This window comes from Nonomuraea pusilla (assembly GCF_900109355.1).
GTDB classification, from domain to species: Bacteria; Actinomycetota; Actinomycetes; order Streptosporangiales; family Streptosporangiaceae; genus Nonomuraea; species Nonomuraea pusilla.
Genome location: NZ_FOBF01000023.1, coordinates 112401 through 164444, shown reverse-complemented (window position 1 = coordinate 164444; position 52044 = coordinate 112401). Strand labels below are relative to the sequence as shown.

At 72.1% G+C, this 52044-nt stretch carries 57 protein-coding genes and 1 pseudogene (1 of these 58 cut by a window edge); 24 read left to right on the top strand and 34 right to left on the bottom strand.

All coding sequences use genetic code 11. The annotated features are described in order from the left end of the window. Positions 1–237 (bottom strand): leucine zipper domain-containing protein (locus tag BMX74_RS35490; protein ID WP_143078884.1); only part of this gene is annotated, 237 nt, incomplete at its 3' end. 107 nt (positions 238–344) lie between these two features. Then, on the bottom strand, positions 345–725 hold the full coding sequence (locus BMX74_RS35485; protein ID WP_091104923.1) for a hypothetical protein: 381 nt from the start codon (positions 723–725) through the stop codon (positions 345–347). A gap of 123 nt (positions 726–848) precedes the next feature. Here BMX74_RS35485 and BMX74_RS35480 point away from each other — a divergent pair, with 123 nt between their 5' ends. Together BMX74_RS35480 and BMX74_RS35475 are read left to right on the top strand one after the other, a co-directional pair. Further along, positions 849–1520 (top strand): response regulator transcription factor, encoded by a 672-nt coding sequence (locus tag BMX74_RS35480; RefSeq protein WP_055504305.1) that lies wholly within the window; start codon positions 849–851, stop codon positions 1518–1520. Between the two features lie 152 nt (positions 1521–1672). Continuing rightward, positions 1673–3043: an ATP-binding protein gene (locus BMX74_RS35475; RefSeq protein WP_091104922.1), complete on the top strand. Its 1371-nt coding sequence runs from the start codon at positions 1673–1675 to the stop codon at positions 3041–3043. On the opposite strand, the gene BMX74_RS35470 is transcribed toward BMX74_RS35475, so the two are convergent. The 11 genes and pseudogenes from BMX74_RS35470 to BMX74_RS35420 all read right to left on the bottom strand — a co-directional run bounded on the left by BMX74_RS35470 (position 3040) and on the right by BMX74_RS35420 (position 12805). Continuing rightward, entirely contained in the window at positions 3040–3390 is a 351-nt protein-coding gene (locus BMX74_RS35470) for a hypothetical protein (protein WP_091104920.1), read from the bottom strand. The genes BMX74_RS35475 and BMX74_RS35470 overlap by 4 nt on opposite strands. Beyond that, a complete protein-coding gene (locus tag BMX74_RS35465; RefSeq protein ID WP_091104918.1) occupies positions 3387–3842 on the bottom strand; it encodes an SgcJ/EcaC family oxidoreductase in 456 nt (151 codons plus the stop codon). The genes BMX74_RS35470 and BMX74_RS35465 overlap by 4 nt, the downstream gene beginning before the upstream one ends. Before the next feature lie 131 nt (positions 3843–3973). Beyond that, on the bottom strand, positions 3974–4546 hold the full coding sequence (locus BMX74_RS35460; protein WP_055504302.1) for a PadR family transcriptional regulator: 573 nt from the start codon (positions 4544–4546) through the stop codon (positions 3974–3976). A 64-nt stretch (positions 4547–4610) separates the two neighbouring features. After that, a complete protein-coding gene (locus BMX74_RS35455; RefSeq protein ID WP_091104917.1) occupies positions 4611–5405 on the bottom strand; it encodes an MBL fold metallo-hydrolase in 795 nt (264 codons plus the stop codon). A gap of 51 nt (positions 5406–5456) precedes the next feature. Then, positions 5457–5876 (bottom strand): acyl-CoA thioesterase, encoded by a 420-nt coding sequence (locus BMX74_RS35450; RefSeq protein ID WP_055504300.1) that lies wholly within the window; start codon positions 5874–5876, stop codon positions 5457–5459. 3 nt (positions 5877–5879) lie between these two features. After that, entirely contained in the window at positions 5880–6533 is a 654-nt protein-coding gene (locus BMX74_RS35445; protein WP_091104931.1) for a TetR/AcrR family transcriptional regulator, read from the bottom strand. A gap of 77 nt (positions 6534–6610) precedes the next feature. Next, a complete protein-coding gene (locus tag BMX74_RS35440; protein WP_091104915.1) occupies positions 6611–7402 on the bottom strand; it encodes a maleylpyruvate isomerase family mycothiol-dependent enzyme in 792 nt (263 codons plus the stop codon). A gap of 4 nt (positions 7403–7406) precedes the next feature. Then, positions 7407–9242 (bottom strand): flavin-containing monooxygenase, encoded by a 1836-nt coding sequence (locus BMX74_RS35435; protein WP_055504298.1) that lies wholly within the window; start codon positions 9240–9242, stop codon positions 7407–7409. Positions 9243–9324: 82 nt separating this feature from the next. Then, positions 9325–10545 (bottom strand): annotated as a pseudogene (thrS, locus tag BMX74_RS35430) (threonine--tRNA ligase); the annotation flags it as partial. Between the two features lie 155 nt (positions 10546–10700). After that, the gene (locus BMX74_RS35425) at positions 10701–11897 is read right to left on the bottom strand and encodes a cytochrome P450 (protein ID WP_091104913.1); all 1197 of its coding nucleotides are present in this window, start codon (positions 11895–11897) and stop codon (positions 10701–10703) included. A gap of 56 nt (positions 11898–11953) precedes the next feature. Continuing rightward, positions 11954–12805 (bottom strand): DUF72 domain-containing protein, encoded by an 852-nt coding sequence (locus BMX74_RS35420; RefSeq protein WP_091104912.1) that lies wholly within the window; start codon positions 12803–12805, stop codon positions 11954–11956. Between the two features lie 118 nt (positions 12806–12923). On the opposite strand from BMX74_RS35420, the gene BMX74_RS35415 reads away from it, so the two are divergent. Then, a complete protein-coding gene (locus BMX74_RS35415; RefSeq protein ID WP_055504294.1) occupies positions 12924–13517 on the top strand; it encodes a hypothetical protein in 594 nt (197 codons plus the stop codon). Positions 13518–13538: 21 nt separating this feature from the next. On the opposite strand, the gene BMX74_RS35410 is transcribed toward BMX74_RS35415, so the two are convergent. Beyond that, the gene (locus tag BMX74_RS35410) at positions 13539–13724 is read right to left on the bottom strand and encodes a hypothetical protein (RefSeq protein WP_091104911.1); all 186 of its coding nucleotides are present in this window, start codon (positions 13722–13724) and stop codon (positions 13539–13541) included. A gap of 17 nt (positions 13725–13741) precedes the next feature. Between BMX74_RS35410 and BMX74_RS45990 the strand changes: the two genes are divergently transcribed. Together BMX74_RS45990 and BMX74_RS35405 are read left to right on the top strand one after the other, a co-directional pair. After that, positions 13742–13873 carry a hypothetical protein gene (locus BMX74_RS45990; protein WP_256257462.1) on the top strand — a complete coding sequence of 44 codons (132 nt, stop codon included), beginning with the start codon at positions 13742–13744 and terminating at the stop codon, positions 13871–13873. A gap of 72 nt (positions 13874–13945) precedes the next feature. Continuing rightward, entirely contained in the window at positions 13946–15202 is a 1257-nt protein-coding gene (locus BMX74_RS35405) for an epoxide hydrolase family protein (protein WP_055504292.1), read from the top strand. A gap of 23 nt (positions 15203–15225) precedes the next feature. Here BMX74_RS35405 and BMX74_RS35400 read toward each other — a convergent pair whose 3' ends face one another. Beyond that, entirely contained in the window at positions 15226–15708 is a 483-nt protein-coding gene (locus tag BMX74_RS35400) for a hypothetical protein (RefSeq protein WP_055504291.1), read from the bottom strand. Between the two features lie 111 nt (positions 15709–15819). Between BMX74_RS35400 and BMX74_RS35395 the strand changes: the two genes are divergently transcribed. The 4 genes from BMX74_RS35395 (at position 15820) to BMX74_RS44525 (ending at position 18977) form a co-directional block, all read left to right on the top strand. Next, entirely contained in the window at positions 15820–16182 is a 363-nt protein-coding gene (locus BMX74_RS35395) for a hypothetical protein (protein ID WP_091104909.1), read from the top strand. Between the two features lie 151 nt (positions 16183–16333). After that, positions 16334–17758, top strand: coding sequence for a hypothetical protein (locus BMX74_RS35390; protein ID WP_143078883.1), 1425 nt, complete (start codon positions 16334–16336; stop codon positions 17756–17758). A gap of 26 nt (positions 17759–17784) precedes the next feature. Then, positions 17785–18699, top strand: a complete 915-nt coding sequence (locus BMX74_RS35385) for a hypothetical protein (protein ID WP_091104906.1) — start codon at positions 17785–17787, stop codon at positions 18697–18699. A 137-nt stretch (positions 18700–18836) separates the two neighbouring features. Further along, entirely contained in the window at positions 18837–18977 is a 141-nt protein-coding gene (locus tag BMX74_RS44525; protein WP_176573398.1) for a hypothetical protein, read from the top strand. 19 nt (positions 18978–18996) lie between these two features. Here the strand turns inward: BMX74_RS44525 and BMX74_RS35380 are convergent, their stop codons facing one another. Next, positions 18997–19752, bottom strand: a complete 756-nt coding sequence (locus tag BMX74_RS35380) for an NUDIX hydrolase (protein ID WP_218154149.1) — start codon at positions 19750–19752, stop codon at positions 18997–18999. Between the two features lie 111 nt (positions 19753–19863). Here BMX74_RS35380 and argG point away from each other — a divergent pair, with 111 nt between their 5' ends. Next, positions 19864–21312 carry an argininosuccinate synthase gene (argG, locus tag BMX74_RS35375; protein ID WP_055504286.1) on the top strand — a complete coding sequence of 483 codons (1449 nt, stop codon included), beginning with the start codon at positions 19864–19866 and terminating at the stop codon, positions 21310–21312. A gap of 90 nt (positions 21313–21402) precedes the next feature. On the opposite strand, the gene BMX74_RS35370 is transcribed toward argG, so the two are convergent. Next, positions 21403–21810: a hypothetical protein gene (locus BMX74_RS35370; RefSeq protein WP_091104903.1), complete on the bottom strand. Its 408-nt coding sequence runs from the start codon at positions 21808–21810 to the stop codon at positions 21403–21405. Positions 21811–22049: 239 nt separating this feature from the next. Between BMX74_RS35370 and BMX74_RS35365 the strand changes: the two genes are divergently transcribed. After that, the gene (locus BMX74_RS35365; protein WP_091104901.1) at positions 22050–22961 is read left to right on the top strand and encodes a helix-turn-helix domain-containing protein; all 912 of its coding nucleotides are present in this window, start codon (positions 22050–22052) and stop codon (positions 22959–22961) included. Here BMX74_RS35365 and BMX74_RS35360 read toward each other — a convergent pair. Beyond that, positions 22927–24435 carry an SMI1/KNR4 family protein gene (locus BMX74_RS35360; protein WP_143078881.1) on the bottom strand — a complete coding sequence of 503 codons (1509 nt, stop codon included), beginning with the start codon at positions 24433–24435 and terminating at the stop codon, positions 22927–22929. The two genes, BMX74_RS35365 and BMX74_RS35360, sit on opposite strands and share 35 nt — an antisense overlap. A 110-nt stretch (positions 24436–24545) precedes the next feature. Here BMX74_RS35360 and BMX74_RS44520 point away from each other — a divergent pair, with 110 nt between their 5' ends. Then, positions 24546–24707, top strand: coding sequence for a hypothetical protein (locus BMX74_RS44520; RefSeq protein WP_177227638.1), 162 nt, complete (start codon positions 24546–24548; stop codon positions 24705–24707). A 246-nt stretch (positions 24708–24953) separates the two neighbouring features. After that, on the top strand, positions 24954–25850 hold the full coding sequence (locus BMX74_RS35355; RefSeq protein WP_176573396.1) for an SMP-30/gluconolactonase/LRE family protein: 897 nt from the start codon (positions 24954–24956) through the stop codon (positions 25848–25850). Between the two features lie 42 nt (positions 25851–25892). On the opposite strand, the gene BMX74_RS35350 is transcribed toward BMX74_RS35355, so the two are convergent. Then, positions 25893–26483, bottom strand: a complete 591-nt coding sequence (locus tag BMX74_RS35350) for a hypothetical protein (RefSeq protein ID WP_055504281.1) — start codon at positions 26481–26483, stop codon at positions 25893–25895. Positions 26484–26603: 120 nt separating this feature from the next. On the opposite strand from BMX74_RS35350, the gene BMX74_RS35345 reads away from it, so the two are divergent. Then, on the top strand, positions 26604–28781 hold the full coding sequence (locus BMX74_RS35345; protein ID WP_091104898.1) for a hypothetical protein: 2178 nt from the start codon (positions 26604–26606) through the stop codon (positions 28779–28781). On the opposite strand, the gene BMX74_RS35340 is transcribed toward BMX74_RS35345, so the two are convergent. Continuing rightward, the gene (locus tag BMX74_RS35340; protein ID WP_256257468.1) at positions 28720–29259 is read right to left on the bottom strand and encodes a GNAT family N-acetyltransferase; all 540 of its coding nucleotides are present in this window, start codon (positions 29257–29259) and stop codon (positions 28720–28722) included. The two genes, BMX74_RS35345 and BMX74_RS35340, sit on opposite strands and share 62 nt — an antisense overlap. A 278-nt stretch (positions 29260–29537) precedes the next feature. Further along, complete coding sequence (locus BMX74_RS35335; protein ID WP_177227636.1) at positions 29538–30320, bottom strand: L,D-transpeptidase; 783 nt, start codon at positions 30318–30320, stop codon at positions 29538–29540. 218 nt (positions 30321–30538) lie between these two features. Here BMX74_RS35335 and BMX74_RS44515 point away from each other — a divergent pair, with 218 nt between their 5' ends. Beyond that, complete coding sequence (locus BMX74_RS44515) at positions 30539–31327, top strand: hypothetical protein (RefSeq protein WP_177227635.1); 789 nt, start codon at positions 30539–30541, stop codon at positions 31325–31327. 147 nt (positions 31328–31474) lie between these two features. Then, positions 31475–31687, top strand: a complete 213-nt coding sequence (locus BMX74_RS35325) for a hypothetical protein (protein ID WP_055504277.1) — start codon at positions 31475–31477, stop codon at positions 31685–31687. A 92-nt stretch (positions 31688–31779) separates the two neighbouring features. Here BMX74_RS35325 and BMX74_RS35320 read toward each other — a convergent pair whose 3' ends face one another. Further along, positions 31780–33246: an MDR family MFS transporter gene (locus BMX74_RS35320; RefSeq protein ID WP_256257458.1), complete on the bottom strand. Its 1467-nt coding sequence runs from the start codon at positions 33244–33246 to the stop codon at positions 31780–31782. A 269-nt stretch (positions 33247–33515) separates the two neighbouring features. Between BMX74_RS35320 and BMX74_RS35315 the strand changes: the two genes are divergently transcribed. Next, complete coding sequence (locus BMX74_RS35315; RefSeq protein ID WP_055504275.1) at positions 33516–34010, top strand: hypothetical protein; 495 nt, start codon at positions 33516–33518, stop codon at positions 34008–34010. A gap of 185 nt (positions 34011–34195) precedes the next feature. Here BMX74_RS35315 and BMX74_RS35310 read toward each other — a convergent pair whose 3' ends face one another. After that, on the bottom strand, positions 34196–35134 hold the full coding sequence (locus tag BMX74_RS35310; protein ID WP_091104891.1) for a hypothetical protein: 939 nt from the start codon (positions 35132–35134) through the stop codon (positions 34196–34198). Beyond that, entirely contained in the window at positions 35131–35844 is a 714-nt protein-coding gene (locus tag BMX74_RS35305; protein ID WP_082535210.1) for an RNA polymerase sigma factor, read from the bottom strand. Before BMX74_RS35305 ends, BMX74_RS35310 begins: the two co-directional genes overlap by 4 nt. Between BMX74_RS35305 and BMX74_RS35300 the strand changes: the two genes are divergently transcribed. Then, a complete protein-coding gene (locus BMX74_RS35300; protein ID WP_063792175.1) occupies positions 35843–36346 on the top strand; it encodes an NUDIX hydrolase in 504 nt (167 codons plus the stop codon). The two genes, BMX74_RS35305 and BMX74_RS35300, sit on opposite strands and share 2 nt — an antisense overlap. Before the next feature lie 82 nt (positions 36347–36428). On the opposite strand, the gene BMX74_RS35295 is transcribed toward BMX74_RS35300, so the two are convergent. Both BMX74_RS35295 and BMX74_RS35290 read right to left on the bottom strand, forming a co-directional pair. Further along, positions 36429–37313, bottom strand: a complete 885-nt coding sequence (locus BMX74_RS35295; RefSeq protein WP_055504272.1) for an RNA polymerase sigma-70 factor — start codon at positions 37311–37313, stop codon at positions 36429–36431. A gap of 74 nt (positions 37314–37387) precedes the next feature. After that, complete coding sequence (locus BMX74_RS35290) at positions 37388–38239, bottom strand: SDR family NAD(P)-dependent oxidoreductase (RefSeq protein ID WP_091104930.1); 852 nt, start codon at positions 38237–38239, stop codon at positions 37388–37390. A 260-nt stretch (positions 38240–38499) separates the two neighbouring features. Between BMX74_RS35290 and BMX74_RS35285 the strand changes: the two genes are divergently transcribed. After that, complete coding sequence (locus BMX74_RS35285; protein ID WP_055504271.1) at positions 38500–39195, top strand: hypothetical protein; 696 nt, start codon at positions 38500–38502, stop codon at positions 39193–39195. A gap of 63 nt (positions 39196–39258) precedes the next feature. On the opposite strand, the gene BMX74_RS35280 is transcribed toward BMX74_RS35285, so the two are convergent. Together BMX74_RS35280 and BMX74_RS35275 are read right to left on the bottom strand one after the other, a co-directional pair. Further along, complete coding sequence (locus BMX74_RS35280; protein ID WP_055504270.1) at positions 39259–40374, bottom strand: hypothetical protein; 1116 nt, start codon at positions 40372–40374, stop codon at positions 39259–39261. Beyond that, positions 40367–40921, bottom strand: a complete 555-nt coding sequence (locus BMX74_RS35275; RefSeq protein ID WP_236714792.1) for an RNA polymerase sigma factor — start codon at positions 40919–40921, stop codon at positions 40367–40369. Before BMX74_RS35275 ends, BMX74_RS35280 begins: the two co-directional genes overlap by 8 nt. A gap of 241 nt (positions 40922–41162) precedes the next feature. Here BMX74_RS35275 and BMX74_RS35270 point away from each other — a divergent pair, with 241 nt between their 5' ends. Together BMX74_RS35270 and BMX74_RS35265 are read left to right on the top strand one after the other, a co-directional pair. Then, positions 41163–41705: a hypothetical protein gene (locus tag BMX74_RS35270; protein WP_055504269.1), complete on the top strand. Its 543-nt coding sequence runs from the start codon at positions 41163–41165 to the stop codon at positions 41703–41705. Between the two features lie 55 nt (positions 41706–41760). Beyond that, positions 41761–42516 carry a phosphotransferase family protein gene (locus BMX74_RS35265; protein WP_055504268.1) on the top strand — a complete coding sequence of 252 codons (756 nt, stop codon included), beginning with the start codon at positions 41761–41763 and terminating at the stop codon, positions 42514–42516. Between the two features lie 672 nt (positions 42517–43188). Here the strand turns inward: BMX74_RS35265 and BMX74_RS35260 are convergent. From BMX74_RS35260 to trpB, 3 genes are read right to left on the bottom strand one after another with little or no spacing between them, the layout of a single operon-like run. Further along, positions 43189–43944 (bottom strand): GntR family transcriptional regulator, encoded by a 756-nt coding sequence (locus BMX74_RS35260; RefSeq protein ID WP_055504267.1) that lies wholly within the window; start codon positions 43942–43944, stop codon positions 43189–43191. Beyond that, complete coding sequence (trpA, locus tag BMX74_RS35255; protein WP_091104890.1) at positions 43941–44720, bottom strand: tryptophan synthase subunit alpha; 780 nt, start codon at positions 44718–44720, stop codon at positions 43941–43943. Before trpA ends, BMX74_RS35260 begins: the two co-directional genes overlap by 4 nt. Beyond that, entirely contained in the window at positions 44717–45874 is a 1158-nt protein-coding gene (gene trpB, locus BMX74_RS35250; RefSeq protein ID WP_055504266.1) for a tryptophan synthase subunit beta, read from the bottom strand. The genes trpA and trpB overlap by 4 nt, the downstream gene beginning before the upstream one ends. 215 nt (positions 45875–46089) lie before the next feature. Between trpB and BMX74_RS35245 the strand changes: the two genes are divergently transcribed. Continuing rightward, a complete protein-coding gene (locus tag BMX74_RS35245; protein ID WP_055504265.1) occupies positions 46090–46623 on the top strand; it encodes an RICIN domain-containing protein in 534 nt (177 codons plus the stop codon). Between the two features lie 41 nt (positions 46624–46664). Here the strand turns inward: BMX74_RS35245 and BMX74_RS35240 are convergent, their stop codons facing one another. Beyond that, positions 46665–48875: an alpha/beta fold hydrolase gene (locus tag BMX74_RS35240; protein WP_091104887.1), complete on the bottom strand. Its 2211-nt coding sequence runs from the start codon at positions 48873–48875 to the stop codon at positions 46665–46667. After that, positions 48872–49765, bottom strand: coding sequence for an ABC transporter ATP-binding protein (locus tag BMX74_RS35235; protein ID WP_055504263.1), 894 nt, complete (start codon positions 49763–49765; stop codon positions 48872–48874). The genes BMX74_RS35240 and BMX74_RS35235 overlap by 4 nt, the downstream gene beginning before the upstream one ends. A gap of 130 nt (positions 49766–49895) precedes the next feature. On the opposite strand from BMX74_RS35235, the gene BMX74_RS35230 reads away from it, so the two are divergent. After that, positions 49896–50951: a sensor histidine kinase gene (locus tag BMX74_RS35230; protein WP_218154148.1), complete on the top strand. Its 1056-nt coding sequence runs from the start codon at positions 49896–49898 to the stop codon at positions 50949–50951. Next, complete coding sequence (locus BMX74_RS35225; RefSeq protein ID WP_091104885.1) at positions 50939–51628, top strand: response regulator transcription factor; 690 nt, start codon at positions 50939–50941, stop codon at positions 51626–51628. Before BMX74_RS35230 ends, BMX74_RS35225 begins: the two co-directional genes overlap by 13 nt. A gap of 19 nt (positions 51629–51647) precedes the next feature. On the opposite strand, the gene BMX74_RS35220 is transcribed toward BMX74_RS35225, so the two are convergent. After that, positions 51648–52044: the end of a hypothetical protein gene (locus BMX74_RS35220; protein ID WP_091104884.1), read on the bottom strand. Its footprint extends 797 nt past the window's final position; 397 of the gene's 1194 nt are visible here — the last part of the coding sequence; the start codon falls outside the window, past its right edge; its stop codon occupies positions 51648–51650.

Sequence of the window (52044 nt, the reverse complement as noted above, 5' to 3'; positions counted from 1 at the left end):
CAGGACCTGCTGCTCGATGTCGGCCGGGGTGCGGCGGGGGCAGGAGCGGGGGCCGCTGCGCCGTTCGTGCAGGCCGTCCCAGCCCTCGGCCCGGAACCGGCGTACCCAGCGGTGCCCGCACTGACGGGAGATGCCCAGTTCGGCGGCGACGTGCGCGACCGGGCGTCCGTCGAACACGACACGACGAACCAGCAGGCATCTGCCATGAAACGTCAGTCGAGCGTTAGCGTGACCCATCAAGACCTCCGTGCGGTGGTGAAGTCGGCAACTCCACTACGCCCGGAGGTCTTCTTCATGATCAATTATCTCAGGCCACGTGTCACCAAGATCTTGGCCAAGTACATCTAGCGCTTTCTCAGGCAGGCGATCGTGACGTGCTTGCCGCCCTTGATCTTGACCTTGTGGGCGTGCTTGCCCGGGATCGCGGGGAGGGCGGGCACCGCCTCGACCGACTCGTCGTCCTCGATCGTGACCTCGGCCTCGCCCTTCTCGCCGCCGGGCACCGTGGCGACGGCGTCCACGGGGCCCACCCTCTCGGCTACGACGTGGGCCTTCGCCAGCTTGGCCCGCCCGACCTTCGTGAGCGAGACGACCTTGCCGTCCGGGGTCCTGCAGACGACCTTGACGGGGTCGGGCGCCGGGGTGGCGGCGAACGCGGAGCCGGTGAGGGTCGCGAACGCGAGCGCGCCGGCCACGCCGATCATCGCGAGACGTCGCTTGAGCATGGATTCTCCTTCGTAGGTCCGAACCGGATGCTCCGAGGGTGTCGGGGGGCACCTGAAGCGGCGCTGAAGAGAGCCGAAATGATCTTCAGGTTGGCTTTAGGTTCACTGCGGCACGCTGGGGCCGTGCGAGTGCTACTGGTGGAGGACGAGCGGCGGCTGGCGGAGCTGGTCAAGGGCGGGCTGACCGGCGAGGGTTTCGCGGTGGACCTGGCGTACGACGGGCGCGACGGCCTGTGGATGGCCGTGGAGAACGCGTACGACGTGATCGTGCTGGACGTGATGCTGCCCAGGCTGAACGGCTACGCCGTCTGCGCCCGGCTGCGCGACGCCGGGGTGTGGACGCCGATCATGATGCTCACCGCCAAGGACGGCGTCTACGACGAGGCCGAGGCGCTGGACAACGGCGCCGACGACTACCTGGCCAAGCCCTTCTCGTACGTGGTGCTGCTGGCGCGCCTGCGCGCGCTGGTGCGGCGGGGCGGCCGCGAGCGGCCGGTGTCGATCAGCGTCGGCGACCTGGTGCTCGACCCGGCCGGGCTGCGCTGCCGTCGGGGGGAGTCGGAGATCGCGCTGACTCCGAAGGAGTTCGCCGTGCTGCACGCGCTGGCCCGCAGGGCGGGCGAGGTGGTGTCGAAGAGCGAGCTGCTGGGGCAGGCGTGGGACTTCTCCTACGACGGCGACCCGAACATCGTCGAGGTCTACGTCAGCGCGCTGCGCCGCAAGATCGACGTGCCGTTCGGCAGGACGACGCTGGTGACGGTGCGCGGGGCCGGCTACCGGCTGGAGGCGGCGTGACGCGGCACACGCCGGAACGACCGGCTGGAGGCGGCGTGACACGGCACACGCCGGAACGACCGGCTGGAGACGGCGTGACGCGGCACACGCCGGAACGACCGGCTGGAGGCGGCGTGACACGGCACGCGCCGGAACCTCTGGCTGGAGGCGGCGTGAGAGGGCATGCGGCGTCGGTGCGGCTGCGGGCCACGGTGGCGGCGACGCTGGTCGTGGCGGTGGCGCTGGGCATCGCGGCGGCGGCCCTCTTCGCGGTGCTCAGGGGCAGCCTGGTGAGCAGCGCGGACGCGGAGGCGGCGCGGCGCCTGGCCACCGCCGTGCCAGGGACGACGGCCCAGCTCGTGATCAGGCAGAGGGCGGGCGAGCCGGCCGCCGGCACCGGGCCCGCCTCCGTGTCGGACACGACCCCCCACGCGGTGTCGGGCACGGTCCCCGACACCGCGCCCCACACCGCGCCCGACACCGCGCCCGACACCGTGCCCGACACGGACGTCCGGCTGACCGAGGTCCAGATGACGGGCGCGGACGACGCCTGGGCGGAGCCGGGCAAGTACGTCGTGGCGAACAAGGAGGTGACGACGCCGATCGGCCCCGCCAAGGTGTGGGCCAGGGCGTCGCTGGCCTCCGCCGACGAGGCACTGACGACGCTCACGACCGCGCTGCTGCCCGGCGTGCCGGCGCTGCTCGCCGTCGTCGCGGGCATGACCTGGCTGTCGGTGGGCCGGGCGCTGGCGCCGGTGGCCGCGATCAGGGCGAAGGTCGCCGACATCACGGCCAGGGACCTGCACCAGCGGGTGCCCGTGCCGCGCTCGTCCGACGAGATCTCCGGGCTCGCCGTCACCGTGAACGCCACGCTGGACCGCCTGGAGACGGCCGTGGAGACGCACAAGCGGTTCGTCGCCGACGCCGCCCACGAGCTGCGCAGCCCGATCGCGACGCTGCGGGCCAGGCTGGAGCTGGCGCGGCCGAGCGAGCTGACCAGGGAGGCGCTCGCGGACGTCGAACGCCTGCAGTCGCTCGCCGCCGACCTGCTCCTGCTGGCCCGCCTGGACGCCGGCGAGCCGCTGCGGACGGGCGAGCTGGACCTCGGCCAGGTGGCCGCGGAGGCGGCGTTGCGCTCCAGGCGGCGGCCGGACGTCCGGCTCGACCTGGACGTCCAGCCGGACGTCGTGGTGAGAGGCTCGCGGGCGCACCTGGACCGGCTCGTCACCAACCTGACGGACAACGCGGCACGGCACGCCGCCGGCGTCGTACGGGTGCGGGTGCGGGCTGACGGGGACCGGGCGGTGCTCGACGTGCTGGACGACGGGCCGGGTGTCCCCCCTGAGCACCGGGAGGCGGTCTTCGACCGGTTCACCCGGCTGGACGAGGCCCGCGCGAGGGACGCCGGCGGCGCCGGTCTGGGCCTGCCGATCGCGCGGGACATCGCCCTGCTGCACGGGGGGACGCTGGTGTGCGGTGACGGCGGCTTCACCGCGTCACTCCCCCTTGCCTGCGAGGGCCGCTCAGGCGGCGCGCGCGGCTAGGTCACGCGGCAGGCGCAGCCGAGCCGCCGCGCGATCACGCCGAGCCGCGCGGCGAACCCTTCCCTGGTACGTTCGCGGAACCCGATGAAGAACCGGTTGGCCGGGCGGACGCACCAGCGCATGCTCTCGGCCACGTCGTACACGCGGTGGACGACCCGCGTCCCGTCGGGGTGGGGCGACAGCGTCCACTCCCCCCGGTACCACCACCCGCCTTGGTGGGTGATGGTGTGCCGGTCGGGCTCGACGGTGGTTCCCTGCTCTGCGGGCGCGCCGGCGAGCACCTGCCAGACCTGCTCCACGGAGGCCTCGACGATCCCGGCCACCTCGGTGACGAGTCGCGCCTTCACGCCTGGCCCGCCCGGGTGTCCTGGCTGGGACGCCCGTCCGCCGGAGGCGTGGGGACGCGGGTGACGCGGGTGTTCTGGAACGAGGCGAAGCGCCAGCCGTCCGGCGTGCGCAGCGCGGTCATGGTGACGACGGAGGCACGGCCGGGGGCGGGCTCGCCGTTGACCGACGAGCTCCCGCCCGACACCACCAGGCCGACGTCGTCGGTGAGCAGGCGGATGCGGGTCTCGCCGCCGTCGCCGCCGTCGCCGGCACCGTCGCCGGCCAGCCTGATCCCGGCCGCGAGGACGCCGCGGTGCACCTCCTCGATCGCCTGCCTGCCGGTCAGGCGCAGGCCGAAGAAGGTGATGTAGTCGGCGTCGTCGGTGAACAGGCCGGCGTACGCGGCGGAGTCGCCGGCGTTCCAGGTCTCGGTCATGCGGGCGAGCAGGTTCCTGATCGCTGTCTCTGACATGCCACGGCTCCCTCTGGGGTCGCGGCGCCTATCCTGGGGATGCGGTCCGGGCAGGGCAGGCGCCTTGTTCGGATGTCGGCCGCCGGGGTGTTGGCGCATCCCGGCGGCCCTTTCCGCCCCGCCCCGCGGGTTCAGGCGGGGGCGGTGGTCGGCCAGTCGATGCCGCCCCGGTCGAGGCGGTCGAGCAGGTTCGTGATCCAGTCGAGTTCGGCGGCGCAGAGCGCCTGCGCGTACTCGACCTCCAGCATGAGCACCGCGGGCAGGCCGCTGTCGGCCATGGCCCTGATGTGGGCCCGCGTCCCGGCGATCGAGCCTTCCAGCGTGGCGGCGCGGGTGCGCAGGGCGCGGCGCGCCTCGTCCTCGGGGAGGCAGCCGATCAGCGAGACGGCGGCGGTGAAGCCGCGCCGGTCGGTGTCGGGGGTTTCCAGCAGGTGCCGCAGCCGGGTGGTCAGCTCCCTGCGGCCCTCGTCGGTGATCTCGTAGACGGTGCGCTCGGGCCTGCGGCCCTCGCGTCCGGTCATGGTGGGGACGATCAGCTCGTCCCCGGCCAGGCGTTCGACGGCGTGGTAGAGGCTGCGCGGCAGGCCGGTGACGTAGTCCTTGTGCGTCTCGACGATCATCCGGTGCAGCTCGTACGGGTGGGAGGCGCGGACCGTGAGCAGGGCGAGCACGGTGAGCCCCACCAGGTCGTGGCGCCGCGCCATGATGCCTCCTTCAATAGTGCAGAATGCACTATAGGCATACGCGGGAGCCCCTTGTCCAGAGACGTCAGGCGTCGAGCTGGAGGAAGGCCCGTGTGATGGCCTGGCGGGTCACGTCCTCGGGGTAAGGGAAGCGCCGGATCAGGTCGCGCAGCCCCTCGACGTGGGCCCGCCGCGCCAGCTCGGCCACGGCGGCGAGCTCCTCCTGCTGCGCCGCCACGAACGCGCGGTCCACCACCGCGCCGTGCCCCGGCACGAACACCGGCTCGGGCAGCTCCGCCAGCATGGCGGCCGTCGTCACCGGCCAGTCGAGCGGGTACGAGTCGCCGAACGCGGGCGGCGCGCCCTCCTCCACGAGGTCGCCGGCGAACACCACGCCCGCGTCCTGGACGTGGACCACGATGTCGTTGCTGCTGTGGCCGAGGCCGAAGTGCCGCAGCAGCACCGGGCGACCGCCGATCTCCAGGTGGGCGGAGACGGCGAACGTCTGGTCGGGCGGCACGATCGAGACCTCCTCCAGCTCGGCGCGCCGGTCGGGCAGCCGCCCGAGCACGTCGGCCCGGTGAAGCTCGCCGTACTCCTCGATCTCCTCGGCGCACCGGACGTGCCCCCAGATCTCGGCGGGACGGAACAGCGCGTTGCCGAAGTAGTGGTCGAAGTGGGAATGGGTGTTGACCACGGTCCAGGGGCTGCCGGTGATCTTCCTGATCGCGTCGATCAGGTCGGCCCCCTCCCGGTGCGAGGTGCCGGTGTCGATCACCAGGCAGTGCTCCTCGCCCACGACCAGCCCCACGTTCATGTCGAACGACTCGTGCCGCCGGACGTAGACGCGGTCACCGACCTCCTGCCACAGCTCATCCATGGGATGAAACCCTACTTTTCAACCCCCATCCCCCGGCACTGTCGTCAGGGGCTAACCGGCGGCGAGGAGGGGCTCGGCGGCGACGCGGATCTCGTCGGTGAACGGGGCCGGGCGGAACGTGGAGGGGTCGAGGTTGACGTTCACGCGGTACCCCTCGGCGTGGACGGTCGCCCGGTCGGACGACAGGACGCGGAAGCCGTACACGCCGCTGGTGCGACCCATGCGGTCCATCCAGAAGTCGACCAGCACCTCGCCCGCCCCCACGATCGGCGCGTGATAGGTGATCTTGAACTCGCGCACCGCCATGAAGACGTCCTTGAAGCGGGAGATCGCGGGGTCGAAGTTCCACCCCTGGTCCGCCCAGAAGGCGGAGATCGCACGCTCCACCAGCAGGGCGTAGCGGGAGTTGTGCAGCAGGCCCATGGCGTCGAGGTCGTCGAAGTGGACCTGCACGGGACGCGTCTCGGTCAACGTTCAGCCTTCCGGAAGCAGTGAGGGGTCGGTGGCCAGGCCGCGCAGCCGGTGGAGCACGGCCCTGCGCGCCATGGCGTAGGCGCGCGGCTCGTCGTCGCCGTGCCGGAGCAGGCGGGCGTGGGTGACGGAGGTCTCGCCGAGGGCGTCGATCTCGTACGCGAGCTGGGCGGTGTCGGTGCCCTCCGGCAGCTCGCCCAGCGCGACGGCCTCGGCGACGAGGCGTTCGAGGAAGGCCAGCCAGTCGGACAGGGCGCGGGCGACGGCCTCCCTGACCGGGCCGGACCTGTCGTCGTACTCGACCTGGGCGGCGAAGAAGAAGCAGCCGCCCGGCAGGATCCCGTCGGTGTAGAAGCGGATGCGGTGCTCGTGCAGCGCGAGCAGCCGGCGCAGGCCGGCGGGCTCCAGCAGCGCGGGTCTGACGATCAGGTCGACCCACTGCCTGTGCGCCCACGCGATGGCGTCGAGCTGCAGCTCCTCCTTGTCGCGCCAGTGCGCGAAGAACCCGGACTTGCTGACTCCAGCCGCCTCCGCGAGCCGGCCCAGCGTCAGCCCGTCGAGGCCGTGCACCGAGGCCAGCGCCACCGCCTGGGCGAGGATCACCTCGCGGCTGCGCTGCCCGCGCGCCCTGCGGCCGTCCTCCTTGGTCGCCGTCATGCCGACGAGCATATCTGAACGACCGATCGTTCTTAAAGTTGGGCCCCTCGACAGGCGCCGGTCCCAGGCCGGGCTCGTCAGAGTGGCGGGACGAGCGTGAAGTAGCGGTCGAGGAGCGAGCTGTCGCCCGTCACCTGCAGCCGGTCGGCGGGGACCCGGCCCCAGAGGAACAGCATGAGGTCGGAGACGGTGCCGGCCGCCTCGACGTCGGCGGGGAGGTCAGGGCTCCCGGTCAGGAGCACCTCGTCGCCGTCGAACCGGACCAGCCACCGCCCAGGGCGGTCGGTGCTGCGGAAGGCGTACCGCTCGCCCTCGCCTGGCGGCGCCTGCCGCCAGGCCCGCCGCGCTGGCGCCATGACGGTGAACGTCTGCTCGACGGCGTCGGCCGCGAGCTCCGGCCCCACCGGCTCGGCGGCGCCCAGCGCGTTCTGGGCGTCCCAGCGGTGCACGGCCGCCTCGATCGCCTGCATCCGGGCCCAGAAGCCCACGCTCTGCTCCTGCGACCAGGTCCAGACCCGCAGGCCCGGGTCGGTCGCGGCGAACAGCGACTCCAGCGCCGCCGCGCCCTCGGCGAACCAGGTGACCAGGCCGCCGGGCACCGGCGCCAGGTTGGGGGCGCTCTCCGGCCTCGGCCAGCCCTCGGTGTCGGCGGGCAGCGCCAGGACGGACACGTCGGTGTGGCCGGGCGGCTCGGTGAGGCGGCCCCTGATGATCTCGGCCAGCCACCGGTGCACCCCTCCGAGATGGACGAGCAGGTCGGAGACCGACCACCCCGGGCAGGACGGCACCTCGGGCGCCGTCCCCGTCACGCTCAACGCCGCGGCCTCGACCGCCGCGACCTCACGATGGAACCAGGCGACGTAGTCCATGATCTCAATCTGCCACGCGGCAGGGCCCCTCGCGAAAGTCCAGCCCCTCGAACGTCCCCGAGCGGCGCCAGCGGTCCATGTGGGCGAAGTAGGCCGTGGCGCCGTACGGGTAGCCGGTGTTGAGCCAGTCCCACGGGCCCGGCTCCTGACCCTCGTTGTTGTAGTAGCCCGGCGTGCAGTCGGGCCCGCCGATCAGCCTCCCCGGGCCGGACCGCAGCAGCTCCACCCACGCCTCCTCCGCCTCGCGGGTGGCCTCCACCTCGGCGTAGCCGTGGTCGAGCGCGTGCCGGACGGTGACGGCGATCGTCCTGGCCGCCTCGGTCAGGTTGTGGGGGATGTTGGAGATGAGGTTCGCGCCCTGGGTCGGCTGGACGAGGAAGGCGTTCGGGAAGCCGTGGACGTGGACGCCGTGCAGCGTCCGCATGCCCTGAGCCCAGCGCTCCGACAGCCTGACGCCGTCGCGGCCGGTCATGTCGTAACCGGAGCGCCTGGTGAAGCCGGTGCCCACCTCGAAGCCCGACGCGTAGATCACGCAGTCCACCTCGTACTCGGCGCCCGCCGCGACCACGCCCGTGCTGGTGATCCGCTCGACGCCCCTGCCGCCGGTGTCGACGAGGTGCGTGTTCGGCAGGTTGAACGCCTGGAGGTACTCGTCGTGGAAGCACGGTCGCTTGCAGAGCTGGCGGTACCACGCCTTGAGCCCACGCGCCGTCTCGGCGTCCTCGACCAGGGCGTCCACCCGGGCGCGGATCTCCTCCATCTTCTCGAAGTCGCACTCCTCGTACGCCTCCATCATCCGCTCGGGCGTCAGCTCCTCCTGCGGGATGGCGGCGATCCTGGCGCGCAGCCGTCTGGCGATGTCGGTCCAGCCGTCCATCACGAGGTCCTCGTCGGGCAGCTCGCCGGTCTGGTTGGCGGTGAAGTTCTCCAGCCAGCGCTGCTGCCAGCCCGGGGTGGCGATGGAGGCGAACCACTCGGGGTCGGTGGGGCGGTTGTCCCGCACGTCCACCGACGACGGGGTGCGCTGGAAGACGTACAGCTCCTTGCAGGCGCGGGCGAGGTGCGGCACGCACTGCACGGCGGTGGCGCCGGTGCCGATGACGGCCACCCGCCTGCCGGAGAGGCGGTCCATGGGCGCGCCGGACGGGTCGCCGCCGGTGTAGGCGTAGTCCCAGCGGCTGGTGTGGAAGGCGTGTCCCGCGAAGTCCTCGATGCCGGGGATGCCGGGCAGTTTCGGGACGTGCAGCGGGCCGATGCCCATGCCGACGAACGAGGCCGTGAAGCTGTCGCCGCGGTCGGTGCGGACGATCCACCGCGACCGGGCCGCGTCCCACTCCAGCGCGGTGACCTCGGTGTGGAACAGCGCGTCGTCGTAGAGCCCGTAGTGGCGGCCGATGCGGCGGCAGTGCTCCAGGATCTCGGGCGCGTGCGCGTACTTCTCGGTCGGCATGTGGCCGGTCTCCTCCAGGAGCGGCATGTACACGTACGACGCGGTATCGCACTGTGCGCCCGGGTAGCGGTTCCAGTACCAGGTGCCGCCGAAGTCGCCGCCCTTCTCGACGACGCGCACGTCCTCGACGCCCGCCTCCTTGAGCCGGGCGCCGGTGACCAGCCCGGCGAAGCCGCCGCCGACGAACGCCACGGTGACGTGGTCGGTCCTCGGCGGCCGCTCCGTCCGCGGCGTGTACGGGTCGTGGAGGTAGGGGGCGAAGCGGCCGGTGAGCCTGAGGTACTGGGCGTTGCCGTCGGGACGCAGCCGCTTGTCACGCTCCTCCGCGTACTTGCGGCGCAGGGCGTCCTTGTCGAGGGGAGGGCGGTTCAGGCGGTTCGTCCCGGTCATGCGCGCTCCGCGGGTCTCGTCCGACGATTTCAGAATGCCATTCGGAAATCGCCGCGGCAAGCCGCCCCGCGTCCCGCGCCCCTCAGGCCGGCCACAGCTCGGTGCCGCGCGCGGCGACCAGCGCGGTGACACGGGTCAGCGCCTCCGGCCCCGGCATCGGGTCCAGGCGGCGCCCGTCGCGCAGCCGCAGCGCCACGTCCCCCGACGCCGCCTCCTTCGCGCCGATCACCACCTGGTACGGCACCAGCCGCGCCTCCCTGATCCGGGCGCCCAGGCTGCCGCGCTCCGGCCCGGCGACCTCCGCCCGCAGCCCCAGCCCCGAGCACCGGCCCGCGAACGCCGCCGCCTCCGGCAGCTCCTCCTCCGAGACCGGCAGCACCACGACCTGGGTCGGGGCCAGCCAGGCGGGGAAGGCGCCGCCGTGCTGCTCGATCAGGTGCGCGACCGCCCGCTCCACGCTGCCGATGATGCTGCGGTGCACCATGACGGGGCGGTGCCTGGCGCCGTCGGCCCCGATGTAGTGCAGGTCGAACTGCTCCGGCTGGTGGAAGTCCACCTGCACGGTGGACAGGGTCGACTCCCTGCCCGCCCCGTCGGCCACCTGGACGTCGATCTTGGGGCCGTAGAACGCGGCCTCGCCCTCCGCCGCCTCGTACGGCAGGCCCGACCGGTCGAGCACCTCGGTCAGCAGCTCGCCTGCGCGCCGCCACATCTCCGGCGCCGCGACGTACTTGCCGCCCGGCCCCGGCAGCGACAGCCGGTAGCGGACCGGGGTGATGCCGAGCGCCGCGTACGCGCGGCGGATCAGCTCCAGCGCGCCCCGCGCCTCCTCCTCCACCTGCTCGACGGTGCAGAAGATGTGCGCGTCGTTCAGCTGGATGGCCCGCACCCTGGTCAGGCCGCCGAGCACGCCCGACAGCTCGGAGCGGTACATCCCGCCCAGCTCGGCGATGCGCAACGGCAGCTCCCTGTAGCTGTGCGCGCGGGACCGGTAGATCAGCGCGTGGTGCGGGCACAGGCTCGGCCGCAGGACGACCTGCTCGCCGCCCAGGTCCATCGGCGGGAACATGTCGTCCTGGTAGTGCGACCAGTGGCCCGAGATCTCGTACAGCTCCCGTTTGCCCAGGACCGGCGAGTACACGTGCCGGTACCCGGCCTCGCGCTCCGCGGCCCTGATGTACTCCTCCAGGGTGTGCCTGACGACGGCGCCGTCGGGCAGCCAGTACGGCAGCCCCGAGCCGATCAGCGGGTCGGTGTCGAACAGGCCCAGCTCACGGCCGAGCTTGCGGTGGTCGTGCATGGCGGTCTCCTCGCGTCCGTAGGGCGAGTGACCGCAAGCGAAAGCCCCGGGGCACTCGCCCCGGGGCTTCCTACGACAAAGGTCAGCGCGCCGGGACGGTCTCCGGCGTCGTCGTCACGTGAGCGCGCTGCATGCCCCGACCCTAGCACCGCGCGGCGTCACCACTCCAGATGCAGCGCCTCCGGCGAGCGGTGGATGAGCGTGGGCGCCATCACCACCTCCTGGTCGGCCAGGCGCAGGCCGGGCAGCTCGCGCAGCAGGAGCTCCAGGGTGATCCGTACCTGCTCCTTCGCCAGGTGCGTGCCCGGGCAGCCGTGCGGGCCGAGCCCGAACGACAGGTGGCGGGAGGCAGGACGGGTGATGTCGAACTCGTCGGGACGGCTCTCCGCCTCCGCGTCGCGTCCCGCCGACGCGTACGACACGAAGACCACGTCGCCCTCGCCCAGCTCGGTGCCGCCCACCCGCACCGGGCGGCGCACCGTGCGCCGGAAGCCCTGGACCGGCGCCTCGAACCGCGCCGCCTCCTCGATCGCCGCCGGCACCAGCTCCGGACGCTCGCACAGCAGCTCCCACTGGCGCCGGTCGCGCAGCAGGTCGAGCACGACCACGCCGAGCAGCGCCGTCGTGGTCAGGTGCCCGGCCAGCAGGGCGTTCTCCAGGTTCGAGACGATCTCCCTGCGCTGGTCGGGCGTGAGTTCGCCGTCGCCGGGAGCGAAGTCGCGCACCATGTCCGTGACCAGGTCGTCGCGCGGGTCGCTCCTGCGGGCCCTCGCGTACGCGTCGAGCAGGTGCTGCAGGCCCACCACCTCCCTGGCGGCCGCGACCTGCCCCTCCTCGTCCAGCTCGGTGAACAGCAACTCCTCCGCGCGCCGCGCCGCCCGCACCGCGCCCGGCGTGTCCTCCGGGTCGAGGCCCAGCAGGCGCCCGGCCACCGCCGCGGGCAGCGGTTCGGCGTAGGCCGACATCCACTCGACCCGCCCGTCCGCCGCGAACCCCGCGACGAGCGCCTCCGCGCGCTCCCTCACGAACGGCAGGGTCGCCGCCACCCTGGCCGGGGACAGCGCCCTGGTGAGAGGCCGACGCAGCCGCCTGTGCGCGTCGCCGTCGGCCGTAAGGACCGCCTGCACGCCGCCGCACCCCTTGGCCAGCTCCGCGAGGGCGGCCGGGCCGGGGACATGGTCGGGGCGCATCGCGCCCGCCGACGAGAAGACGTCCGGGCTGCTCAGCACCTCGCGCACGTCCTCGCGCCTGCTGACCAGCCAGGCGTCCAGCTCCGGCACGAAGGTGAGCCCGGGGGCCCTGCGGGCCTCGGCGTAGACGGGGTACGGGTCGCGGTAGAAGGCCTGTCGATCCATCCGCCCATCGTCGCCTCAGGACGGCCGCTCAACAAGATCCGGAACCGGGCGCCTGCTCAGAACAGGGTGGGCGGCTCGGCCGGGACCGGCTCCGGCAGCGCCTCCAGGCCCGGTACCAGGGCCCTCACCTCGTCGTGGAAGCGCCGGGCGAGCGCGGGCGCGTCGGCGTTGTCCGGCGTGTGGACGAACACCGTCGGCGAACGCCCCTCCCTCAGCCAGCCCGCCACCACGTCCGCCCACGGCCGCCAGCCCTCCACCGTGCGCTCCGTGTCGTCCCTGCCGAGGTAGCGGACGATCGGGCGGTCGGTGAGCGCCGCCGTCCTGCGCGGCACGCGCGGCTTCTTCACCCAGGCGTCGCGCTCGGCGTCGCTCGTCGGCGGGCTCGCGAACAGCGTCACCGTGTCGAACGGCACCCACTCGGCGCCCGCCCGCGCCAGCACCCCTTCCAGCAGCCGTGCCGCCCGCTCCTCCGCGAAGAACGCCCGGTGGCGCACCTCCACGGCATACCGGTGCGACGCCGGCAGGCCGCGCAGGAAACCCGCCAGCGTGCCCACGTCCGACGGCCCGAACGACGCCGGGAGCTGGATCCACAGCGCGTGGATCCGCGGCCCCAGCGGCTCCATCGTGTCCAGGAACGAGCGCAGCTCCTCCCCCGCGTTCGCCAGCCGCCGCTCGTGGGTGATCGGCTTGGGCAGCTTGACGACGAAGCGGAAGTCCTCGCCCGTCTGCGCCGCCCACGACTCCACCGTGCTCCTCAACGGTGTCGCGTAGAACGTCGTGTTGCCCTCCACCGCGTCGCACCAACTCGCGTACGCGCGCAGCCGCTCCCCCTGAGGCAGCGGATGAGGGAGGAACCGCCCCTGCCACGCCGCGTGCGCCCACATCGCGCACCCCACATGAAGCCGCATGCCGCCGACGCTATACGACGGGTTCGCCGCTTCGGACCGCGTGATCCACGCAGGGCGGATTGTCGGTGGCGGTCCGTAGGGTTCACGGCGTCTTACGGCGACAGGCGAGGAGGCACCCGTGGGTGACTGGTTCCAGACGATCGTGGACGTCGAGGCGACGTCCGAGGAGGCCGAGGCCCTGGCGGCGGAGGTCCGGGAGTGGCTGGTCGGGTCCGGGGTGGCGGCGCCCGAGCGCACGCCGTGCGTCCTCGACGCCGAGCTCGGCCACCCGCCCGGTCCGCGCGCCGCCGAGGTGGCCGACGCCTCCGGCTGGAGCCCCGACTGGCCCGGCTCCTGGTCGGGCGGGGTGTCCGTCCTCACCGGGCGCACGGTCTTCGACGGCGGGCAGGGCGACCCGACCGCCGTCTCCTGCCCCCACTGCTCCGCCTCGGTCGTCCTCGTCGACGACTGCTTCGAGCTGCTCGACGCGGCGTGGGCGCCGTTCCGCGAGGTCGTCCACGGCTGGGCCGAGGGGCGCGACGTCGTGCTCGCGTGCCCGTCCTGCGCGCGGCCCGTCGCGCCCGCGGCGTGGCGGTGGGAGGACGACTACTTCGCGTTCGGGCACCTCGGCTTCACGTTCTGGAACTGGCCGCCGCTGCGGCCCGGCTTCGTCTCCGACCTCACCGCGCGCCTGCACGGCCACCGCGTCGTCCTCCTCGACGGCAAGCTCTGAGCCCGGCACGAGAGCCCGGGGCTACGCCCCGCCGGTCACCCCCGTGTCCCTGGTCGTGTCCTCGACGTACGCCTCCACCGCCCTGCCCGCCCATTCCGCGGCGACCAGCCGCTCGACCTGCCGCTTCGGCGTTGGGCCGAACAGGCGCCTGGTCAGGCCGCAGCCGTGCACCAGGCCGAGCACGGCGTGCTGCCTGATGGTGAGCACGCCGAAGCACGGCGGTCGTGGCGACGCGCGGCGACGCCCTCGTGGAGGTCGGCAGCGACACGATGCCCGAGAAGGAACTGCTGGCCGTCCTGCCAACGCTGCGCCCGGTCACCGTCTGGGACCTGATCGACCGCACCAGTACGTGGTGAGGCACCCTGCCGATCGGCTTGTGCGGTGGAACGGATAGGTTGATCCGGCAACGCCAGCCGCAGGAGGCGACGATGACCGACGCGAGCACCCCGTCGTACGGCGCCGGGCCCCGGCCGTTCCCGCTGGAGCCGGAGCCCATCCACGTCCCAGACGAGGCGCTGGACGACCTCCGTCGGCGCCTGGCGCTGACGCGCTGGCCCGACGACGCGGGCAACGACGACTGGCACTACGGCGTGAACCGCGCCTACCTGCAAGAACTCGTCGACTACTGGCGTACCGGCTACGACTGGCGCAAGGCCGAGGCTGCGATCAACGCCTACGAGCACTACCGCGTCACGGTCGGCGGCGTGCCCGTGCACTTCATGCGCAGGCCCGGCGCCGGCCCCGACCCGACGCCGCTGATCCTCACGCACGGCTGGCCCTGGACGTTCTGGCACTGGTCCAAGGTCGTCGACCCGCTGGCCGACCCGGCCGCGTACGGCGGCGACCCGGCTGAGGCGTTCGACGTGATCGTCCCCTCCTTCCCCGGCTTCGGCTTCTCCTCGCCGCTGCCAGGCAACCCCGGCATGAACTTCTGGAAGGTCGCCGACCTCTGGCACACCCTCATGCGGGACGTCCTCGGCCACGACAGGTACGCCGCCGCGGGCTGCGACGTCGGGGCGCTCGTCACGGGCCAGCTCGGGCACAAGTACGCCGACGAGCTGCACGCCATCCACATCGGCTCAGGCCAGAAGCTCACCCTGTTCAACGGCGACCGCGCCTGGGACCTCAGCGCAGGCCGCCCCATCCCCGAGGGCCTGCCCGCCGACGTCCACGCGCAGCTCGTCGCGCTGGAGAAGCGGTTCGCCGTGCACCTCGCCGCGCACGTCCTCGCGCCCAGCACGCTCGCGTACGGGCTGTCGGACTCCCCCGCCGGGATGCTCGCCTGGATTCTCGAACGCTGGGTGAACTGGAGCGACGACGGCGGCGACATCGAGAGCGTCTTCACCAAGGACGACCTGCTAACCCACGCCATGATCTTCTGGGTCACGAACACGATCGGGACCTCGATCCGCACGTACGCCAACAACAACCGCTACCCGTGGACCCCGTCGCACGACCGGTGGCCGGTGGTCGAGGCGCCTACGGGCATCACGTTGGTCGGCTACGAAAACCCGCCGGGCGTCACCACCGACCGGCGCGTCCAGCACTTCCTCGACAGCGACCGCGCCCCCTGGTACAACCTCGTGAACCTCACCGCGCACGGCCGCGGCGGCCACTTCATCCCCTGGGAGATCCCGGACGAGTGGGTCGAAGACCTCAGACGCACCTTCCGAGGCCGCCGCTGAGCCCTTCCAGGACGGGACGGGCGTCAGGTGCAGCCCGCGACGACCAGGGCGACGGTCAGGGCGAGGGAGACGACCGACGTCCATCGTCCCGCCCAGACCCCGGCCGCCAGCGCGAACGGCAGCCCGCTGAGCAGCCACCCCCACACGGTGTCCGTGCCGACGTGCAGCCCGGCCTTGGAGACCACGGTTGCGCCGACGGCCAGGTTGACCAGGCCCAGGACCAGCACGCCCACCGCCCACAGCACCCTGCCGCCCGGGGCCCCGGTCAGCGGCGAACCCCCCTGCGTCACGTACGCCACCACCACGAGGGCGCCGATCGCGAACGCCAGGGCGGCGAGGAGGACCACCGGCCCCGTCATGAGGAAGAACACGAGGACGCCGACGACGCCGGAGCTGAGGATGCCGCCCACCACTCCGGCGGCGACGATCTGCCCGGCGGTCCACAGCCACCCGCGGTCAGGACCCGGCTCCGCCGCGATCTCGCGGGCTTGCTCGGAAGTCTCCACCCGCCCAACGTAAACCGCGTGGTCGCCGACGGGAAGACACCCGGACTTGCCCCATGATCACGTCGTCCTCCACGATGGCACTCCCACGTCGGCCGACCCCCGGTGGTGCCCATGGAGACCGTCCCCACCGCCCCTCCGGCGGAGCCGGAGCCCGCGTTCTGGCGCAGTCAGAACGGCGGCCGCGTATTCGTGATGCTCCTGCCCGCGATCGGCATCGCGCTGCGCGGCAACGGCAACCACTGCGACTACCGGGCCCGCTTCACCCTGAGCACCAGCCTCACCGGGCCGGAACTCACCGCGTACTACGACAAGGCGAAGATCGAAGGCGTGGAGGGAGGCCGGCCCAGCATCACGGTCTGGATGCCCGAACCGTCGAAACGCTCGGCGTACACCTTCGGGGGTTTCAGCGCCGACGTCGCCATCGTGGAACTCTACGACGGCACCCCAGCCGGCTTCGACCTCCGCTGCAGATGACCGGCGGCCGGAATCCGGTAGAACGCCGCAGGACTCCGTAGGACCCTGTCGCCGCGGCCACGTTCTGCACGGGAATGACGTGAGGACCTCGGCCGCGGGGTTTCGTCGTTGTTCTCCTGCGATGGGCTGTATTGCTCCCTAGCATGTGCCCGTGCTCGTAGGGGTCGTGGTCCTCATGGTGTTGCTGCAGATTCCGCTTGCGCTGGCGTGCTGCTCGGTCGTGCTCGCGGCGCTGTCGGCCCCGCGCCGCCGGCACGGACGGGTGCGTCGTCGGTACGCGCGCGTGGGCGCGGCGTCGGCGGCGGCCGGCCTGGCGGTGCTGGCGTTCGCGGCGTCGTCCACGGCCGAGGACCAGCACTACGACGACTTCGGCTCGGCGATGACCGCGCTTGCCGCCATGGCGGGCGGCGGGCTGCTGGTCCTCGGGCTGGGGCCCGCCGTCCCCTGGCTACTGGGGCTGCTCGGGCGGCAGGCCGCGCGGCTGCCGTCGCCGTTCCGGCCGGCGGCCCGCCACCTGGCGGCCGGCACGGTGCGCGCCGCGCTCGCCGTCACCACGACCGTGACCGCGACCGCCATCGCCGTCACGGTCACGATCGTCTCGGCCGCGACGACGGCACAGGACCGGGCGCGCTACGTGCCCGAGGCGGTGCCGGGGGCGCTCGTCGTGGGCGAGTTCGGCCCCGCCGAGGTGGCGTCGGTGCGGGCGGCGGTCGAGCAGCGGTTGCCCGGCGTGCCCGTCGTGGAGAGGGGCCTCCCCAGGGAACGGGTCAGCGTCGAGCTCGACTCCTCGTCCGTCTCCGCTCCCTTCGTCGGCGACCAGGCGCTGCTGCGCTACCTCACCGGCGCCCCGCCGGCCCGGTACGACGAGGGTGTCGTGGTCGTCGTCACCGCGGACGGCGAGAACAGCGGCTCCGTGCGGATCCGGCGGGACTCCTCCGACCCCGGCGGTTCGCCTTCGTACGCGACCTTCCCCGCCGTCACGGTCAGGCCCGCCGATCCGCGCATCCACGAGGTCTTCGTCCCCGCGAAGATCATGCACGACCTCGGCATCGCCGTCGACCCGCTTGAGCTGATCATCGACCCTGCCGTGCACCGCGCGACGCAGGCCGATCAGGAACGGCTCGAAGGCCGCCTGGGCGAGGCCTTCTCCGTCGGTCTGGAGCAGGACTTCCAGGCTTCGACCTGGTGGCTGTTCCCGGTCGGGACGCTCATGTTCATCGCCCTCCTCGGCGCGCTGGCGGCGATGCGCTGGGCAGGCTCGGACCGCGTCCTGCGGCGGATCGCCGGCGGATCGGCGGCCACCCTGCGGTTGCTCGCCGCCTCCCGGGCGGTGCTCGGCGCGGCCTGCGGATCAGTGATGGGAACGGTCGCCGGATGCGTCACCGGCCTGCTCCTGCGCTGGCCCATGACGACGTCGAGCGGCTGGGAAGCACCCCCACGGGCGCCGTTCGAGACTCCCTGGGGGTGGATCGCCGTCCTCGCCGCGCTGCCCGTGCTCGCGGCGGCGATCGTGGCCCTCGCCTGCCCGAGCGGGCTCGCCCCGGCCGGTCTCGGGGCGAACCGCGGCAAGGCGTGAGACGGCAGGCCGTGCGATCTCTCCGGGTGGTTCTCGCCGTGCTCGTCGTGGTCGTTCTCGGCGGGGGTGACGGCATGGCGCGGTGGACGTCCGAGCCTGGCCGGTCGGTGACGGCGTCCTGCCCCCGGACGTCCGCGGCCGGCCGGGCGGAGTCGCCCCGGCGGCCGCTGCCCGAGGGGTTCGTCGCCGCGTACGTCGTCCGCTGCCGCCCCGTGACCCGTTACCTGCCGGGACGCGGACTCTGGGAGGCCGTGATCCAGGAACGCGCGGACGGGCCCGCCGGCGACCTGGTGGCGGCGTTGCGCCGGCCGTCCGAGCGGCCGTTGTTCCCCGCGGCCTGCACCCTCATGGGCTTCTCCCTCGACTACTTCGTCGTCGTGGACTCCTCCGGCAGGGCGGTGCTCCCCCTGGTGCCCACCGGCTGGTGCGGGGGCCCGTACCAGCCGGTGCCGGAGGCCGTCCGGCGCCTGACGTTCCGGGTCGAGGGGGTGCAGCCGGTCCAGCTGGTCGAGAGCGAGGAGGACTTCAGGGCCGGTTGCGCCCGGCGTCGCGTCGACGTCCTCCGGCTCGCGCGGTCGAGCGACCTGGTCCCCTGGGGACGGCGCCCCGTCCCCGTGTGGGACCCGCCGCCGGACGGCCTGCGGGTGTGCGTCTACCGGGCGACGCGCGAGACCCGGGGCAGGTCAGCCGGCTCGCGGCTCCCGACCGGCAGGCTCCAGTCCTCGTACGTGCTCACGGGCGACCGGCTGCGTGCCCTGCTCGCCGCCCTCGACGGCACGCGGCCGGGCCGCTGCCCCCGGGGGCACGCCAGGTTCGCCGTGCTGGACCCGGGCGGGGCGGAGGCGTACGTCGGGCTGGGTGAGTGCCCGGTCGTCCTGCGGCTCGACGAGGCCATCGCCCGCCGCCTCCCGCCCGCGGGCGTCCTCGGTCTCCTGTCGTGAGCGGGACCGGGCAGCGAGACGGCGCGGGTACGCTGGGCGCTACCCCTGTGAGCTGCGCGAACTCCTGGAACGGCGCGCGGCTCCCCGCTTCGCCCGTGCCCCCGGGGCGCTCCCGTACGAGCCGCGAAGGAAGGCCCATGAGCATGCACGTCCACGTCCGCGTCAACCACGGCCTGGCCGTCACCGAGGACGGCGACCTGGTCGAGGAGTACCGCTGCGGCTGCGGCGCCACCTGGACGAACGTCCACCGCGCGGACGAGGGTCAGCCCGAGTTCTGAGCCGGTTCCCTCCCGGGGTTCACGGCGATCCCCGGTGTGTCGCGGCCGCGTACCGCGTGACGACCGGCTCCAGGTAGTCGACGGGCCGCCCGCCCAGGCCCGCGGCCTCCTCCGGCGAGCCGACGAACGCGATGCGGTCGAGTTCGGGGTCGCGGCCGAGGGCCGTCTCGGAGGCGACGACGGCGGCGTACCGGTCGCGCAGCAGCGACCCGGGACGCGGCGGCGCGACGAACAGGACGCCGACGCTCCCCCGTTTCCCGTGGGTGACCAGCCACGGCGTGAGGTCGTCGGGCGCGGCCTGGACGCCGGTCTCCTCCAGCAGTTCGCGGGCGGCGTTGCGGCGCAGCGCGGCCAGGTCGAGGGCTTCGCGGGCGCCTGGCGGTTCGACGCCTCCGCCGGGGAACTGCCAGCGTCCGGGCGTGGCGGTCGTCGGCGCCATGCGGCCGACCAGCAGGCGTCCGTCGTCGGCGGGCTGTACGACGGAGACGAAGAGGCCGGGCAGCCATGAGGTGGCGCCCGGGACGCGGCGCAGCGCGAACGTCCGGAACGTCGTCCGCGCCCAGTGGATGACCGCGTGCCGCGGTTGTTCCCATTCCAGCCCGGCGCAGGCCACCACGGGCCCGTCGAAGAGGCTCGGGTTCGCCCGGACGGACTCCTCCCACACGCGGTCCATGGCCTGCCGCTCCTCGGGGGACGGGCTGGGCGGCGCGACCTCGACGAGGCGGATCCGGCGGACCTCCAGGAGTCGCGGGCCGGCGGTTCGCGGGTCGGTCACCTGCCTCATGCTGGCGGACCGGGACTGCCCCGGCAACCGAAACACGAGGTCCGGGGCCCACGGCCACCCCGTCTTGCATGGTCATGCATCGCTATGTATATACTTCTACTCGTGTCTAAGGTACTCACCTCCCTGCCTGTCGGTGAACGTGTCGGCATCGCCTTCTCCGGCGGCCTCGACACGTCGGTAGCGGTCGCGTGGATGCGCGAGAAGGGTGCAGTGCCGTGCACCTACACCGCCGACGTCGGCCAGTACGACGAGCCCGACATCGCCTCGGTGCCCGGCCGTGCCAAGGCCTACGGCGCCGAGGTCGCCCGCCTGGTCGACTGCCGGGCCGCGCTCGTGGAGGAGGGGCTGGCCGCCCTGGCCTGCGGGGCGTTCCACATCCGCTCCGGCGGCCGCACGTACTTCAACACCACCCCGCTCGGCCGCGCCGTCACCGGCACCCTGCTGGTGCGCGCGATGCTCGAGGACGGCGTCCAGATCTGGGGCGACGGCTCCACCTTCAAGGGCAACGACATCGAGCGGTTCTACCGTTACGGCCTGCTCGCCAACCCCTCCCTGCGCATCTACAAGCCGTGGCTGGACGCCGACTTCGTCCACGAGCTCGGCGGGCGCAAGGAGATGTCCGAGTGGCTGCTCGCCCGCTCGCTGCCCTACCGCGACAGCACGGAGAAGGCGTACTCCACCGACGCCAACATCTGGGGCGCGACCCACGAGGCCAAGTCGCTCGAACACCTCGACACCGGCATCGAGATCGTCGAGCCGATCATGGGCGTGCGGTTCTGGGACCAGGACGTCGAGATCACGCCCGAGGACGTCACGATCGGCTTCGAGCAGGGCCGCCCGGTCACGATCAACGGCAAGGAGTTCGCCTCCCCCGTCGACCTCGTGCTGGAGGCCAACACCATCGGCGGGCGCCACGGCATGGGCATGTCCGACCAGATCGAGAACCGCATCATCGAGGCCAAGAGCCGCGGCATCTACGAGGCGCCCGGCATGGCGCTGCTGCACGCCGCGTACGAGCGGCTGGTCAACGCCATCCACAACGAGGACACCCTCGCCAGCTACCACAACGAGGGCCGCCGCCTCGGCAGGCTGCTGTACGAGGGCCGCTGGCTCGACCCGCAGGCGCTGATGCTGCGCGAGTCGCTGCAGCGCTGGGTCGGCACCGCCGTCACCGGCCAGGTGACACTGCGGCTGCGGCGCGGCGAGGACTACTCGATCCTCGACACGTCCGGGCCCGCGTTCAGCTACCACCCCGACAAGCTGTCGATGGAGCGCACCGAGGACTCCGCCTTCGGCCCCGTCGACCGCATCGGCCAGCTCACCATGCGCAACCTCGACATCGCCGACTCGCGCTCCAAGCTGGAGCAGTACGCCAGGATCGGCATGGTCGGCAACCCGCAGGCGACGCTCGTGGGCGCCGCGCAGGCGGCCTCGACCGGCCTGATCGGCGCGATGTCCGAGGGCGGCGCCGAGGCGATCGCCTCCCGCGGCGAGGTCACCACCGAGGACGAACTCCTCGACCACGCCGCCATGGAGGCCGGCACCGACTGACCCGGCCCCGGCACCGGCCGGCATTCCGCTACGAAGGCCGTGAGACGCCCCTGCTGTCTCACGGCCTTCCCGCGTCCGCCGGCGGCCGGCTCAGCCGGGGTAGACGATGGCCGCGTTCCCGATGTACGACCTGCCGTCGTCCAGCTTGGTGAAGACGAAGTAGTACGTGCCGTCCACCGGGGCGTGGAACTCGGCCCGCTGCCCCTTGGCGCAGGTCAGCGTCTCGCCCGTCATGCGGGTGTCGCCCTTCCACGTCGAGCGGACCAGCATCGCGTGGAACTTGCCCGTCCAGACGTTGCACTTGGTGATGGCGAGCGTGGTCCAGCCCGCCTTCTGCGTCCACGTCCTGGATTCGAGCCGGTAGCTGAAGGAGAACGACACCGGCCGGACGGCGGCCTCGGCGGGAGGCGTCTGGAGCAGGACGACGGAGGCGGCGCAGACCGCCGCCGCGCCGAGCCGGGCGGCGCGGCGCAGACGTGACGGGGCGAAGGTCGTCATGGGATGTCCTTCCTGGAGGTGGTCTTCCTGAACCGCCCGGCGCGGGCGGGAGAAGGGACGGGCCGATTCCCCCGGTTTCCCGGCTCCCCGTCGGGGGTCGGTGGGAGGATGACGATCACCGGCCGTGGTTCGTCCCACAGCCGATGCTGCCCCCTGCGCCACCCACCCGGCACCCCCGTTGACCTGCGCAAGAAAGGCAGCAACAACGGCAACAACCGCATGGCGAAGCGGAGGACCCCATGGCGCGAGGCGGACGCAAGGACCATCCGATCGACCGGGCGCAGGGGCCGGTCGCGGAGTTCGTGGATGATCTGCGCCGGCTGCGCGGCACCCTCACTCTGGAGGAGGTGGGGCGCCGCATGCGCTACCACCCGAGCACGCTGTCGCGGCGGCTCAGCCCGAAGGAGCTGCCGCCGCGCGACTTCGTCGAGGCGTACGTACGGGCCTGCGGCGCCGACCCCGAGCCGTGGATCCGGCGCCGTGAGGAGCTCGCCGGACCTCCGGAGGCCCCGGACGCGGGGGCCACGGACGGGGGAGTCACGGACGGGGGAGTCACGGACGCGGGGGTCACGGACGACGGGCAGGTGCGGGAAGCGGCGGCTCCCCGGTGGCGAAGGCCTCGGGTCCTGGTGCCGGCCGCCGTGGCCGCCGCCGTGGCGGTCGCCGCGCCGCTCCTCGTCCACCTGCTGCTCGCCGACTCCCCGCCCTCGGCCGAGGGGACGAGGGCGACGGCCACCCTGCTCGCCGCACCGGCGTCCAGCCCTCCGGCCGTGGAGCCCGGCCACGGCTTCCCCGTCCGGATCGACCGCATGGCGTTCCGCATCTTCTCGTCCTGGTGGACGCAGACCGCCGAAGGCGACGTCGAGTTCTGGTCCCACCAGACCTGCCCGCCGGGCACCACGGCCTACTGGGTCGCCCTGCGCCCCGACCGCGAGCCGGCGCGGTTCGCCTGCGACTCCTGGCAGCATCACCTGTGGGCCGACGTCCAGCCGGGCACGTACCACCTGGAGATCTGGAAGGAGTACGACGGGCAGGCCATCAAGGGCTCCGGGGCGCTGCGGTCCAGCGTGCCCATCGTGGTCCACCCCAAGGCGACCCCCACCCCGACGGCGGGGCTCAGCGCACGAACGTCCAGTCCAGCTCGCCCTTGACGACGGTCGGCTTCCAGGAGCGCATGGGCCTGCCCATCTCCAGCGAGGTGGCGAGGTCCGAGAGCTGGGCCAGGTAGGAGGGCCAGACGGGGTCGCCTTCGAGCGTCAGGCCGGTCTCGTTGTAGTACTCGCCGGTCCTGCCCGTCCCGGTGTCCAGGAACAGGTGGCCTCCGTCGTTGGACGGCGCGTACGGGATGAGCCGCCCGTGCCACCAGGTGACATCGGGCGTGATGGTGCCGTCGAGGTACAGGCCGCACATCAGGGACCACTCCGCCGCGATCTCCTTGGCCGGGGCGTACAGCCACAGCGGTCCCGGACCGATCCCGGCGCCGTCGTGCCGCAGCAGCGAGGCCCGCAGGTCGTCGGGGAAGGTCAGGCCCATGCGGGCCTCCGCCCTGGCGATGTCCAGAGGGCGGGCGGGCGCGCGGAGCGTGCGGTGGCTCCTGGGCGCCCTGCGCAGCAGCCACCGCTCGATGCGCCGCCAGGCCGCGTCGACCTTCCTCGTCACGGCCGGGTCCGGCGTCCGCACCACGGGCGGCCGGCGCGGCGGGCGGCAGCCGATCCCGCGCGCGTCGGCGTCGGTGAGCGGCGACGGCTCTTCCGCCTCCGGGGTCGGCTCCGGGGTGGGCGACGGGCGGGCGGATCCCGCGCAACCCGACGGCAGGCTCGGGGGCCTGGCGGTCGTCCACCGCAGCTCGCAGCCCGCCGAGACCGACGGATACCACTCGCGTACGGCCTGCCCCTGCTCCATCGACGCCGCGAGCGCCTCCAGCAGGTCCGCGAACGACCGCCAGCCCATCGGCCCGTCGTAGCGGACGCGCTCATCCCACTTCTTCTCCCCCACCCGGCCGTTCCGCGGATCGGCGAACAGGTCCCAGCCGTGCCCGTCGCTCGCGAAGGGCAGCAGGCTGCCGTGCCACGCGCCGTCGTCGGGGTCGGCCTCGTCCACGGCCCCGGACATCACCAGGTCCTGGCAGTTGGACGACCTGAGCGAGTCGAAGCTGGACAGGCGGGCCAGGCCCAGCTCCGGAGGCAGCGGGAAGCCCGCGCCGAAGTTGCCGTCGGCCCCGTCGTGGCGCTGCAGGGAGGCGAACAGGTCGTCAGGCAGCCTGCCGTTGTCCCGCTCCCAGCGAGCCAGGTGGTCGCCGTCCACCGGGTGGCGCAGCTTCCTGAGCGTCGCCGACGCGTGCGCGCCCAGCCAGCGCTCGATCCTGTCCCATGCCGCGCCGACGCGCCCGGCGACGGCCGGGTCGGGAGTGCGCGGGGTCAGGGACGGCTCGCCGGTCGGGACGAGCACCTGCCAGGTCTCCTCGTCCTGTTCGGGGCCGCGGCCGAAGTACACGGGCGGGCAGCCGACGGAGCGGGCCTCGTCCGGCGTCATGGCCTGCGCGCGCAACTGCGCCTCGGTCTCCGGGTCGCCGCACGACCACACCATGTACGTTCCGCCGGAGGCGGCGCACATCACCCCCGACACGGGCTCAGCCCCGCTGCCGCCGGCCCCGGCACACAGCAGCAGCCCGGCCAGACAAACCCTCCCCCACCGCCACACAAGCCGCGACTTTACCGAGCGTCCCCGACAGTCCGTTGTGGATTCCAATCTGGGGCGCCTGGGAGGAGTTCCTGCTCACCGGGAACGCCCGCCTCGCCGAGGGCCTCCTGCAGACGGTCCTGACGTGCGCCGCCTCCCACTGGCCCAAGCTCGCCAGAGGCGGGAGCCCCGAGGCGCACGCCCGCAGGCCCTGGTGAACCAGACCATCTCCTGGCGGACCTGCCCGAGCCGCAGGCCGAGGCCGGCCGCACGACGAAGATCGAACCGAGCACTGGTCCGCCGACCACGCGACCGCAAACGGAAATATGGACCGTGCGAAAACCCGGAATTCTCCACAGGAGATTTGGATTTCACGGGTTTCTGCATATGAGGCCGTTTTCGCGTGACAATTCACGGAAGAATCGGTGACACGTTGGGGATTCCGCTGCGAAATGATCAAGCGCATGAAGCGCATCCCCCTCATTCTCGTCGCGATCGCCGCGCTCTCAGCCCTGATCGCCACACCCGCTCAGGCGGCCACGCTCCGGCCGGTCGTCGTCCAGCCGTACACCGACCTCACCGAGGGCGTCGCCGTCGGACCCCACGGCGAGGTCTACGTCGGGCTGCTGTCCAAGGGCGAGGTCAGGAAGATCGACGCCACCGGCACCGACACCCTCCTGGCCGCCCTGCCCGTGGGCGAGGGCCGGCTGAACGGCCTGGCCACCGACCGCCGCGGCACCGTCTACGCCCTGCTCAACTCGGGCGACGCCGCCACCAACGGCGTCTGGAGCATCACGCCCTGGGGCGACGCCAAGCTGCACGCCGCGCTGCCGATCGGCTTCGCCAACGCCCTCGCCTTCGGCCCCGACGGCGCCCTGTACGTCACCGACTCCGCGCACGGCGCCGTCTACCGGGTGACCGGCGGCAAGGCGGCGGTCTGGGCGAAGTCGCCGCTGCTCGACCCCGGCGCCGACGGCGTCGGCGCGAACGGCATCGCCTGGCGCGCGGGCGCGTTCTACGTCGCCGTCTCCGACCAGGCGCAGATCGTCCGCATCCCGTACGGCAAGGGCGGCCAGGCGGGCACGCCGGCCGTCCACGTCAAGGACGCCAAGCTGGCAGGGGCCGACGGCGTGGCCTTCGACGTACGCGGCCAGCTGTACGCCCCGAGCTACACCGGCAACACCCTCAACCTGGTCAGGACGAACGGCCAGGTGGAGGTCCTGGCGGACAAGCTGGACAGCCCCGCCAGCCTGGCCTTCGACGGCCGGGTGCTCTACTTCGTCAACATCGGCGGCAACGGCGCGCCCAGCCTGATGAAGGCCAAGGTCAAGCACCCGGGCCTGCCCCTGCTGCACGGCTGACCCACCGAGACGGGCGGCCCCACCCGGGGCCGCCCGCGACGCCTATCCGGTCGCCGTATGGCCCGTCCCGTCCTCCTGGCTCCGGACCACAGGCCGGATCGCGCCCGCGTGGTCGCCGGCCTCGCAGAGGGCCTCGGACGGGTCCCGCCTGCGGCTCCCCTGCCACCCGCAGGAGCAGACCGCCACGTACCCTCCGCTGCTCCCGTCCCCGCCCCGTTCCTCCGCCCAGCCGACGTGCCTCACGCCCGCCTCGCGCAGCAGGAGGACCGCCGTCGCCGCCAGCACGGTCCCCCCGCCTGCCACCAGCCCGCCGAGCGTCCCGAGGAACGCCACGTCGGTGGAGTCCCGCACCGTGTACGGGCCGGGACGCAGCAGGGGCGCCAGCAGCGTGATCGCCATGAGCACGGCCCCGCCCCCCATCACGGCCGATCCGTACATCATCCGGACGGCCCGCGACACCCGCCCCAGGACGACCGGGACGACGACCAGGCCCACCCCGACGACGGCGCCCGCGAGGACGTCCGGCGTGAACATCGGATGCCAGAAGGGCCGGGCGACGAGGACGGCGGCCCCGCCCGCGAGCACCGAGCCCCCCACGACGAGCGCCAACCCGGGCCGCCTGTCCAGGATCATGGTTCCTCCTCACGAGGGACAACGGCCCAGGGCCGCGCTTCGTGCCGATGATCGGCCACGGGAGACCGGACCGTAGGCTGTCGCCGATCAGGAGATGACGCGGGAGAAGGACGGAGACGGATGACGGCGGCCCCCCTCGACGGCGTTCACGACGTCGACTGGGCTTCCCTCGACCACGCGTACGGCTCGGCCGAGGACGTGCCGCAGGCGTTGCGGGACGCCGTCGGCCCGGCCCCCGAGCCGGCGGCGGCAGCGATGGAGCACCTGTTCAGCAGCGTCTACCACCAGGGAACGCTGTACTCGGCGACGCCGTGGACGGTGCCCTTCCTCGCCCGGCTGGCCGCTGACCCCGGCACCCCCAGGCGCGTGAGCCTGGTCTCCCTGCTCGGCGCGATCGCCGCGACCGGCGACGCCGACGCGCAGGTGCTCGCGGACGTCGGAGCCGCCCTCCTCCGCGAGACCCGGAGGTTGCTGCCGCTGCTGGACGACCGGGACGCCGGCATCCGGCACGCCGCCACGTACCTGCTCGGCAACCTTCCGCGTGAGGCCGCGGCGGAGGTCGTGCCCGCGCTGCGGGCCCGGCGCGGACGCGAGAGGTCGCCGCGGGCGCTGGCGGGCCTGCTGGCCGCGGCTGGCCGCCTCGACCCGTCGGGCAGCGCCGCCTGGCTGGAGGCGGAGCTGGCACCGGCCAGGCCGTCCGCCGCGCGGACCGGCGCGCTCTGGGCGATCGCCGACGTCGCGCTCCCGTGGCCGGACACCGCAACGGAAACGCTCGTCGACTGCCTCCTGCACGGCAGGCGCCTGGAGAACTGGATCTGGTCGGCCGATCCCTTCATGGACGTCATCTCCCGGATCGACGGCGCGTCGTTCGCCACGCTGTGCCACACGCTGTTCAGGCAAGGGACGGGCGAAACCGCCCGCGCGGCGATCGAGGCGGCCTACCGGCGGTGCGTGCGCTCGCGCTCGGCGCGCCAGGAGCTCGCGCCGCTGCTGGCCGCGGGGGTCGGCCACGCCGAGCTCGCCGTTCGGCTGGCCGCAGCCACAGCGGTACGGGACGTTCCCGCGGCTGCCCCTGCCGCGGCCGAGGCCCTGGCCGGCCACGTCGCGAGCCCGCCCCCAGCGGTCGCCGAGGATCCGAACTCGGACGAGGCGCGGCTGTTCGACGCGGGCCTGGAGATCCTGATCATGCTCGGCGATCCGCGCTGGCGCGAACCGTTCATGACCGCGCTCCCCGTGGGCGCGGTGATCCCCGGCATCCTCGGACTCCTCATCGACACCGGCGTGACCTGCGAGCCCGGCCTGCTCGCAGCGGTGCGCCGGCGGCTGGCGGCGCTGCCTCCCGAGTGGCCTGCGCGGCCCGGAGGGTACGACGAGCTGCTCAGCAGGACGCACTGGCACAACGAGCTGAACGGGCTGACCCGGCTGCTGCACCACTGGGGCCCGGACGCGGCCGACGCGGTCCCCGAACTCGTCGCGCTCATCCCGTACGACCGCTGGTGGGCGGTCCGGGCGCTCGCCGCGATCGGACCCGCCGCCTCGGCGGCGGCGCCCGCGCTGACCAGGGTCCGCGACGACCCGGAGGCGTCCTGGCCGCACCGCCTCCGATGCGCCGAGGCCCTCGCGGCGATCACCGGGGACGTCGCCCAGGTGAGCGCCTGCGTCGCCGAGGCCGCCGCGGGCGGCGAACCCGTTCCGGCCGCGCACACGGCGCTCCGTCACGGACTCCCCCTGGACGGCCTCCTTCCCGCGCTGCGCGACCTCGCCACCGCCGCCCCCGGCGACGACCCGTCCGTCATGAGGGTACGGATCGAGGCGGCCCGGCTCCTACTGCGCGCCGGGGAGACCCGCGCGCCGCTCAGCGCCGTCACCGACGCGCTCGACAGCGGCAGACACACGGCGGACGCGGCCGAACTCGCCGGCCTGATCGGGCCGGCCGCCGCCGATCTCGTCCCGAAGCTGCGCGGCCTGCTCGACGACCGTCACGACTTCACCGCGGCCGCGCTGGCGCTGCTCCGCGTAACCGGCGAGACCGCACCGCTCGTCGCCGCCGCACGCCGGCACCTTCGAACGGCAGGGGCCGGAACGTGGCTGGTCGAAGCGCTACGGGAACTCGGCGCGAACGCCGCCCCGCTCCTGCCCGAGCTGCGCGAACTGGCGTACGGCGACGCCGCCCTGCCAGGCTCCGCCACCTACGGCCGGCAGGCCCGCCAGGACGACGAGGAGCGCCGCCGGCTCCTCACCGTCCTGGCAGCGTGGGATGCGGGGCGCTGGGGACGAGGCCGGCCATGTCGTTCGTGATGGCCCATCGGTCGTGGCCGCGCCAGGCTCCGTCGATGAACAGCAGATCGGGCGAGTAACCCTCGTAGCGGAAGCCGTGCTGCTGGACCAGCCTGGTGGACGCGTGGTTGTCGGGCTGGATCTGCGCCTCCAGCCGGTGCAACCGCAGTTCCTCGAACGCGTGGCGCAGCACCAGGCCGAGACCCTCCGACATGTACCCCCGACCGGCGTAGGGCGCGAAGGCCGCGTAGCCCAGCGAGCCGCACTGGAAGCGTCCGCGGACGATGCTGTTGATGTTGACGTTGCCCGCGATGGCGCCGCTGTCGCTCAGGCAGATCAGCAGGCCTTCGGCGGATCGTCCCTCGTCGAACCGGCCGAGGAACGTCTGGAACGCCTCCGGCGTCGCGGGCAGGGACATCCACGGCTGATGCAGGTCGACGCTCGCACGGACCCGTTCGAGAAACTCGTCCTGATCCAGGCTGGTCATCCGCCGCAGCACCACACGAGGGGTACGCCCCAGTTCGTCAGGCAGGGGCGTGTCCGGCGTCCCTTCCGTTCGCGCGGCTCTCTCGATCCCGCCGTTCTCCACCATGGATGGCACGCTATCGCCTGCGATGGGGCAGTTTGATCGGTTCAGTCGTCGGAGAAGACGAACTCGTGGCACCTGCGGACGAGCGGGGAACGGCGATCGCGAGTGACGACGTCATGGCGACGAGGGCGCAGGTCAGCGCCCTCGTCCTGCCGCTCCGGCTCCGCTTCGTGTCGTCGGCCGCGCCTTCAGGGGGCGATCAGGACCGGGGTTCCCAGCGGCAGCCCGGACAGCACCTTGAGCGCGCGGGCGGGCACCCTGATGCAGCCGTGCGTGACCGCCTTGCCGAACACCTTCCGGTCCGGCCAGCCGTGGAAGGCGACCGTGCCCGGACCGCCGCCGAACGTGTCGAGCGTCGGCGAATGCGTGCCGAGCGGCAGGATCAGCGGGCTGTAGGTCTTCTTCTTCGGCGACATCTGGGCCAGCAGGAAGGTCCTGCCCGCCGGGGTGGGCGTGTCGGGGCCGCCGATGGCCACCGACCAGGTGCCGAGCTTCTTGCCGCCGTTCATCACGATCAGCTGCTTGGCGCCCAGCTTGACGATGGCGCGGTGGCGGCTGCGCGCCTTCTTCAGGCCCTTGTCCTTGATCCAGCCGGTGACGTGGTTGGGCTTGCTGGGCAGGAGCACGCGGTACCAGCCCTTGCGCGTCTCCACCACCGGGACCCAGGTCTGACTGCCGAGCTGCTTGGCCGGGAGCGTCGCCACGGGCTGGCCGTCGGGCTGGGCGTAGACGGCCACCGCACGGGCGGGGTGGACCACGACGCCGCTCAGCTTCCCGTACGTGTCGGTGTCCTGAGGGAGGCCGCTCAGCTGCGTGAACGTGGTGGCCTCGGGAAGCGCGGTCGTCGTGACGGAGGCGCCGACGGCGAGGGTGACGGACGACGCCTCGGCGCCGGCGACGGGGATCGAGGCGACGAGGCTGGCGGCGACGAACGCGGCGCCGAGGAGGCGGCGGGGGGCATCGAGCGGCACGATCGGCTCCTGAGGTTCTGTGACGCATGCGGCACGAAGGCGTATCCATCTGGCCCGCTTGATAACGGTTTGGAACGTTTGAAGATCCTTGGCCAGCGGGTGTGACATTTTTACACAGATGGGACCGTTTGAGGCCCCAGCTCTTCCAGACATCCCGAGGTACGGCCGTGACACCCCTCAGACACTCTGCACTCCGCCGCTGGCTGACAGCGGCACTCATGTTCGCCGTGGCAGCGCTCGCGGTACTCGTCGCCTCCAGCGCGGCTTCGGCTGGATCGCTCCACGGGAAGCCGCCCGGCGACAACGGCGACGTCAAGGTCCACAGCTGGACGACGCCGGAGGACGACCCGCGCAACGAGCCGAAGGTCTGCGTGTTCTATCTGGTCGGGTTCAACTTCGACCGGGTGGAGCAGGTGAGCTGGGAGATCAAGTCCTGGCCGCCCACGGGCAACGGGACCACAGTGAAGAGCGGCACGCTCACACTCGACGAGGACGGGCATGGCCGTACCGTCGACACGACGCTGCCTGACGGGCATTACAAGCTGGTCTGGACCTTCAAGGGGGAGCACGGCAAGGCCAAGCACAAGGTCTTCTGGGTCAAGTGCGGTTCCACGCCCACCGACCCGCCGACCTCGCAGCCGCCCACCTCCCAGCCGCCGACGTCCCAGCCCCCGACCTCGCAGCCGCCGACCTCGCAGCCGCCCACGTCCCAGCCCCCGACCTCGCAGCCGCCCACCTCGCAGCCGCCCACCTCCCAGCCGCCCACCTCCCAGCCGCCGACGTCGCAGCCGCCCACTTCCCAGCCCCCCACGTCGACGGGCACCCCCACTCCCTCTCGGACGCCTACGCCCACCCCGACGCCCACCCGCCCCGGTCAGGGTGATCACGGGACGACGGTGACGCAGGACTGGATCCAGTGGGACGAGAACCCCACACCAGCCCAGGACGAGCCCAAGCCCGCACCCACCCCCAAGCCGGTGAAGACCCACATGCCGGTCACCGGCTGACGAACGCCACCGAACGATGAAGGGCCCGGAGCACCGCCACCCGGGCCCTTCGCCGTCTCGCAGCTCCGGACGGCCCTCCAGCACGGCGGGCTCGCCGTCGGCCGCAGGGGGCCTGGCGCGAGAACGCGCCGCCGTCGTGATCGGGGGGTGGCGGACTTCGACCTTCGTCGTCAAGGGATCGACCCGGCCGGCTACGACCGGCCGGCTGAGCGGGTCGCACGGGCTCGCGCGGGTGAGGAGAGATTCACGCCCCATGAGTTGCTGAAAGAGCCGGCGGTCCTGAGCACCCATCAGGCGCACATCGCCGTCGAGCACTGGGCCGCAGCCCTCGACGAGGCGTCGGGCCCGGTCGCAGGCTGACTCGCCAGGCCCCGGAGGAGGGCTGCGCACGCAGGCCGGACACCACTGCGCCCCGTCGGGGCAACGGCCGGAGCCTGGTCGCGCCGCCGCCGTCACGCCGGTGTGGTCGCGGGTTCCCCGGACTTGCCCGCGCCGGCGGCTCGGGACGGCAGGAGCAGGGCGGTGACGACCACGACGACGGACAGCACCGCGCCGACGACGAAGGCCATGCGCATGCCGTCGAGGGTGGCGAACGCCTCAGTGGCCCCCGCGGCTCTCAGGGCGTCGGCTCGCGCGCCCATCACGGTGATCACCAGCGCGGTGCCCATGGCGGCGGAGACCTGCTGCAACGTGCTCAGGATCGAGCTGGCATGGGAGTAGAGCGACGACGGGACCGCTCCGAGCCCGAGGGTGAACACCGGGGTGAAGGTCGCGGCCAGGCTCACCATCAGCAGCGCGTGCAGGCCGAGGACCTGCCAGAACGGCATGGTCATCGTGACCTGGGTGAAGCCGGCGAGCGCGAGCATGATCCCGATCGAGCCGGGGACGACCAGCACCCGGCCGCCGAACCGGTCGAACAGGCGGCCCACGGTCGGGCCGAGCAGCCCCATCGCGAGGCCGCCCGGCATCACGAGGAGCCCGGTCTGCAGGGCGGTGAGCTGGCGGACGTTCTGCAGGTACAGCGGCAGCAGGATCATCGAGCCGAGCATCGCCATGAAGGCCACCGACATGAGGACCAGCGCGACCCTGTAGGTGCGGTGGCGCAGGGTACGCAGGTCCAGCAGCGGCACGCCGCGCTTCTGCAGCCACAGCTGGCGGGCGACGAACACGGCGATGGCGGCCAGCCCGGCCACCACGATCGCAGCGGCGACGACGGCGTCACCATCCTTGAACCGGCTGAGCCCGTAGACCAGGCCGCCGAAACCGGCGGCCGCGGTCACCACGCTCAGCCGGTCGATGGTGCTGTACCGCGGCTCTCCGACGTTCTTGAGGTGCTTGAGTCCGCCCCACGTGATCAGGGCGGCGATGGGGAGCACCACGGCGAACAGCAGCCGCCAGGACCCGAACCAGAGGATCACCCCCGACACCGCCGGGCCCATCGCGGGCGCGACCGACATGGCCAGGGTGATGTTGCCCATCACGCGGCCGCGTTCGCGCTCGGGCACCACCTGCATCAGCGTGGTCATCAGGAGCGGCATCATCACGGCCGTGCCGGACGCCTGGACGATGCGGGCCCCCAGCAGCACCTCGAACGTCGGCGCGACCGCCGCCGACGCAGTGCCGAGGAGGAACAGCCCCATCGCGGTGGTGTACGCGGCGCGGGTGGACACCCGCTGCAGGAACCACCCGGTGATCGGGATGACGGCGGCCATGGTCAGCATGAAGGCGGTCGAGAGCCACTGCGCGGTCTGCTCGGTGATGTGCAGCGCGTCCATCAGCCGCGGGATCGCGTTGATCATGATCGTCTCGTTGAGGATGACCACGAACGTGGCGAGCACCAGCAGCCGGATCACGGCCGGGGTGCGGCCGGAAGGGGCTGCCGCGGATTGGGCGGGCGAGTCGAGCTGTGGGCTGGACACGGCACCTCGATCGGGGTTGTCGGACATGACAGGATCACGGCTGGTGTCCCAGCCGGGGGTCTCACAGGAAGTCGTGGTCATGCACAGACTGACCGGCACCACTGACAGAACTCATCGCCTGTGTGCCCCGCATTCCGACAAGTGATGCGAAACGCCACCAGCTTTTCACCATCGGCGTACGACGATCTCCCCGTGCGGCGGTGCCGCGCCCCTGGCAGACTGACGATGCGACCGAGCTCACGAGCCCTCCCCGCCGCGTCTGGCAGCTCATGATCCACGCCGCCACCCGGTTCCGCGGCCTGCCGACAGCCCTGATCGTGGGCGCGTACGCGGCGGCCGTGCTGACGCTGACCTGGCTGACCCGGGAGGGTTTCCTCGGCGACGCCGCCTACGGGGTCATGGCCATGGTCATCATGGCCCTCCCCCTCTCACTCGTGGGCACGTCGCTGTACGGCACCTTGGAGGGCGCCGTCACCGGCCAGGGGCCGGATTACGCCGCCCCCGGCTGGCAGTACGTCCTGATGGCCTGGCCGGGCCTGGTCACGGCCGTGATCCTGGGCCTCCTGCTGACCTGGAGGCGGACCCGTCCGGCGGCGACGGCCGCCGGCTGGGCTCTGGCCGGCCTCGTCATCCTCATGGGAGCGGCGACCACGTTCGACAGCTGGGCACCCCGCCGCCCGTACGGCTGGCCCTTCCTGATCTACGGGTCGATCATGGTCGTCGCCCTGCGCGCCACCCGCCCCCGGCCCAGACGCCGAGATTGACGAGCATGTAGCAAGGCCACCGCGTCGCGCCCGGAACACGCATCCCCGCCAGCCCGCTGCCCCGATCCCGCAGATCTTCGCGCACTCCTGGACGCCGTACTCGACGCCCTGCCCAAGAAGGACGCACGCGTACTCCGTAAGCAGCTCGGCGACTCCACCGACCTCTGTTGGCTCCCTGCGAAAGGTCAGGGGCGATGAGCCGATGGATATCCGGCCGCGCCCTCCGCCTGGTGTGCGAATGTCGGCTGGGGCGAGACACGGAGTCGCACCGAGTTCGGGACATCGCCGCCGCCCACGTGGTGCACGTACCAGCCATCGGGCACGTCTCTCGCGGGGAGCGGATACTTGGTCCAATCATTGCTGGTCGAAGCCTTGTAGTAGTCGGAGACGGTGGCATGTCGTTCCCGGAGGATCGCCCTGACCTCTCCGACCGTCCAGTTCTCCAGCTTCATTCCTTCCAGGATCTCGCCACGAGCGGTCGGATCTCCCGCCACCTCGTACCGTTCACCAGGGCGAGCGGCCCGCCCGAAGATGATTTCGAAGGGGCTGCGCAGGCCGACAGGAATGCTCACCCCTGCCAGGCACCAGTGGTTGCCGCACCCGCCTCCTTCGATCTTCTTGATCCGGGCGCTTCTGGTTCCGTCCTGGATTTCGAACTCGTCAGGGTGAAAGACGACCATTCTTCCCGGGGACGAGACGGAGACCAGAGCGCCGACGAGGCTGGGCGACGCTGGTTCCATCGTCAACTTGACGTTCAGCCCATGCGCTGCGAAGTCCTGCCGGTATCGCCGGGGGTCGGCGTCCGGATCCACGATCCTGACGTCGATATAGTCGCCATTCCTGGTGAAAGCCAGTGCCTTGGCCGGCCCCAGAGTCATGGGACCGACGTCGCCGGGATGGATGACCGGAGCCAGGACCGCCGCTCCCGCCAGCAGGGCGGTGACGGGAATGAGAATGAGCCACCTTCGCCGGGACCAGCGCCGTTCGGCCTTCTGAGGCGCCTGCGCCGAATTGCCGATGATGTCGTGGAGGGTGGCGGACAGCACCAGCGGGTCCGCCTGAACATGGCCCGCAGGGTCCTGCATCCGCAGTGCGGTCGTCAACTTCTTGAGGTCGTCAGTCATACGGAATTCTCCCGGCAGGTCGGCTGGCAGGCGGTGACGGGCTGCGACTCTTCTCCGAGCCAGTTTCGTAGTCTTTTCCGTATGCGATGGAGTCGCATGGTGGCTGTCGGCCGTGAACAACCCACGACCTTCGCGGCCTGACGAAGGTCGAGCCCTTCCCAGGACATCAGGAGCAGCAGTTCCCGGTCGCTTTCGCTCAGGCTGTTCAGTGCGGCCAATGCGGTCTCGCGAGCGGCGACCGTCGTGGCGTGGTCCGCTTCAACACTCTGGTTCATCAGACTGTCGCCCAACGAGTCGGCGAGGGCACCACGTCGGTTATCTCGTTTGGTCAGATTCAGTATGAGATTCCGAGCGGTCGCGTACAGCCAGGGGAGCGGTTGTGCACGGGGGAAACGCTCGTACTTCTCCCAGGCAATCTTGAACGTCTCGGCGGTGATGTCCGGAGCCTCAGCAGGACCGACCCGCCGCCAGGCGTACCGTAGAACCGGCTCATAATGTTCCTGGAACATGCGGGTGAAGCTTTCCTCATCATTCACACGCCGTCTCCTCTCCACCATCCCGGTGCATGCTTCGCCATCCAATTGATAGATGTCGCGCACCTGCCGGATATCACCGACGGATGAGCACGTATGGCTGGAGAGCGGTCGGACGGCATGGCCCTCAGTCAGGTCGGCCTCGAAGACGCCGGCGCCTCCTAGGATGATCTTCATGTCCGGCCCTCAGCCGATCCCGCGCAGGTCGGCCCGCGTCCTGCTGGTCGATGATCGTGACCGGATCCTGCTGTACCGCGCCCTGCGGTCCATCAAAGATCCCTACTACGCCTGGTACACCATCGGTGGCGGTATCCGGCCCGGGGAGACGCCGAGCGCCGCCGCCGCGCGCGAACTCCTTGAGGAGATCGGCCACGAGGTCACGCCTGCTTCCCTCGGACCGGTCGTGGCCACCAGCGCCGGTGACTGGATCCGTGACGACGGCACACCGATGCGTTCGACGCACTCCTTCTTCTTCCTGCGTACGCCCACCCTCCAGGTGGACCTCTCCGGCATGGAGGAGTTCGAGCGCTCCCTGTTGGACGGCTTCCGCTGGTGGACGCCGGCCGATCTGCGCGCCACTCACGAATGCGTGCTCCCCGCCGGCCTGGCCGACCTGCTGGAACGCCTACTGGGTGGTGAAGTGCCGTCCGAGCCGGTGGTCATGTCCTGGGATCGGTAGGGCGGCGGCACCGGACCGGACAGCGGCCCCGGCTCCCCTGGGGGCCGGGGCTGAGGAAGACGATCTACGGCTCCAGCCTGGCTCACCGCAGGGTGAGCGAGGTCTCGGAGTTGATGTGGGTCAGTTTCTGGGGGTTGCGGACGTAGTAGAGGCCGGTGATGCGGGCGTCCTCGACGCGGATGGCGACGACGCCGTCGATCTCGCCGTCCAGGCGGAGGACGAGGGCCGGGCTGCCGTTGACCACGGTGAGGTCACCCGTGAGCGCGATGCCGGCCTTGCCGATGCCGCCGACGATGAAGCGGGCCACCTTGCCGGCGCTGATGACGGGGCGCGGTGAGGCCTGCTTGACGCCGCCGCCGTCGCTCAGCAGGACGACCTCGGGGGCGAGCACGTCCAGCAGGCCCTGCAGGTCCCCGGCTTCGAGGGCGCGCTGGAACGACTCCAGGACCGCCCAGGCCTCGCCGGAGGAGACCGTCTCGCGCGGGCGGCGGGCATCGACGTGCCGGCGGGCGCGGTAGGCGATCTGCCGGACGGCCGCGGGGCTCTTGCCGACCGCGGCCGCGATCTCGTCGTAGCCGACGTCGAACGCCTCGCGCAGCACGAAGACGGCGCGTTCCGTCGGCGACAGCGTCTCGAGGACGAGCATGAGCGCCATCGACACGCTCTCGGCGAGCTCGGCGTCCTCGGCCACGTCCGGCGCGGTGAGCAGCGGCTCGGGCAGCCACGGCCCGACGTACGCCTCCTTGCGGCTCTTCATGCTGCGCAGGCGGTTGAGCGACTGCCGGGTGGTGATCCGGATCAGGTAGGCGCGCCGGTCGTGCACCTGCGCCAGGTCGGCCTTGACCCATCGCAGCCAGGTTTCCTGCAGGACGTCCTCGGCGTCGGCCGCCGATCCGAGCATCTCGTACGCGACGGTGAACAGCAGGTTGCGGTAGCCGAGGAACGTCTCGGTGGCGGGGTCGTTCATGGCTCGGTCCTTCTCGTCGTTCGTCGCCGAAGCGCCCCGGTTCACCGGCCGCGTTCGGAATGCTCGAACCGGGATCACCGGACACCTTGATCGAGGCGGCCGTGGGCCTCCGCCGACAGATCCTGCCAGTCGGCCCAGGTCTTGAGCCGGTCGGCGTACACCTGCTGGAGCATCGGGTAGAAGCCCAGGCCGAAGAGCACCCGCAGCGGCGGGTCGTCCGAGTCGACGATCTTGAGGAGCGCCTGAGCCGCGGCGGCCGGGTCTCCGGCGGGCTGCTTCCCCATCACCCCGGCCAGGCGCCGACGGAGGCCGTCGTAGACGGGGTGGGCCTCGGCCATGTGGCCGTTCGCGAGCGGGTCGGGGTTCTTGCCTGACCTGGTGGCGAAGCCCGCGGGCTCGACCACGGTCACCTTGATGCCGAACTCCGCGACCTCTTGGGCGAGGGTTTCGTTCAGCGCCTCCAGGGCCCACTTGGAGGCCTGGTACGCGCCACCGAGCGGCATGGCGATGAGCCCCGCCGCCGAGGACAACTGGATGACGTGCCCCGCGCCCTGCTCGCGCAGGTAGGGCAGCGCGGCCTGGATCACCCACACCGCGCCGAACAGGTTGGTCTCCAGCTGGTCGCGCAGTTGCCGCTCGGTCAGCTCCTCGATCGCGCCGATCTGGGCGTACCCGGCGTTGTTCACGATGACGTCGAGCCGGCCGAAGTGCTCCTTGGCCCGCTTGACGCCCTCGAAGACCGCGGCCTTGTCGGTGACGTCCAGCGCGAGCGGAAGCACCGCATCGCCATAGGCGGTGACCAGGTCCTCCAGGTGTGCGGCGTTCCGGGCGGTCGCTGCCACCTTGTCACCGCGGGACAGTGCCGCCTCGACGAAGTCGCGTCCGAGCCCACGCGACGAACCGGTGACGAACCAGACCTTGGGCATGATGTCTTCCCGTTCCTTCTGCGCCGGCGGCATTCCGGGATCGGATGCCGCTCTCCGCTGTTCCACCCCCAAGACACGCGTCCCGGCAAAGACATAACGCCCCATGGATGTGATCCGCGTCTCTCCAGGGCGTGATCTCTGATCAGGGCTCAGCCCTCGGCCACGGCGGCGGGAAGAGCGGGGCCGGTTCAGGGAGGCGTCCTTGATCCACGGTGGCCGGCCATTCATAATGGCCGCTTTCTCATGATCGGAGAACGACTGTGGAGACCCTGTCCTCCGGCGGCGAGCCGACGCCCCGTCGGCGTCGTCCGGCACTGACCGGAGCCGCCTTACTCGCGCTGGGCGTCGTCGCGGGAGTCGCCCTGGGCGCGGCCGGCCTCGTACCCGCCGCGCTCCGCCCCACGCCCGTGTCGCCGACGGCCTCGCCCCGGCCCACGACCAGTGATGCGCGCCTGAGCCTGCCCGCCGTGCGCGGCGCCACCGCGGTCACGCTGCCGGCCCAGGTCGTAGGCATGACCCTGCGGCACGAGTTCGACGGTGTCGTCGAGGACGACACCGCCGTCTTCCTCCGCGGCCTGCGCAACGGCGGTTACGACGTCACGAAATCGGTCAGCGGGCTCTACGTTCACCCCCGTGCCTCGTCGGCGCTGCCTCCGCTCACCTCCCCGGTGACCCTGTTCGCGGCCCAGTCCGAGAACCTGGACGCGGACGCGATCTTCAAGGACTGGCTGATGCCGTCGCTCGGCAGGGCCGCCAGGAAGTCGGAGACGCTCGACGCGTGGCCCTACGAGGGGAACACGATGTGCTGGCTCACCACGACGTACTTCTGCGCCTGGGCGGACCGCACGTCGTTCGGCGTGGTCTCCTTCAACGCGACAGCCGAGATGACCACCCGGGCCCATGACCACTTCGCCGCGATCCGAGCCGCCGTCGAACAGCCGATCCATCCGCAATGAGCACTACCCGGTGATTCCTATCGGCCGGCGCCGGGCAACGACGGTACGCATCCTCAACCTGGATCACCTGACCTTGCAGGACTTCGGCGGTGTGGGCCGAGACGTGATCCACCCCGTCTCGGGCGCCTGCGCGATGTAGTGAGTCAGGACGTCACCTCCGGAACCGCCCGGCACATAACTGGCCCGGGCCAGCGCGGCGCCGGTCTCCATGTCCAAGAACGTGCGTGTGTAGGCGGGAAGCGGCTTCGATCCCGGAGACCGAGGCTGCTCGCGGTCACGAGTGAAAGTGACCGACAACGCCTTCCTGCCCAGTGGATCGGTCGCCGTGCCGTACACCTTGGTGTCGGGAAGTTCCGCCAGCAGGCGCAGGATCGCGGCACGAAGCTGCGGGCGGATCGGCATGGACAACAGGTTGCCCGCGAGAGGGAGGAACTCCTCGAACGGCTGCTTGAACCCTCGATCCTGCCAGATGCGGTGATAGTCGCGGAGCTTGGCCAGCAGGCCGTTCCTGTCGGCGGGGATGGCAGCCAGATCGGCGAGTGTGAGGTCGGCGAGGCTGTGGTCCCCGACCTGGGCGTCGTTCCCGTCACGCCATTCGCAGCCTCGGGGCTGGTCGGTGATCTGTATCGGTCGGCACTCGTCGGCGGGGTTGTCCTTGGTGCAGCGTGGCTTGACCCGGGTCGGCGCTCCCGCTGCACGCCATGCGCGTTCGTCGGCTGCGGAGGCCGGGAGCGCGGCCTGCGCGGAAGTCCGCAGCATGAACTTCTCCGTGGTGTCCAGCGGAGCCGTTCGCTCGATGCGCTGCCGGGTCAGGAGGTCGTAGCCGCCTGCGGAGATCCGTCCACCAGTGATGATCACCTCCCGCCAGTAGGCGCCCCTTCCTTCAGGCAGGCGCTCCACACGGGCGGCCAGATCGAGCAGTTCGTTGTTCCGCGGCTGGACCAGCACCGGAGCAGGCGCAGAAGCCAGGTTGGCCACCAGTGTGACCGCTATGACCATCGCGGCCGTGGCCACAGCCGAGCTCAGCGCCCACCCCCACAGCCGCGCGCGGGAACGGCCAGGGACGCGGCGGGTGCGCACGCCGTCAGCGGCGAGGCGGGCACGCGCGCGAGCGACCACCTCGGTCGAGGGCGGGGGCGCGTCGGGCAGCGCCCGGGCGAGCAGTTCGAGCTCATCCATCGATGTCCTCCTTCAGGGCGCCGAGCGCCGAGCGCAGATGCTTGCGTGCCCTGTGAAGCCGGGATGCGACGGTTCCATAGGGAATGTGCAGGGCGGAAGCGACCTCGGCATGGCTCAGGCCGCCCAACGCGATCAGCAGCACCACGTCGCGATCGCGCTGTTTCAGCGCGGCCAGCGCTCCCGCCAGCGGGCCGGTGAAGCGCGCGGCGTCCACCCGGTTGAGCACCCGATCCAGTAGAGGGTCCTCGTGGCCGTCCCAGTCACGCTCCGCCGCCCGGCTGAGCGCCTTCCACCGCGTGGTCTCCGTACGGCGGTGCCGCGCGACCAGGTTGGTGGCAATGCCGTACAGCCACGGCCTGACCTCTCCCACGGCTGGGTCGTATCCGCCGCGCAAGGCCGCGAGGAACACCTCCGCGGCCAGGTCGTCGGCGTCGTCCGCGGGCAGACGACGGGCGATGTACCGATGGATCTCCGCGAAGTAACGGTCGAAGAGATCGGCCGCAACCGCCGGTTGATCTCTCCCGCTACGCGTGTTGTACACGATCACACTCATTCTTGCCGCGACGGCGAGAATGCTTTCACGCTCTGGTTCACGCCTCCCATGAACTCGGTCTGGCCGCGTTCTCCGCCCGCTCTGGGCCGAGTTCACCAGCGCTCCTGAACAAGCCACTCAAAACTGTCTGGACCGAGGCGTACCGTGGGTCGTCACGCTGGCTTCACCGGGAAGGGATCATCCTGTTGGTCGGGCAAGATCACTGAGTCGGACGGATGCCACCACGGCATTGGGCATGGCACTCGACGCGCTCCACGCTGCGGGCGCCGACATGGCCTACCGCGTGTGCGGCACGGGCGCCGCGCTCCTGCAAGGAGTCCCGCTCCCCGCCGGGGACATCGACATCCTGCTCGCCGGCCGAGAGGACCTGGAGACGTTCGCCGCGGTGCTCTCGTCGTTCCCCTGCCTGTACGCCGCCTCGTGGCTCCCGGAATCCTCGCAGTACTTCACCAGGTTCGAGGTGAACGGGGTCGACGTGGAGCTCAGCACCGTCGAGCGGCAGGTCGACTCGGACGCGTTGGAATGCGTGGGCAGCGGTCCCTGGCAGCATCACGTCCTGATCGCGTGCGGCTCTCACCAGGTGCCGGTGATCCGGCTGGAGATCCGGTTGGCCACGGAACTCCTGCGCGACCGGGCCGACCGATACGAACCCCTCCTCGACCACATGGCTACGCACGGCTTCGACCCTGATCTGCTGCGACGGGCCTTGGACGCCTGCAGCATCCCCGCGCACCGCCGGCGACTGGTTCAAGACCGCCTCGCGCGGTCAGCAGCTTGATCACACGCGATAAACCTGGCGACGTCGGCGACCATCCCCGGGATACTGGTCGCCCATGGATGAGGTCGAAGTCGTCGTCGCCCATTCCGAGCGCGCGACTCTGCGCGTGGGTGACGTGTTCTTGAAGGTGGACGCCGATCAGGCGCGCATCGACGCGGAGGTCGAGGCGATGTCCCTCGCGCCGGTCCCGACCCCGGAGGTCCTGTGGCGCAAGCCGCCCGTGCTCGCGATCGCCGCACTCCCGGGGACGACGCTTGGGCGCCTCGGCGGGCCGTCGACCGGGTCGCCGGCGGCGTGGGCCGCGGCGGGCGCCGCCATCCGGAAGCTGCACGAAGCGCCCCTGCCGCCCCTGCCGCCCCGGCCGGGCCGGGCCGGCAGGAGCATCGTCGCGCTGGCGGCGGAACTCGACGACGAGTGCGAGTGGCTCGTGACGAACGGTGTCCTGCCCGCTGACCTGGTCACCCGCAACCGCCAGGTCGCCGAGGCCGCGCTCCGGCCGTGGACTCCGGCGTTCACACACGGCGACCTGCAGATCGCGCACGTCTTCGTCGACGGCGACGTGGTCACCGGCATCATCGACTGGTCCGAGGCGGGCCAGGGTGATCCCCTGTACGACCTCGCCACCTTCACGCTCGGACACGAGGAGCACCTCGACGACGTCATCGCCGGCTACGGCGCCGACATCGACCTCGACGTGATCCACGCGTGGTGGTCGTTGCGAAGCCTGCTGGCAGTTCGCTGGCTGACCGAGCACGGCTTCGACCCCTTCGCACCGGGCTGCGAGGTCGACGTGCTGAGAGCCCGGATGTGAGGCTGCGCGCGCCCGGCAGCCAGGCCGGAGCCGTGCCCGGTGTGCCCGGTGATCGTTGGTCTCCCACGGCCTGGCGTCACCGGCCCGTGCCACGTGACCGTTCACCGAAGCGGCAGTGGTAGCAGCGGTCAACATGACCGTCGTGGGCGTACCACTCGTGATCGCCGCAGTCGCGACGTCCCTTGCCGGCAACACCGAGGTTGACGAGAAACCACGGCAATCGCCTCCGGAACCTGGTTCTCCAGCGGTACCGGCCTTCGCGTCCGAGCATGAGCTCCGCCTCCCTCGACCGTCGCCATCTGCCTCGTGCCGCGGTGGTGACGGCCATCCTGACCCTTCGGTCGGCGGAACTCAACTGACGTGAGGGAAGTCGCCTCGTTCATGTCCCGTCTGCCACCACGACGTAGTACGACGCCGTGCTCGGTGCCCGGTTGGTGGCCCGGTCCACGCTCACGACGGCCAGCTCGTAGCTTGAGGCGCCGGGTGGCGTCCAGGTCAAGCCCACCTCGGCCCGTAGGCCCTGCCGTACCCCGGCCCGGTGCGCTCCTCGTGGACCGGCTCCCCGTCCGACGTCCCCGGACGCAGGGGAAGGGGCCGATCCTGCCGGGCGAGGGGGCGGGCCAGGAACGGCCGGAGTTGTCGGTGACCAGGTCACCGGCCTCGCCGTCCGGGTCAGCTGGTGGCGCCCCAGGTGAGGGAGAGGCCGGTGGCGGCGCGGTCGGTGCGGATCTCCATCATGCTGCCGAGGATGGTGGCGTGGTCGGCGACCACCGCGGTCGCGTCGAGGGTGTAGGTGACGCGGTCGCTGAGCAGGACCGGGCTGCCGGCGGGCTCGCGCAGGTGGGACGCGACGGCCGGGTCGAGCAGTCCGGGCCGGATCTTCTCCGACGCGCGCGCGACCGCGATGCCGCAGTCGGCGAGGGCGGCGTAGAGGGAGACGGTGGTGAAGTCCACGTCGCGGAGACGTTCCGCGGACGGCCGGCGGATCCAGGAGACCTGGTGGATCGCGGGGCGGCCGGCGAACTCCCGCACTCGTTCCAGCCGCAGCGCCGTCTCCCCTGGGGCGGTGCGCAGCTGGGTCGCGACCCGTGCCGGGATCCGGCGCGAGGACCGCCCGACGACGACCGTGCGTACCTCGTGGCCTTGTTTGCGCAGGTCGTCGACGAAGCTCTGCAGGGAGCCGAGCTGGTACGCCAGGTGGGGCGGGGACACGAACGTGCCCCGACCGGCCTGCTGGCTGATCAGCCCTTCGTCGCTGAGCTGCCGAAGCGCCTGGCGAAGCGTCATGAGGGTGACCCCGTACGAGGCGCTCAGGTCCCGTTGGGACGGCAGCGCCTCGCCAGGGGCGTAATGTCCCGCCCGGATCTTCGCGGCGAGGTCGGCGGCGATGGCGCGGTATCTCGCTTCGTGTCCGGGGTCGCGGGTCATCGTCTTTCGTCACTCTCCTGGTCCAGGGCCCGCCGCAGCGTCGTGACGTAGGCGCCGACGTCGTCCGGCCCTGCCCCGTCGAGGATGCGGCGCATGATCGCGGCCCCGACGACGACACCGTCTGCGCGGCGTGCGGCTTCCACGGCCTGTTCCGGCGTGGAAATGCCAAATCCTAGCAAGACGGGACGGTCGCCGACCTGCTTGATCCGCTCGGCCAGCGCCCCGGCCGACTCGGCGAGCGCGGCCCGTTCGCCGGTGGTGCCCATGCGGGAGACGGCGTAGACGAAGCCGCGGCTGCGGCGCGCGATCTCGTACAGCCGCGGTGGCGGTGTCGACGGGGAGGCGAGCAGGACCAGGTCGACGCCGGCGGCTGCGGCCGCGTCGGCGAGCTCGCCGGCCTCCTCCAGAGGCAGGTCGGGCACGATGAGCCCGGCGACCCCCGCCTGGCGCAGCGCCGCGCAGAACGCCGACGTCCCGTCGCGCAGCACCAGGTTGTAGTAGGTGCTGGCGACCAGCGGCACGTCCAGGTCGAGGCCCTCGATCTCGGCGAGGATGCCGTGGACGGTCGCGCCGCGTGCCAGCGCCGCGTCGGACGCCTCCTGGATGGTGGCGCCGTCGAGCGTGGGGTCGGAGAAGGGCAGGCCGAGCTCGATCGCGTCCGCGCCGGCGGCGGCGAAGGACCGCAGGTAGCCGGTCCAGTCGTCGGTGATGCCGCCGGTCACGTACGGCATCAGCAGCTTCCTGCCGCGGTCGCGCAGCCGCTTCTCGAGGCTCATACCAGCTCCTTCAGGGTGGACATGTCCTTGTCGCCTCGGCCGGACAGGGTGATCAGAACCGTCGCGCCGGGCGGCAGCTCGCCGGCCCCGGCCGCGCGGATCACCCACGCGATCGCGTGCGCCGACTCCAGCGCGGGGACGATCCCCTCGGTACGGGCCAGCCGCACCGCCGCGGCCACGACCTCCTCGTCGGAGACCGTGACGTAGCGGGCCCGGCCCAGGTCGCGCAGGTACGCGTGCTCGGGCCCGACCCCCGGGTAGTCGAGGCCGGCGGCGATGGAGTGGGCCTCGCTGATCTGCCCGTGCTCGTCCTGCAGGAACAGCGAGCGGAAGCCGTGCAGCACGCCGAGCCGCCCTCTGCTCGCGCCGGCGCCGCCCTCTGCCTCGACGCCGACCAGCCGGGCGGCGGTGTCGACGAAGCCGGCGAACGTCCCCGCCGCGTTGGAGCCGCCGCCGACGCAGGCCACGACGTAGTCGGGCACGGCGCTCGCCAACGCCTCGGCGCACTGCCCGCGCGCCTCGTCGCCGATCACCCGCTGGAACTCGCGCACCATCCACGGGTACGGGGTGGGCCCGATGACGGAGCCGACGCAGTAGTACGCCTCCCCGGTGGCGCCCACCCAGTGGCGCATCGCCTCGCTGGTGGCGTCCTTGAGGGTGCGGCTGCCGACGCCGACCGGTACGACCTCGGCGCCCAGCATGCGCATCCGGAACACGTTCAGCGCCTGGCGTTCGACGTCGCGTTCCCCCATGAACACGGTCGCCCGCAGCCCCAGCAGCGCGGCGCCGGTCGCGACGGCCACGCCGTGCATCCCGGCGCCGGTCTCGGCGATCAGGCGTGTCCGGCCCATCCTGGTGGCCAGGAGTGCCTGGCCCAGCACGTTATTGATCTTGTGGGAGCCGGTGTGGGTCAGGTCCTCCCGCTTGAGCAGCAGGGTGACGCCGAGCTCCGCGGACAGCCGCGGCGCGGGCGTCAGCGGCGTCGGCCGCCCCACGTGCAGGGCCAGCAACGTCCCAAGGCGCTCCCGGAACCCCGGATCGGATCGCGCCTCCCTGAAGGCGTCCTCCACCTCCGCGCACGCCGCCACCAGCGACTCCGGCACGTAGCGGCCGCCGTAGTCGCCGAACCTCCCCCGCTCCGCCAGGTCCTTCATCAAGCCTCCCCGAGTTCTATAACTCATTCGACAGTTCTATAACTGTCCTCCAGGTCGAGTGTGACACAGGGGGCCCGGGGGCGCCAGCCTCTTGGCTGGTGGTGACCGACCGGCGCCCGCGCGACACAGGAAGATCCATACGCGACGTCATTGATCAACTACTCCGCGTCATGGCATGGTGTTCGAGTCTTGATCAACTCTTCTGGGAGGCACCCATGCTCGCTCGCCGTCTGCTGAGCGCCGCCGTCATCTCCGCCGCCATGGGCGCGGTCACGCCCCTGCCCGCGCTGGCCTCCGCTCACGACCCCGCCGGCCGTACGGCCCTGGTCGGGCCCCAGATGTGCGTCGACGTCAGCAACAACCGCGGCAACGGCACCCTGATGTACCAGTGGCAGTGCGACAGCGGCAACACCAACCAGAGGTTCGTCGTCGAGGACGGCCTCATCAAGGTGGAGGACACCGTCGGCAACAGCCAGATGATGTGTCTGGACTCCTCCAACGGCCGGACCAACGGCACCCGGGTCTACCAGTGGCAGTGCCTCGGCAACGCCAACCAGCTCTGGGTCGTCAAGAGGGGCCTGATCATCCTCAAGTCCACCCTCGACTCCCCCGCGCCGCTGTGCCTGGACGCCACCAACGACCGCGGCAACGGCACCCAGGTGTACCTGTGGCAGTGCGACGTGAACAACACCAACCAGCAGTTCCTGGTCGAAGACGGCCAGATCGTGGTCAAGGACACCTTGGCTTGATGCCCGGCCACCCGGTGGCGGGCCATGCGATGACCATGGTTTCAGCTCTCCGGCCGGCAGACGGTGTTCAGGGGCGGCACGCGCAGGTCGATGAAGTAGCGGTTGGCGTAGGCGATCGTGCACGGGTCGCCCGTGTGGTACAGCCCGTGCCCCTGCCCCTCGTACCTGATCGTGCCCGACCCCGGCACCCGGAGAGCGAGGTCGGCGGTGTCCGCGTAGTCCGTCCATGTTCCCGCGCCGACGAACGGCGGCAACTGGTCCACGGGGAGAGGGGCGGCGGGCTTGCGCGCCGGTTCCGGCCAGCCCACGCAGCCCAGCGGGTGCCACAGTTCGCTGTCGTACAGGTGCGGCGCGATCCGCTCGCCCAGCGCGCGCAGGCGGCGGTACTCCGCGTAGTCGCGATAGCGGATCCCGTCGAGGCAGTGGGTCATGTTCATCCCGACGAACGAGGGCGTCTTCAAGCTGCCCAGCGTCCCCGCCTTGACGTAGTCGGAGAAGCCGGTGGCGTCCCCGTTCTCGGCCCGCCTGATCGCCTGGGCCAGTTCCTTCCACCGGGCGTTGTCCGCGCCGGGCGTGACGAGGTCGGGCATGGCGGCCACGGCGATGTCGAAGCCGCTGTAGGCGACCCCCTTCTCGGCCGGCACGGGGGAGCGGTCGGCCGCGGAGCGGAGTCCGTTCCACACCGTGCCGACGTCGCGTCCGTGCAGCGCGCAGGCGGAGTCGTTCGCGCACCACTGCGAGAAGCGGGCGAACTGCGCCTCCATGAGGGCGTACCGCGCCCGATCCTCCTCGCTCTTGTCCCGGAGCGGGTTGACGGTCCCGTCCAGGTACATCGCCCGTACCCGGCTGGGGAAGAGCCTGGCGTAGGCGAGCCCGGGAACGCCGCCGTAGGAGGTGGCCATGAAGGTGAACTGCCGCTCGCCCATCGCGGAACGGATCGCGTCGATGTCGCGCGCGAAGGAGACGGAGTCGAGGTGACCGAACAGCTCGGGGTCGGCGGCGCGACAGCGCTCCGCGGCCGCGCGGTTCGAGCGGGCCAGCGCGGCCCACTCGCGCTCGCTGTCCGGCACGGTGATCCACGGGCCGGTGGTGAGGCAGTTCTGGTCGAGGGCGCCCAGCTCGACGCCGTTGCGCGGCAGGAGGCTGACGACGTCGAAGCGGTCGCGGATCTGGGCGAAGCTGCCCGCGCGCCGTTCGAGGTCCTCCACCCCGGATCCGCCGGGCCCGCCGGGGATGGAGAACAGCACGCCGATGCGGTGACGCCTGCCGGTGTGGGGCAGCATCGCGAGGGGGAGCGTGATCGTGCGGCCCTGGGGCTCGGCCCAGTCGACGGGGACGCGGATCTCGCTGCAGAGCAGCTTGTCGCAGGGCTTCCACGTCAGCTCGGAGTCGGGGGTCGGGGCAGCCGCCGCCGGGGTGACGCCCACCAGGAGGATCGTGGCGGCCGTACCGGCGAGCAGCGGCCGCAGGCGGCGCCCGCGCAGCGCGATGGCGACCGCCGCGGCGGCCAGGGCGGCGACGGTGTAGGCGGCCAGCAACGCGCCCGCGGCGAGCGGGGTGAGCAGGCCGTCCGCCGCGATCTGGCCGGGCAGCGCCCCGATGAGGTGCGCGCCGATCTGGGACCCGAGCGGACGCGGCAGGGTCTGCGCGGCGGCGGGCAGGATCAGCAGCACGAGAATCAGCGCGACCAGCGTGCCCGCCGTGGAACGGATCGCCGTGCCGAGTCCGAGCCCGATGAGCGCGACCAGCGGCATCGAGGCGCCGGTGATCAGCAACCCGGCGAGGACGCCCGGCTCGGACAGGGAGGCGCCGAGGGTCTGCCCGTCCAGCAGTACGGTGTCGGCGCGGGCGCCCAGGACCGCCATGGTGGCGAAGTGCATGCCGAAGACCAGCACCTGCCCCACGACCAGGCTCACGGCCGCCAGCACCGGCATCTTCGCGAGGAGGAAGGCGTGACGGGCAGGCACGGCCGTCAGGCTCGTGTTGATGTGGCCGGTGCCGTACTCGGTGGTGATGGAGAACGCGCCCATGGCGCCCACCACGAGGTAGGCGAAGGGGAGCCCGGTGCCGAGCCCGTCGCCCAAGCTGTCGAAGCGCCGCAGGTCCGCGCCCCGCTGGGCGTCGAAGCCGCGCGCGACCAGGAAGGCCACGCCCGCGCTGAGGCCCACCGCGAGCAGCGCGGAGATCAGCAGGTAGAGGTTGGAGCGGAGCGTTCTGAACTTCAGCCACTCCGCCGCGATCGCGTCCTTCATCGTGCCACGTACTCCCTGCTGCCGTCGGTCAGCTCCATGAACGCCTCCTCCAGGGAGGCCTCGCGCGGTGTGAGCTCGTAGAGCGCGATGCCGTGGGCGAAGGCCAGTTCGCCGATGCGCCTGGCCTCCAGCCCGGTCACCGCCAGCCCGTCCTCCGCCCGCACGACGCCCCCGTGGGCCTGCAGGACCGTCGCCAGCGCCGCCGGGTCGGCGGCGCGGACGAGCACGTCGCGCCGGTAGCGCGCGGCGAGCGCCGCCATGGGCGTGTCGGCGATCAGGCGCCCGCTCCCGACCACCACGACGTGGTCGGCCGTCACGGCCACCTCCGCCATCAGGTGGCTGGAGACGAGCACCGCGCGGCCCTCCGCGGCCAGCGCGCGCATCAGCTCGCGGATCCACCGCACGCCCTCCGGGTCCAGCCCGTTGACCGGTTCGTCGAACATCAGCGCCTCCGGGTCGCCCAGCAGCGCCACCGCGATCCCGAGCCGCTGCCTCATGCCCAGGGAGAACGTCGCGATCCGCTTGCCGGCCGCGGACGTCAGCCCCACCCGGTCGAGCACCTCGTCCACGCGGGCCAGGCCGATGCCGTTGCTGCGAGCCACGCACGCCACGTGCGCCCGCGCGGTGCGGCCACCGTGCACGGCTCCCGCGTCCAGCAGCGCCCCCAGCGTGAGCAGCGGGCGCTTGAGCGAGGCGTAGGGCCGCCCGGCGACCAGGGCGGTGCCGGCCTGCGGGGCCTCAAGGCCGAGGATCGCTCGCATCGTGGTGGACTTCCCGGCGCCGTTGGGGCCGAGGAAACCGGTCACCTGGCCGGGTTTCGCAGCGAAGGTGAGCTCGTCCACCGCGGTGGCGTCACCGTACCTGACCGTGAGCTCGTTGACTTCGATCACGGGTCCAGCCTCGCCGCGTGCGCTCTCCTCCTCCATCCGCCCACGCCCACCGGGCGAGGTGGGATTTCCCGCCCTCGACGGTAGGGCTGGGCCTACCGTGCGGCCGGTGGTCACAGGGCAGACTGGTGGGGTGAGCACTGTCAGAAGGGGGTTGATCGCGGCAGCCGGGGTGCCGCTGAACGCGATCCTGGGTGTGGCCGTGCTCCTCGCCTGGGTGCCGGGCATCCGCGCCGCTCTCGTCTCACTGCAGCGAGCGTGGGCGGGAGCGGCCCTGGGCCGGACCGTCCCCGCGCGTGCGCCCGGCCCGCGCGTGCCGGCCTGGCTGGCGATCAACGCCGTCGTCGGCCCTGCCCTCCTGGTGGCGGTGTTCGTTGTGGTGACGAACACCGTGGGCGTCCTCTTCCGCCTGCAGCCCATGAGGAACAGCCCCAGCGTGACCTTGACGCTCAGCCTGGCACTGCTCACCCTCTCGGCCCTCGCCCTGGCCATCGCCGCGCTCATGGGACTCGCCGAGGCCCGGCTCGCCGAGCTGCTCCTCGGCGACGGCGGTTCGCTGGCCCAGCGGGTGCGGGAGCTGACCGCCTCCAGGGCCGCCGCCGTCGACGCGCGGGCGGCCGAGCTGCGCCGGATCGAGCGCGACCTGCACGACGGAGCCCAGGCCAGGCTCATCGCGGTGCGGATGAACCTCGGCCTGGCCAGGAGCGCCGACGACCCCGAGCAGGCCCGCAAGCTGATCGAGGAGGCGTGGGAGTCGGCCGGTCAGGCCCTCGCCGACCTGCGCGACCTGGTGCGCGGCATCCACCCGCCCGTGCTCGCCGACCGCGGCCTCGCTGGCGCGATCGAGGCGGCCGCCCTGCTGTGCCCCGTCCCGGTCACCACCGACCTCGTCCTGACCGGCCGCCCCGAGCCGCCGGTCGAGTCCGCGCTCTACTTCGCCGCCGTCGAGGCCATGTCGAACGTCACCAAGCACAGCCAGGCCACCCGGGCCTGGGTGCGGTTGCGCAGCACCGGCCACGGCATCCGCCTGGTCGTCGGCGACGACGGGCGCGGCGGCGCGGACCGGGCGGCGGGCACCGGCCTGCGCGGCATCGCGGAACGCCTGTCCGCGTTCGACGGCACGCTGACCGTGCAGAGCCCACCGGGCGGCCCGACCGTTCTCACCATGGAGCTGCCGTGCGCGTTGTGATCGCCGAGGATCTCGCCCTGCTTCGCGACGGCCTGATCCGGCTGCTGTCGGCGCACGGCTTCGAGGTGGTCGAAGCGGTGGACAACGCCCCCATGCTCCTGACCGCCCTGATGGAGCAGACCCCCGACGTGGCCGTCATCGACGTGCGGCTCCCGCCCACCTATACCGACGAGGGCCTGCGCACCGCCCTGGAGGCCCGGCGGCGCCGGCCGGGGCTCCCGGTGCTGATCCTCTCGCAGTACGTCGAGCAGCTCTACGCCCGCGAGCTCCTCTCCGACCGGTCGGGCGGCATCGGGTACCTCCTGAAGGACCGCATCGGCGACGTGGCGGAGTTCGTCGAGTCGGTGCGCAGGGTCGCCGACGGCGGCACCGCCATGGACGCGGAGGTGATCTCCCAGCTCCTGACCCGCCGGTCGAGGGACGAACCCCTGGCGGAGCTCACCACCAGGGAGCGCGAGGTCCTCGCGCTGATGGCGGAGGGCCTGTCCAACCTGGCGATCGCAGCCCGCTTCGGCGTCACCGACAAGGCGATCGGCAAGCACACCAACAACATCTTCGCCAAGCTCGGCCTCCCGCCCTCCGACGACCACAACCGCCGCGTCATGGCCGTCCTCGCCTACCTGGAGGCGGGGCCCGTCTCCCCGGATCCGCAGAAACGACGGTCCGGCCTCGCCTGATCGAACCGTCTCCCGTGGCCTACCGCCGCGCGTACTCCCGGACGGCCAGGGAGACGGCCAGGACGTACGGGCCGAGCAGCAGGGCGGCGCACAGCAGCGCGTACCAGAACTGCGGCCTGAACGGCCCGAGCAGGAGCCCGTCGGCCGTCCACGCCAGCACGGCGACCGCGACCGGCACCACGAAGAAGACGAACCAGGCCAGCACCCCGGCGAATCCGGCCAGCCACAACCACCGGAACCACCGCCCGGCCCGTACGTCGGCGGGCGCGGCCGCGTCCAGCTCCGCCGCCTGCGCGGGGGTGAGCCTGCCGAACGCCCGCCGCAGCAGCAGCGTCTTGACCCGCCACAGGTCGCGGCAGCCGAGCGCGTTGACCAGCACCGCGTACAGGTCGGTGCGCAGGAAGACCATGCACTGC

Excerpts from the sequence above, each read along its gene's own strand:
- BMX74_RS35290 (WP_091104930.1), bottom strand. The coding sequence starts at position 38,239 with ATGCCCAAGGTCTGGTTCGTCACCGGTTCGTCGCGTGGGCTCGGACGC.
- BMX74_RS35365 (WP_091104901.1), top strand. The coding sequence starts at position 22,050 with ATGGCGCGAGGCGGACGCAAGGACCATCCGATCGACCGGGCGCAGGGG.
- BMX74_RS35460 (WP_055504302.1), bottom strand. The coding sequence starts at position 4,546 with ATGGCGCGGCGCCACGACCTGGTGGGGCTCACCGTGCTCGCCCTGCTC.
- BMX74_RS35270 (WP_055504269.1), top strand. The coding sequence starts at position 41,163 with ATGGCACTCGACGCGCTCCACGCTGCGGGCGCCGACATGGCCTACCGC.
- BMX74_RS35305 (WP_082535210.1), bottom strand. The coding sequence starts at position 35,844 with ATGAAGATCATCCTAGGAGGCGCCGGCGTCTTCGAGGCCGACCTGACT.
- BMX74_RS35405 (WP_055504292.1), top strand. The coding sequence starts at position 13,946 with ATGACCGACGCGAGCACCCCGTCGTACGGCGCCGGGCCCCGGCCGTTC.
- BMX74_RS35445 (WP_091104931.1), bottom strand. The coding sequence starts at position 6,533 with ATGACGGCGACCAAGGAGGACGGCCGCAGGGCGCGCGGGCAGCGCAGC.
- BMX74_RS35370 (WP_091104903.1), bottom strand. The coding sequence starts at position 21,810 with ATGACGACCTTCGCCCCGTCACGTCTGCGCCGCGCCGCCCGGCTCGGC.
- BMX74_RS35345 (WP_091104898.1), top strand. The coding sequence starts at position 26,604 with ATGACGGCGGCCCCCCTCGACGGCGTTCACGACGTCGACTGGGCTTCC.
- BMX74_RS35265 (WP_055504268.1), top strand. The coding sequence starts at position 41,761 with ATGGATGAGGTCGAAGTCGTCGTCGCCCATTCCGAGCGCGCGACTCTG.
- BMX74_RS35280 (WP_055504270.1), bottom strand. The coding sequence starts at position 40,374 with ATGGATGAGCTCGAACTGCTCGCCCGGGCGCTGCCCGACGCGCCCCCG.
- BMX74_RS35435 (WP_055504298.1), bottom strand. The coding sequence starts at position 9,242 with ATGACCGGGACGAACCGCCTGAACCGCCCTCCCCTCGACAAGGACGCC.
- BMX74_RS35355 (WP_176573396.1), top strand. The coding sequence starts at position 24,954 with ATGAAGCGCATCCCCCTCATTCTCGTCGCGATCGCCGCGCTCTCAGCC.
- trpB (WP_055504266.1), bottom strand. The coding sequence starts at position 45,874 with ATGAAGGACCTGGCGGAGCGGGGGAGGTTCGGCGACTACGGCGGCCGC.
- trpA (WP_091104890.1), bottom strand. The coding sequence starts at position 44,720 with ATGAGCCTCGAGAAGCGGCTGCGCGACCGCGGCAGGAAGCTGCTGATG.
- BMX74_RS35465 (WP_091104918.1), bottom strand. The coding sequence starts at position 3,842 with ATGTCAGAGACAGCGATCAGGAACCTGCTCGCCCGCATGACCGAGACC.
- BMX74_RS35240 (WP_091104887.1), bottom strand. The coding sequence starts at position 48,875 with ATGAAGGACGCGATCGCGGCGGAGTGGCTGAAGTTCAGAACGCTCCGC.
- BMX74_RS35455 (WP_091104917.1), bottom strand. The coding sequence starts at position 5,405 with ATGGATGAGCTGTGGCAGGAGGTCGGTGACCGCGTCTACGTCCGGCGG.
- BMX74_RS35395 (WP_091104909.1), top strand. The coding sequence starts at position 15,820 with ATGGAGACCGTCCCCACCGCCCCTCCGGCGGAGCCGGAGCCCGCGTTC.
- BMX74_RS35300 (WP_063792175.1), top strand. The coding sequence starts at position 35,843 with ATGTCCGGCCCTCAGCCGATCCCGCGCAGGTCGGCCCGCGTCCTGCTG.
- BMX74_RS44515 (WP_177227635.1), top strand. The coding sequence starts at position 30,539 with ATGTTCGCCGTGGCAGCGCTCGCGGTACTCGTCGCCTCCAGCGCGGCT.
- BMX74_RS35310 (WP_091104891.1), bottom strand. The coding sequence starts at position 35,134 with ATGACTGACGACCTCAAGAAGTTGACGACCGCACTGCGGATGCAGGAC.
- BMX74_RS35315 (WP_055504275.1), top strand. The coding sequence starts at position 33,516 with ATGATCCACGCCGCCACCCGGTTCCGCGGCCTGCCGACAGCCCTGATC.
- BMX74_RS35420 (WP_091104912.1), bottom strand. The coding sequence starts at position 12,805 with ATGCGGCTTCATGTGGGGTGCGCGATGTGGGCGCACGCGGCGTGGCAG.
- BMX74_RS35440 (WP_091104915.1), bottom strand. The coding sequence starts at position 7,402 with ATGGACTACGTCGCCTGGTTCCATCGTGAGGTCGCGGCGGTCGAGGCC.
- BMX74_RS35350 (WP_055504281.1), bottom strand. The coding sequence starts at position 26,483 with ATGATCCTGGACAGGCGGCCCGGGTTGGCGCTCGTCGTGGGGGGCTCG.
- BMX74_RS35245 (WP_055504265.1), top strand. The coding sequence starts at position 46,090 with ATGCTCGCTCGCCGTCTGCTGAGCGCCGCCGTCATCTCCGCCGCCATG.
- BMX74_RS35485 (WP_091104923.1), bottom strand. The coding sequence starts at position 725 with ATGCTCAAGCGACGTCTCGCGATGATCGGCGTGGCCGGCGCGCTCGCG.
- BMX74_RS35425 (WP_091104913.1), bottom strand. The coding sequence starts at position 11,897 with ATGGATCGACAGGCCTTCTACCGCGACCCGTACCCCGTCTACGCCGAG.
- BMX74_RS35260 (WP_055504267.1), bottom strand. The coding sequence starts at position 43,944 with ATGACCCGCGACCCCGGACACGAAGCGAGATACCGCGCCATCGCCGCC.
- BMX74_RS35295 (WP_055504272.1), bottom strand. The coding sequence starts at position 37,313 with ATGAACGACCCCGCCACCGAGACGTTCCTCGGCTACCGCAACCTGCTG.
- BMX74_RS44525 (WP_176573398.1), top strand. The coding sequence starts at position 18,837 with ATGAGCATGCACGTCCACGTCCGCGTCAACCACGGCCTGGCCGTCACC.